Source organism: Streptomyces showdoensis (genome assembly GCF_039535475.1).
Taxonomy (GTDB): Bacteria; Actinomycetota; Actinomycetes; order Streptomycetales; family Streptomycetaceae; genus Streptomyces; species Streptomyces showdoensis.
In genome coordinates this window covers 2595172-2652842 of record NZ_BAAAXG010000026.1, presented here as the reverse complement: position 1 = coordinate 2652842, position 57671 = coordinate 2595172, and the positions used below count along the sequence as shown (strand labels likewise).

The following is a 57671-nucleotide window of genomic DNA, read 5'->3' as shown; positions in this document are numbered from 1 at the left end:
CCCTGCTGGAGGAGGACCGCGGGGCGGCGGCGGCCCGCGCGGTGGCCCGGGACCTGGTGGTGTTCCTGCAGCGGCCGGGCGGCCAGTCGCAGTTCTCGGCGGCCTCCCGCACTCCCCCGACGGGCCATCCGGTGGTGCGGCCGCTGCTCGACGCGGTGGCGGCGGATCCGGCGGCGGACCACAGCGCGCCGGCGCTGGCCCGGCGGGCCGGGGTGAGCGTGAGGCATCTGGCGCGGCTGTTCCGGGACCGGACGGGGGTGACCCCGGCGGCGTACGTGGAGCGGGTGCGGGTGGAGGCGGCCCGGCTGCTCCTGGAGGGCGGGGCGAGCGTGACGGGGGCGGCGGCGCGGAGCGGGCTCGGCAGCGACGAGAGCCTGCGGCGGGCGTTCGCCCGGCATTTCGGGGTCACGCCCTCCGCGTACGTGGCCCGGTTCCGGACGACGACGACGGCGTCCGGTCCGGGGTCCGCCCCGGAGGCGTAGGACCCCGGCCGGAGCCGGAGCGTCCCCGGCGCGGGTTCGCGCGGTGCCCGGCGCTCGGCGCGGTCCTACGCGTAGGCCTCGACGACCCGGACCTCTTCCTCGGTCACGACGCCGTCGACGATCGTGTACGAGCGGAACTGGAAGGGGCCGGCGCCGTCGGTGTCGGCGGTGGAGACGAGGACGTAGTGGGCCTGCGGCTCGTTGGCGTAGGAGATGTCCGTACGGGACGGGTAGGCCTCGGTCGCCGTGTGCGAGTGGTAGACGATCACGGGCTCCTCGTCCCGGTCGTCCATCTCGCGGTAGAGCTTCAGCAGGTCGGCGGAGTCGAACTCGTAGAAGGTGGGCGAGCGCGCCGCGTTCAGCATCGGGATGAAGCGCTCGGGGCGCCCGCTGCCGGCCGGGCCGGCGACCACGCCGCAGGCCTCGTCGGGGTGGTCCGCGCGGGAGTGTTCCACGATCTGGTCGTACAGGACCCGGGTGATGGTCAGCATGCCTAGAGGATAAGCAGACGGGCCGTTCCGTACCGAGAAGTGGTACGGAACGGCCCGGATGCTGAGACGGGGCAGGTCAGGGGCAGGTCAGGACTCGACCGACTCCCGGTCGGACCGCTTGGCGAAGGCGGAGCCCTCGGGGTTGCGGGCCTTGAGCACCAGGTAGGAGACGGCGAGGAGCAGGCCCCAGACCGGCGCGCCGTACAGCGCGACCCGGTTGTTCTGGTCCATGCCCATGGTCACGACGACCATCACGAGGAAGGCCAGCGAGAAGGCGCTGAACCAGATGCCGCCCGGCGCCTTGAACGAGGACTGCGGCAGCTCGCCGCGGTCGGCCTTGATCCGGTAGCGGATCTGGCAGATCAGGATGACGATCCAGGCCCACATGCCGGAGATGGTGGCGAAGGAGACGACGTAGTTGAACGCCTCGCCGGGCCACTGGTAGTTGATCCAGACGCCGACCATCATCAGCGCGGCCGAGACGGTGGTGCCGACCAGCGGGGTGCCGGACTTGGTCAGCCGGGTGAACACCTTCGGGCCCTGGCCGTTGAGCGCGAGGTCGCGCAGCATGCGGCCGGTGGAGTACATGCCCGAGTTGCAGGAGGACAGGGCGGCCGTCAGGACGACGAAGTTGACGATCGCGGCGCCGACGCCGAGGCCCATCTTCTCGAAGGCCGCGACGAACGGGCTGACGCCCGGCTTGAACTCGGTCCACGGGACGACCGACAGGATCATGATCAGCGCGCCGACGTAGAAGACGGCGATGCGCCACGGCACGGTGTTGATGGCCTTCGGGAGGACCGTCTTGGGGTCCTTGGACTCGCCCGCCGTCACGCCGACCAGCTCGACCGCGAGGAAGGCGAACATGACCATCTGCAGGGTCATCAGCGTGGAGCCGATGCCGTTCTCGCCGGCGAAGAAGCCGCCGAGGTCCCACAGGTGGGTGACGGAGGCGGTGTCACCGGCGTCGGAGAAGCCGAGCGTGAGGATGCCGGCGCAGATGAGGATCATGCCGACGATCGCGGTGACCTTGACCATCGAGAACCAGAACTCCAGCTCGCCGAAGAGCTTCACGGAGATCAGGTTGGCGCCGTAGAGGATCACGGTGAAGACCAGGGCGGAGAGCCACTGCGGGATGTCCCACCAGTACGTCATGTAGGTCGCGGCGGCGGTGACCTCGGTGATGCCGGTGACGACCCAGAAGAGCCAGTACGTCCAGCCGGTCGCGAAGCCCGCGAACGGGCCGATGAACTCGCGGGCGTACTCCGAGAAGGAGCCCGACACCGGGCGGTACATGAGGAGTTCGCCGAGCGCCCGCATGATGAAGAAGATGACGAGGCCCGCGATGGCGTACGCGAGGATCAGGCTGGGTCCCGCGATGGAGATGCCCTTGCCCGCCCCGAGGAACAGTCCGGTGCCGATGGCGCCGCCGATCGCGATCATCTGGATCTGGCGGGCGCCGAGTGCCCGGTGGTAACCCTCGCCCGAGGCGGAGTCCGCGGCCTCATTGCCGTCGTGCTGCTTGTCGACCTGCACTGAGGTCATGGTGGTGCGCCTTTCTCCATGCCGATCCGCGCGACTGCGAGTGCGTCTGCTGCGGATCAGGTCCTGATCCCCCCGGATATGGATGGAGTGCTACCGGCGGTCAGCCGGCCAAAGCGCCCCCGGGAACAGGGGTGGCGTCCCCGGGTGGTCGTGAAGATTTATCACGGGCTTATCCGTGATCGACGGGGGCACCTGTGGCGCGCACCACACAAAAAGGTGGACAAAAGGGACTCAATGGAGCAAAGAGGGGCAGTTGGATAACGTATTCGTTATCCGGATTTGAGCGTCCGCTGAGCGAACAGCCCCTTTCGAGGGGCTCCCGCTACGCCATCAGCGTCTCGACGAGGGACTCCTGGAGCGCGCCCAGCCACAGGTACGCCATCACCATCGGCTTGCGCGGATCGGAGTCGGGCAGCCGGTACAGCTGCTCGCTCTCGTCGTCGTCCGTCACGTCGAGGCGGGTGCCGATGGTCAGCCGCAGGTCGTTGAGCGCGCCGAGCCAGGCCCGGGAGCCCTTCGGGTCCAGCTTGAGGACCGCGCCGCTCTCGCCGGCCGCGTCGGCGGCGAGCGAGTCGAGGCTGCGGACCACGGCGAGCGCGTCCTCGCGCTTGCGGGTGCGCAGGTCGTTCTCGGTGTAGCGGCGGAAGTCGGCCGCGGCCTGCCGCAGCTCGTCGCTGTCGTCCCCGTACGCGTCGGGGAAGAGGCGGCGCAGCGCCGGGTCGGAGGGCGGCTCGCTCGGGCCCTCGGCGAAGAGCGCGGCCAGCGGGTCCTCGCCCTCCACCGGCTCCTCGCCCGGCCCGATCAGCTCCATGAGCTGCACGGCCAGCGAGCGCAGGATGGAGATCTCGACCTCGTCGAGCGCGATGGCGGCGCCACCGCCGGGGATCGCCTCGAAGCGGCCGGCCATCAGCCGCGGTCCTGGGAGAGGGTCGCCCACAGTCCGTAGCCGTGCATCGCCTGCACGTCCCGTTCCATCTCCTCGCGGGTGCCGCTGGAAACCACCGCGCGGCCCTTGTGGTGCACGTCGAGCATCAGCTTGTGCGCCTTGTCCTTGGAGTAGCCGAAGTACGCCTGGAAGACGTAGGTGACATAGCTCATCAGGTTGACCGGGTCGTTGTGCACGAGGGTCACCCAGGGCACGTCCGGTTCGACGACGGCGGAGACCTCCTCGGCCGATTCGGTCCGTTCGATCTCGATAGGCGCAACGCTCACTTACCCCATGCTGCCACCCTGACCGGCCCGCCGCACAAACGGGTCGCCCACGGCGCGCCAGTATTCGTCAGAGTGACGAATACTGCGGTAGCATCCTCATATGAACGCTGCGGACCTTGGGTTGCCGGTGGACGTGCCGTCGACCGCGCTCTTCACCGATCAGTACGAGCTGACGATGCTCCAGGCGGCCCTCCGGGCCGGCACGGCGGACCGCCGGTCCGTCTTCGAGGTCTTCACCCGCCGGCTGCCCGAGGGGCGGCGCTACGGCGTGGTCGCGGGCATCGGACGGGTGCTCGACGCCGTCGAGAACTTCCGCTTCGACGCGGACGTGATCGGCTTCCTGCGCGAGCGGGCCATCGTCGACGAGCCGACCCTCCAGTGGCTCGCCGGCTACCGCTTCTCCGGCGACATCTGGGGCTACCCGGAGGGCGAGGTGTACTTCCCGGGCTCGCCGGTGCTGCGGGTCGAGGGCTCCTTCGCCGAGTGCGTGCTGCTGGAGACCGTGATCCTGTCGATCCTCAACCACGACTCCGCCATCGCGGCCGCCGCCTCCCGGATGTCGGCCGCCGCGGGCGGCCGGCGGCTCATCGAGATGGGCGCCCGGCGCACCCACGAGCTCGCCGCCGTCGCCTCCTCGCGCGCCGCCTACGTGGGCGGCTTCGACTCCACCTCGGACCTGGCGGCCGGCTTCCGCTACGGCATCCCGACCGTCGGCACCTCGGCCCACGCCTTCACCCTGCTGCACGACAGCGAGCGGGACGCCTTCCGGGCCCAGGTCGACTCGCTGGGCAGCGGCACCACCCTCCTGGTCGACACCTACGACGTGGCCGAGGCCGTCCGCACCGCCGTCGAGGTGGCCGGCACCGGGCTCGGGGCGGTCCGGATCGACTCCGGCGACCTGCTGCTCGTCGCCCACCGGGTGCGGGCCCAGCTCGACGAGCTGGGCGCGCGGGACACCAGGATCGTGGTCACCTCGGACCTCGACGAGTACGCCATCGCCTCGCTGGCGGCGGCGCCGGTCGACGCGTACGGGGTGGGCACCCAGCTGGTCACCGGCAGCGGGCACCCGACCTGCTCGATGGTCTACAAGCTGGTCGCCCGGGCCTCCTCGGCCGACCCCAAGGCGCCGCTGACCCCGGTCGCCAAGAAGTCCGTGGGCGGCAAGGCCTCCATCGGCGGCCGCAAGTGGGCGGCCCGCCGGACCGACGCCGACGGGGTCGCCGAGGCCGAGGTCGTCGGCACCGGCCCGGTCCCGGCCGGGCTGGTCGACCGCCAGCTCCTGGTGGAGCTGGTGAAGGGCGGCGACGTGGTGGCCCGCGAGCCCCTGGAGGCGGCGCGCTCCCGGCACATCGCGGCCCGGGCCGGGCTGCCGATGTCCGCGATCCAGCTGTCCCGGGGCGAGCCGGTGCTGCCGACGGAGTACGTGTGACAGACGGAGCACGCGTAGCCGCCGGGTACGCGTGACCGCCGGGGCCCGACGCGCGCTCCCCGGGGGCGCGCGAAACGCCAGGGAGACGCCCCCTCCCCTCGGGAGGGGGAAGTCTCTAGGCTCACAACCCACCCCATCCGACGCGCTAAGGACACCCGCCATGCACCGCGCATTGATCGTCGTGGACGTTCAGAACGACTTCTGCGAGGGCGGCAGCCTCGCCGTGGCGGGGGGCGCGGACGTCGCCGCCGCCGTCACCGACCTGGTCGGCCAGGCGGCCGGCGCCGCCTACCGGCACGTGGTCGCCACCCGCGACCACCACATCGACCCGGGCGCCCACTTCTCCGAGCGGCCGGACTACGTCGAGTCCTGGCCCAGACACTGCGTCGCCGGCACGGAGGGCGTGGGCTTCCACCCGAACTTCGCGCCGGCGGTGGCCTCGGGGGCGGTCGACGCCGTCTTCGACAAGGGCGCCTACGACGCCGCGTACAGCGGCTTCGAGGGCCGGGACGAGAACGGCGCGACCCTCGCCGAGTGGCTGCGGGAGCGGGGGGTCACCGAGGTCGACGTGGTCGGCATCGCCACCGACCACTGCGTGCGGGCGACCGCCCTGGACGCGGCCCGCGAGGGCTTCCGCACCCAGGTGCTGCTCGACCTGACCGCCGGGGTGGCCAAGGAGACCACCGAGCGGGCGCTGGAACAGCTGCGGGCGGCGGGCGTGGAGCTCACCGGGAAGCCCGTCGTCGCCGGCTAGGCGCCCGGGGCGCCCGGGCGCCGGGCGCCCCGGGCGCCGGGCGCCCCGGGCGCCGGGAACCCCTGCGTCGCGGCCTACGCGGCCTTCGGGAGCGAGCGTATGGGGTGCCAGAGCTCCTGCGCGGTGATCCGCCACAGCATCCCGTCCGGGTGGTGCAGCACCGCCGTGATCTCGTCCGGGGTCGGCGGCTCGGTGTTGCCCCGGAGGTAGACCGCCCGCAGGCCCAGGTTCCGCAGCCGGGTCAGGGCGCGGGCACGGTTCGCGGCGTGCACCAGGAAGCGGACGGTGGCCCCGTCGCCGGCCGGGCTGGGCAGTCCTATGGCGACGACGACACTGCCTCCCGGCAGTCTGCAGAACCCTCCATTGGGCATGCGGAACCACTCCCCCGTGGAACGACTGTCAATAAGGTCGGACGGCCGAAGCCGTAAGACGCACCTAAACACGATCGGCCGCCGCCCGCTAGGGGGCGACGGCCGATCATGCTTTGACCTGCGACGACTCAGAAAAACTCGTCGTTACTTGGTCGAGGGACCCACCTGGACCGTGATCGTGGAGCCGTCCTTGGCCTCCTTGACGACCTGGATCTTGGTGTTGGTGTCAGTTACCTGGACACCGGCCCGCTCGGTCTCCTTGAACCAGTAGACGCCCTTGCGGTCGTCGAAGGTCGGGTTGCCGGCCTGGGACGGGACCCAGGTGCCGACGCCGGCCTTGTGGAGCTGGAAGCCGTCCGTGCGGGAGATGCTGAACGGGGAGTCGTACGCCTGGATGCGGCCGCGCATCAGGGTGCCGTCGCCCCACTTCATCGGGCTCGGGTGGGCGTCGATCGGGAGGATGCGGCCCACACCCGGGTGCTGGGAGGTGTTGTTGTCCTTCTGGGACAGGTCCCACTTCCAGATCAGCAGACCGTTCTGGTACGGGTAGTGCTCGACCCAGCTGGCCTTGTCGCCGGTGAAGCCGAAGTTGTACGGGCCGACCTTGAGGGTCTGGTCGTACGAGACGTACTGGCGGTTCTCCGCGATGTAGTACTGCTCGTACTCCTTCGCGAAGCCCTTGCCGATGCGCGAGAAGCCCTTGGCGACCCAGCCGTTGTCACCGTTCTCGGCGTTGTCCGAGAAGACGGCGGCACCGTCGGCGGTCAGCGTGATGGCGTCGGCGGTGAAGCCCTTGCCGCCCGCGCCGCCGTCCGTCTGGTAGCGGAAGCGGAGGTCGAACTTCTTGCCCGCGTACGCGTCCAGGCCGTAGACCAGCTTCTGGTGCTTCTCCGAGGCGCCGGTCAGGGCCGGGGCGCCGGAGGCGTCCTTCTGGAGCGGCTTGCCGTCGGCGGTGCCGTCGAGGGCGTGCCAGTTGGCACCGCCGTCGGTGGAGACCTCGGCGTACAGGTAGTCGTAGTCCTGCTCGATGTCGTACCAGCCCTGGAGCTCCAGGGAGGCCGACGTCTTGCCGGTCAGGTCGACGGAGCGGGTCAGGGTGTTCTTGAGGTCGTCACCCATGTTGCTCCACCACTGCGAGGCACCCTCGGCGGGGGCCACGACGTCGGTGGTGACCGACTTCTTCGGCAGCTCGACGACGAGCGCCTGCGGGTTCTTGGTGTTGTACTCCGAGACGCCCAGCTTGTGGGTGGTCTTGGTGCCACGCTGCCAGTCGTTGACCTTGGCGTAGTTCAGCCAGCCGAGCTGCAGCTTGTCCCAGGCGTTCATGTCGCCGGGGAGGTCGCCGATGGAGTCCTTGCCGGTGCCGAGCCAGGAGCCGGAGGACATGAGGGTCCAGAAGCCCGTGGAGTTCTCGCCGCCGTTGGTGTCGTAGTGGTCCGGCAGACCGAGGTCGTGGCCGTACTCGTGGGCGAAGACGCCGAGGCCGCCGTTCTCCGGCTGCATCGTGTAGTCGCCGACCCAGATGCCCGAGTTGCCGATCGGGGTGCCGCCGGACTTGTTGTTGGCCGGACCGGTCTTGCCCGCGTCGGTGCCGTAGGCGTACCAGCGGTGGGCCCACAGGGCGTTGGTGCCCTCGGCGCCGCCGCCGGCCGACTCGTCCTCGCCCGCGTGGACGATCTGGAAGTGGTCGATGTAGCCGTCGGGCTCGTTGAAGTTGCCGTCGCCGTCGAAGTCGTAGCGGTCCCACTGGTCGTACTGCGCCAGCGTCGCCTTGATCTCGGCGTCGGTCTTGCCCTTGGCCTTCTGGTCCGCGTTCCAGGCCACGAGGCCGTCGCGCACGGTGTCCCACACGTTGGCGCAGTTGGTCTGGCCGCAGTAGTTCGAGCCGTAGCGGGCCTCGTTGTACGGGACCTTGACCCAGTCGGAGACGGCGCCGTCGACCGAGTAGCGGCCGGACGAGGTCTTCTCGTAGTAGGTCTTCAGGGACTGCTTCTGCTGCCCCTTCTTGTCCTTGCCGGTACCGAAGTACAGGTCCTGGAAGTGCTGCTGGTTGTAGTCCGCCTGCCAGGCCGTGGAGTTGTCGTGCGCACGGTCCGGCTTGGCTATGCGGTTGTGCAGCGGGCCGGGCGTGCCGCCGTACTTCGGCTTCAGGTCCGGGGTGTCGTCGTCCTTGCGGTCGACCAGGGTCGTGTTGTCGACCTGGTCGCCGAACTCGACGAGGATGGTGAAGATCTTGTCGGTCTTCTCGCGGCCGAGCTCGACGTACTTCTTGCTGTCGAGCTTGACGACCTTCGAGCCGCCCCGGTTCTCGATCTTGCTCTCGCCGTTCAGCACCTGCTCCAGGGCAGCCTTGCGCTGCTGCTCCTGCTGCTTGCTGTACGGGCCGTCGAGGTCGTGGTCGACCGTGGTCTTGTCCACGGAGCGCGCCCCGGGCGCCGCCGCGGCCGGCACGCTGCCGTGGTTGTCGGCCCACGCGGTGGTGAAGGTCGAGGCGGTGGCGGCGGTGGCCGCGAGCGCCACGACGACTGCGGACGCTCGGATCGCCCGTCGTCTGTTGGTCACTTGGATTTGTCCTCCCCGGCGCCCCTCGCCGCGGACCGGTGTGGGGTATCCGCCGGCGGGTTTGCGCGTCACAAGTGACGACATTCGACCGGAGTTGCCGGAGAAAAGACAGATCTTGACTTGTGCAGGCCAACTGCACTATGCAGGAGCGGACTTCCGATAATCGAACGCATGCCGAACACCGGGCGTCGCCCGGACGGCGAATCGTGCGCCCCTGCGCCCCCTGTGCATCTGCACCGTGGGTTAGGTCACGCTTACTTCCGGTTCCCCTCGGGCATCCACCGTCGTAGAGTCGCCCATTGCCACGCGATCGCCCGAGGGACGGTACCCGTCATGCAGCGTCCGAACGCCGCACAGTCCGCCTACGGTTCGGCCACCGTCGTGCTCGCGACCGTCGCCCTGCTGCTGCTCTCCGGCACGACCACGACGCTCGGCATCGCGGCGATCTGCGCCGCGGGACTGATCCTCGGGGTGCTGGTGGCGGTGACGATGCCGGTACGGAAGCGGCCCGTCAACCCCTCCGGCGGCTCCGCCGCGCCCGCCCCCGGGGCCGGCGCGGACGAGGAGATCCGAGTACCGGCCGCGCGCGTGGGCGCGGGGGCCGACACCCGGATCCGTTCGTAACCCCTCGTCACGTCCCGCCCTTTTCGCCCCTTACGGGGCGACCTGCACCACCACGGTCTTGGCGGCCTTGTCGTGCAGACCCTGCTTGTAGGGCTTGTCGACCAGGATCAGGATGAGCAGGAGCAGCGGCCACAGGCAGGCGCAGCAGATCAGCGCGGGCAGCCACAGCACGATCGCGCGGATCAGGGACGTGTTCATCGAGGGCGTGGAGCCGTCGTTGAGCATCGCGACCCGCAGCTTCAGCCACTTCTTGCCGAGGGTCTGCCCGCGCTTGGCGGTCATCAAGGTGTCGTAGCCGACGTACGCGACGATGGTGATCAGCTGGAAGACGAGCTGCCCGCCGCCGTTGAGGCTGTTGACCGTGTCGCCGAAGTCGTTGTCCGAGTCGGTGGCCCGCTGGTACACGTCGAACGGGATGCCGATGATCGCGAGCGGCACCGCGATGATCAGCCAGTCGATGATCCGCGCGGCGACGCGCCGGCCGGTCTCGGCGAGCGGCGGCATCCCGGCGAGCGGATCGGCCCCGCCGTAGCCGCCGCCGTACCCGCCGCCGTAGGGCGGGGGCGGGGGCGGCGCGTTGTCGTACGGGTTCCCCGGCGGGGGCGCGCCGGGCGGCGGCGCACCGGGCGGAGGGCCGCCTTCGGGAGGGGGCGGCGGGGTCGGGTCCGGCGGGCGCTTGGCGAACGGATCGTCCTCCGGCGGCTGGCCCGGGGAGGGCGGCGGCTGATCGTTGCTCATGGGGGCAGTGCACCCCGGGCGCCGGACCCCCGCAATCGATCGCGGCCCGTTCGGGGGACGGGGGGCCGGGCCGGCCGTCCGGCCGCCCGCGGATGCTTGTCCGTTCAATGCTTGACCGTTGCACAGGACCGCTCCCCGTACCCGACCTAGCCTGAAGAGGGGCCTTCCGTCGCGGGAAAGGCGGCGAGCTCATGAACGTACGGGCCAGGGGTGCCGCGGCCGGAGCCGCGGCTCTCGTACTCGGTCTGACGGCCGGCGGCACGACGGCGTACGCGGACGACATGGATCCCAAGGAGATCTACGAGCGGTCCGCGCCCGGGACCGTGCACGTCCTGGGGAAGCTCGGGTCCGGCACCGGATTCGTCTACGACGCCGACCGCGGGCTCATCGCGACCGCCGCCCACGTGGTGCAGGGCGAGGCGGCGCTGAAGGCGGTCGTGGGGGACCGGCCGGCGGCGCCGGTGCGCGTCGTCGGCATCGACCCCTGCCAGGACCTGGCCGTGCTCGCCTTCACCTCGCCGCAGTCGGACCTGAAGGCGCTGGAGTTCGGAGACAGCAAGGACCTCCAGGCGGCCGACACGGTCGTCGCGCTCGGCTACCCGGCCTCGCTCGGCAGCCAGGGGGACACGCAGAAGCCCGCCTTCACGAGCGGCTCGGTGCAGAACCCGGACGTCCAGAACGCGGAGCCCTCCACCTCGCTCCCCGTCTACCCCTCCACGATCCAGCACTCGGCCACGGTCAACCCCGGCAACTCCGGCGGGCCGCTGCTCAACGCCGACGACAAGGTGGTCGGGATCAACGTGCTGAGCGTGACCGGCGACACCCAGGGGCAGTTCTACTCGATCACCTCCGACCACGCCCGCCCGATCCTCGACTCGCTGGCCGCGGGCCAGGTCAAGAACGATCCCGGCTGGTACCTGAAGGCCATCGACGACCCGACGGTCGTCGACGACTTCGCGGCGGAGTACCAGTCCGACGTCCAGGCGCGGCAGAAGAAACTGGTCGACGCCCAGGTCACCGGGGTGCTCGTCGTCGGCGTCTCCAGCAACTCGCCGGCGGCCAAGGCCGACCTGGCACCCATGGACGCGATGACCACCATGAAGGACAGCCCCGTGGCGTCCGTCGGCGAGGTCTGCGACGTCCTGCAGTCCTCCGGCCCCGGAGAGACCATCCCGCTCGACGGTGTCTACACCTTCGACGACCCCAACGAGAGCATCAAGTTCGGCGACCCGTGGACCACGAACCTCGTGCTCGGCAAGAACACCGCCACGAGCGGGACGAGCGGGACCGGTTGACCCAGGCCGCGTCTTCCGGATCGTGCCGGGCCCGCGACGCCTGGCGCCGCGGCCCGATCCGGCCTGATCCGGAAGACGCGGCCTAGCGGGCGACGAAGGTGCGGGCCGCCTTGTCGTGCCAGCACTGCCGCCAGGGCCGGTCGAACAGGCACCACAGCACGTTCAGCACCCCGAGGACGAGCAGCCCGAGCACGCTGTAGACCAGCCAGCGGCGCAGCGCGGCGCCGAAGGCGGGCGGCTCGTGCCCCTCGATGTCCCGCACCTCGATCCCGCACAGCTTCTTGCCGAGCGTCCGCCCCCACCGGGACGTGGGCAGCGCCTCGTAGAGCGCGCCGAGCACCAGGAGCGCGGCGAGGACGATGCCGAACTGCACGGAGGTCGTCGAGTCGACCAGCCACACCTGGACGGTGACGCCGGACTGCTTGGCCGCCTCGATCTTGCCGTCGATGTGCTCGACCGCGCCGGTGACGAAGGGGTACGACACGGCCCCGACCATCGCCCCGAGCACGACGGTGTCGACGAGCCGCGCGACCAGCCGCCGCCCCAGCCCCGCCGGCCGCGCGGAGGCCTGCGCCTGCGCGAGGGCCGCGAAGGGGTCCTCCACGGGGGGCTTCCAGGGGAGCACGGGTTCGGGCCGGGCCGCCGGGGCGGCCTGCTGGGCCGACTGCGGGACCTGCGGGGCCGGGTGCGGGGCCTGCGGGGCCGGGTGCGCCGCGCGGGCCTCGGGCTGCGCGGGCTGTACGGCCTGCGGCGGCAGCGGCTGGGCCGCCTGCTGGGCCCAGGAGGGCGATACGGGCATCCCGCCGAGCCGCGCGGGAGAGGCGGAGGCGGTCCCGGCGGCGGCACCGCCCGCGCCCGCCGGTGCGCCCGCGGAGGGGGAGGGCCGGCCCGGCACACCCGACCGCTCGTCGGCCGAACCGCCGGCCGCGGGCCACACGGGCGCGGTGCCCTGGGCCGTACCGGCGGGAGCGGCGGCCGCTGCCGAGGCGCCGACGGCCCCCTGGACCGGCAGGGCCGCCGGTCCCGCGGCGGCCGGTCCCGCGGCCGCTCCGGGCGCGGGGAGGGCGGGCGCGGGCGCGTCCCGCCGGTCCTGCGCGGCGGGGGCGGCCGTCTCCGCGCCCGTACCGCCGGCCGGGCCCTGGCCCGGCAGCGCGGCGGACCACTCCCGCGCGGGCTCGGCCCGGCGCGGGTCGGCGGCCGGTCCGGTGCCCGCCTGGGGCCAGGCCGGGGCGGCGCCGGCGCGCGGGTCGGCCGGGGGCTGCGGGGCGGGGGCGCCGGGGGCGGAAGGGTCGTCCCGGCCCCAGGAGACCTTCTGGTCGCGCTCGCCGCCGAAGCCCGTCTGGACGGAGGTGGTCGCGTGCCAGGCCGAGGCGGGTTCCTGCGGGGCCGCGGACGGCCCGGGGTCGTCGTCGAGGAAGACCGGTCCGGTCTCCTCGACCGCGGGGACGGAGGGGAGCACCGGGGCGGGCGCCGGGCTCGGGGCCGGCTGGGGCGGCACGACCGAGACGGGCGGGGCCGGGAGGGCCTCACCCTCGTCGGGCGCGGGACGGCTCGTGCCGGGCACCCAGGCGCCGCCGTTCCAGTACCGGATGTACCCGGGGATCGACGGATCCGGGTAGTAGCCCGCCTGCGGTACCTCTCCGCCGCCTCCAGGAGGAGTAGCCACTGCCCCGACTCCGTTCAGTCACAACGTCTTTGATCCGCTCCGGTGCGCGCGGTCGCGCCCCCGGCCGCGCCGCATCCAAGGAGGACAGTAACGAAGAACGCCCCCGCGGGGAGAAAGAGCCCGGCAGAAAGGCCGCCTTCGAGGGACGGAACCCCGATTTCGTCACTCACCGTGATTCTCGGGCCCTTGCCCACCCGGCCCCGAAAAAAATCTTCGGAAACTTCTCCGAAGTCGCGTAATGGATCGGCCGGGCCCCGCTCTCTCCCCGTGAAGGCCCACCCGCGGGCCCCGCAGAGAGAGGCAGCGCGCCATGCAGAACACCGAGAAGAACAACGTCGTCGAGCGCGAGCTGGAGCTGAAGCTGGTCCTGTCCCCCGAGCGCTCCGTCCCGGTCCCGGCCCTCCTCGCCTACCGCGTCGACGACCCGTACGCCGTGCACATCACCTTCCACATCGGCTCCGAGCACCCGGTCAACTGGACCTTCGCCCGCGAGCTCCTCGTCGAGGGCGTGTTCCGGGCCTGCGGCCACGGTGACGTCCGGATCTGGCCGACCAAGGTCGACGGCCGCAACGTGATCCTGATGGCGCTCTCCTCCCCCGACGGCGACGCCCTCCTGGAGGCGCCCTCCGCACAGGTGTCCGCCTGGCTGGAGCGGACCCTGCGCGCGGTGCCGCCGGGCACCGAGACCGAGCAGCTCGGCATCGACGACGGCCTCGCCGAGCTCCTCGCCACCACCGTGATCGCCGACGAGCTCTGGCTGCGCGACCCGTGGCCGTCGGACGAGTCCGCGGACGGCGAGCTGTGAGCCCCGTACGGGACGCCCTCCCGCACCCGGCGGACGCCCCCGTACGGGACCGGCGCCCGCGCCCGCCGTCAGAAGAGCTTGCCGGGGTTCAGCAGGCCGAGCGGGTCGAAGGTCCGCTTGATCCCGCGCTGCAACTCCACCCCCACCGGCCCCAACTCCCTCGCCAGCCACTCCTTCTTCAGCACGCCCACCCCGTGCTCGCCGGTGATCGTGCCGCCCAGGTCGAGCCCGAGCGCCATGATCTCGTCGAAGGACTCCCGCGCCCGCCGCGACTCGTCCTCGTCGGCGTGGTCGAAGCAGACGACGGGATGGGTGTTGCCGTCGCCCGCGTGCGCGCAGACCCCGATGGTCAGCCCGTACTTCTCCGCGATCGCGGCCGTGCCGGCCAGCATCGCGGCCAGCTTCGTGCGCGGCACGCACACGTCGTCGATCATGGTCGCGCTCTTGATCGTCTCCAGCGCGGTGAGCGACAGCCTGCGGGCCTGGAGCAGCAGTTCGGACTCGGCGGCGTCCTCGGCCGGCACGACCTCGGTGGCCCCGGCCGCCCTGCAGAGCTCCCCCACGGCGGCCAGGTCGGCCCCGGGGTCCGGGGTGTCGAAGGCGCACAGCAGCAGCGCCTCCGTCGTGTCCGGCAGCCCCATGTGCGCCAGCCTGTTGACGGCCCGGACGGTGGTGCCGTCCATGAGCTCCAGCAGCGACGGGGTGTGGCCGCGCTCCATGATCGCGCAGACGGCCTCGCAGGCGGCGGCCGCGGAGGGGAACTCGGCGGCGAGCGCGAGCTGTACGGGCGGCTGCGGCCGGAGCGCCAGGACCGCCCCGACAACGATGCCGAGACTGCCCTCGGAGCCGACGAAGAGCCGGGTCAGGTCATACCCGGCGACGCCCTTGGCGGTGCGCCGGCCGGTCCGCAGCAGCCGCCCGTCGGCGAGCACGACGTCCAGGCCGAGCACGTACTCGGCGGTGACCCCGTACTTCACGCAGCACAGACCGCCGGACGCGGTGCCGATGTTGCCGCCGATGGTGCACGTCTCCCAGCTGGAGGGGTCCGGCGGGTAGTACAAGCCGTGTTCGGCGACGGCCCGCGAGAGCACCGCGTTGATCACGCCCGGTTCGACGACGGCGATCCGGTCGACCGGGTTGATCTCCAGGATGCGGTCCATCTTGACCAGGGAGAGCACGATGCAGCCCTCGGAGGCGTTGGCGCCGCCGGACAGCCCCGTGCGGGCGCCCTGCGGCACGACCGGCACGCGCAGCCTGGTCGCCGTCCGCATGACGTGCTGGACCTGCTCGACGGTGCGGGGGAGCACGACGGCCGCGGGGGTGCCGGCCGTGCAGAAGCTCGCCATGTCGTGGGCGTACGAGGCGGTGACGTCCGGGTCGGTGAGCAGCGCCTCGGCGGGGAGTCCGGCGCGCAGCTCCCGGTGCAGCCGCGCCTGAAGATCGTCCTGCTGAAGATCGTCCATGGGTCCAGCGTGGCACCCGGGGCCATCGGTGTGAACCCGCCGGGACGGGTGCTCGTGTGCTCTTCGTACAGCCGCCCGCGGGCGCACAGTGAGCGCCATGAAGAGCGAGAACGTGTCGAGGACGGTGCTGGCCTGCGGGGTGGGCGCGGTGCTCGCCGCGACGGCGCTGCTGTACGTGCCGGAGCTGGTCGGCCGGACGCCGGAGCGCGCGCCCGGTCCCGCCGAGCGGGCGGCGAGCGCGGCGCACGCCGGAGCGAGCGCGGCGCTGCCGGACCTGGTCGCGCTGATCGGCGACCGGGAGCGGTGGCTCAAGGTCCATCCCGATGACGACGCGTCATGGGCCGTGCTCGGCGCGGCCTATACGGAGCGGGGGCTGCGGCGCGCGGACCCGGCGGACCTGCCCCGCGCGGAGGACGCCCTGAAGCGCTCGCTCGCCGTGCTGCCGGCCGGGCGCGGGAACCTGGACGCACAGCTGGGCATGGCGGCGCTGGCGAACGCGCGCGGCGACTTCGGCACCGCGAAGCGCTGGGGCGAGCAGGTCCGCAAGGCGAGCCCGAAGCGCTGGTCGGCGTACCCGGTGCTGATCGACGCGTATGAGGGCCTCGGCGACTACAAGGCGGCGCAGAAGGCCACGGAGACCCTCGCCGACCTGCACACGGGCCCGGCGGTGAGCGCCCGTTCGGCGCGGTTGTACCGCAACCGCGGCTGGCGCGAGGACGCGGGCGCGGCGGCCCTGGACGCGGTGGCGCTCGCGGAGTCGGGCGCGGACAAGGCGGCGGCCCTGGCCCGCCTGGGCGACCTGGCCTGGGAGCGCGGCGAGCCGGCGGAGGCCCTGGCCTCGTACGACACGGCGCTCGCCCTGGTGCGGGACGACGCCCCGTCGCTGGCGGGCCGGGCGCGGAGCCTCGCGGCGCTGGGACGCACCGAGCAGGCCCTGCACGCCTGGCAGGCGGCGCTGGCCCGGCAGCCGCTGCCCGAGCTCCTCCTGGAGGCGGGCGAGCTGTACGAGTCGCTGGGCCGGGACGGGGACGCGCGGACCCTGTACGAACGCCTGCGGACGCAGCGCCTGCCCCGCGCCGAGGTGGCGCTCGGCCTGCTCGCGGCGGACCACGGCGACCCGGCGGAGGCCGTGCGCCTGCTGCGCGCGGAGTGGGCCCGGGGCCACCGCTCGGTGCGGGTGGCGGACGCGCTCGGCTGGGCGCTGTACCGGTCGGGCGAGCCCAAGGAGGCGCTGGAGTACGCGAAGCGGGCCAATGACGAGGGGCTGCGCAGCGCGCTGTTCGCGTACCACCGGGGCGAGATCGAGCGCGCCCTGGAGGAGGGCGGCCCGGCCCGCCGCCACCTCGCGGAGGCGCTGCGGATCAACCCGTACTTCTCCCCGCTGCTGGCCCCGCGCGCGAAGGAGGCCGTCAGGGCGCTGGGCGACCTGCCGGACGAACTCCCCAAGGACGTACGCCAGGAGGAGCCCAGGAAGCGGGCGGAGCCGGGGACGGGAACGGGAACGGGCGCCGGGACACAGGCGGAGACGGGGCCGGGTTCGGCCCCGGGTTCGGGGTCGGGCCCGGGGACGCGGGCGGGCGGGGCCCCGAAGGCGTAGGGCCCCGGGGTCCCGGAGCCCTGGGGTCCCGGGCGGCTCCCCCGTGGCCGCCCGGGACGTGGGGAAGGGCCCGGCCCCGGGATCGGTCACCCGGGCCGGGCCCCTCGTGTGAGGTCGGCAGCCGCTAGAGGTTGCCGCGCTTCTCCTGCTCGCGCTCGATCGCCTCGAACAGGGCCTTGAAGTTGCCCTTGCCGAAGCCCATCGAGCCGTGGCGCTCGATCATCTCGAAGAAGACGGTCGGGCGGTCCTGGACCGGCTTGGTGAAGATCTGCAGCAGGTAGCCGTCCTCGTCGCGGTCGGCGAGGATCTTCAGCTCGCGCAGCTCGTCGATCGGCACGCGGGTGTCGCCGACCCACTCGCCGAGGGTGTCGTAGTACGCGTCCGGGACGGACAGGAACTCGACGCCGGCCGCCCGCATCGCGCGCACGGTGGCGACGATGTCGTTGGTGGCGAGGGCGATGTGCTGGACGCCGGGGCCGCCGTAGAACTCCAGGTACTCGTCGATCTGCGACTTCTTCTTCGCGATCGCCGGCTCGTTGATCGGGAACTTGACCTTCTTGGTGCCGTCGGCGACGACCTTCGACATCAGGGCCGAGTACTCGGTCGCGATGTCGTCGCCCACGAACTCCTTCATGTTCGTGAAGCCCATGACCTTGTTGTAGAACGCCACCCACTCGTTCATCTTGCCGAGCTCGACGTTGCCGACGCAGTGGTCGACGGCCTGGAAGGTGCGCTTGGCCGGCGGCTCGACGATCGGCTTGGCGGCGACGTAGCCCGGCAGGTACGGGCCGTCGTAGCCGGAGCGGTCGACGAGGGTGTGGCGGGTCTTGCCGTAGGTGGCGATGGCGGCGAGGACGACGGTGCCGTTCTCGTCCTTGAGCTCGTACGGCTCGACGAGTCCGGTCGCGCCCTGCTCGACGGCGTGGGCGTAGGCGGCGCGGGCGTCCGGCACCTCGATCGCCAGGTCGATGACGCCGTCACCGTGGGCGGTGACGTGCTCGTCGATGAAGCGGCCCCAGTCACTGGTGGCCTTGATGACGGAGGTGAACACGAAACGGGCGGAGCCGTTGGTGAGGACGTAGTTGGCGGTCTCGCGGCTGCCGTTCTCCGGTCCGGAGTAGGCGACCAGCTTCATGCCGAAGGCCGTGGAGTAGTAGTGCGCGGCCTGCTTGGCGTTGCCGACGGCGAAGACGACCGCGTCCATTCCCTTCACCGGGAAGGGGTCGGCCTCACGCGCGGTGGTCGGGGTGTGATCGATGGTCTCAGTCATGACAGCAGAGTCGCGCCGTCCGGCAAGCTGCGCAATAGTTTCTTGTTCCACTGGTCAATCTGCCCAGTGATGGGCCACCATCGGCGAGCGACTTGTACATGATGACCATCAGGAGGCCGCCATGGCGATCGATCATCTGGACGGACGGCTCATCGTGCTCCTCGCCGAGGAGCCCCGGATCGGGGTCCTGGAGGCCTCCCGCCGCCTCGGCGTGGCCCGCGGCACGGTGCAGGCACGGCTGGACCGGCTCCAGTCGAACGGGGTGATCCGCGGCTTCGGCCCCCAGGTCGACCCCGCGGCGCTCGGCTACCCGGTCACAGCCTTCGCGACGCTGGAGATCAAGCAGGGCCAGGGCGCGGACGTCCGGGGCCACCTGGCGACCGTCCCGGAGGTCCTGGAGCTGCACACCACCACCGGCCACGGGGACATGCTGTGCCGGCTGGTGGCCCGGTCCAACGCGGACCTCCAGCGGGTGATCGACCGGGTCGTCGGCTTCGAGGGCATCGTGCGCGCCTCGACGGCGATCGTCATGGAGAACCCGGTCCCGCTGCGGATCATCCCGCTGGTGGAGCAGGCCGCGGAGGACGACGTACCGCGCTGAGGCGACCGGCCGACGCCTCGGCCCACCCGTGGACGGACGGCGAGGAGTTGCAAAGGACTCTCTGCAAAAAACCCTTGCAGAGAGTCCTTTGCAACTCTACGGTGGAGTCATGCCCGAGAAGCCCGAGCCGGAGCACTCCTCCGCAGCCACCCCCGACGAGCAGCCCGCGGCGCCGGCCAGCAGGGTGCTCGACCCGCGCTCCCTGCGCGGACTCGCCCACCCCCTGCGCATCCAGCTGCTGCGCGCCCTGCGCCACCACGGCCCCGCCACCGCCTCCCAGCTCGCCGAGCGGCTCGGCGAGTCCAGCGGCGCCACCAGCTACCACCTGCGCCAGCTCGCCGCCCACGGCTTCGTCGAGGACGACCCGGAGCGCGGCAAGGGCCGGGAGCGCTGGTGGAAGGCGGCGGCGCAGGGCACGACCTTCGACGAGGCCCTGTACGAGAACCCGGACCCCGAGGTCCAGGGCGCCGTCGAGGTCTACCTCCACGAGATAGCGACCATCCACACCCAGGAGCTCAACACCTACCTGGGCACCCGGCACCAGTGGGCCGACGCCTGGCTCGGCGCCTCCGACATGAGCGACTTCACGCTCCACCTGAGCCCCGAGCGGCTGCGCGAGCTCGACGCGCGGCTGCACGCCCTCATCAACGAGTACCGGGACAGCGAGGACCGCGAGGCCCCCGACAGCCAGCGCATCCGGATGCACCTCCACGCCTTCCCCCAGCACGGCGAGAACTGACCCCGTCCCCACGAAAGGCAGACACCCCATGCACGCCGACGCCCACCTCGTCCTGCACGGCCTGACCGCCGCCGAACTCCACGGGGCCGCGGCCGCCGCCCGTCCCGCCTGGGCCGCCCCGCGCACCCCCGCCACCCCGGTCCGCGTCCGGCTCGGCTGGACGCTCGTCGAGTTCGGCCTGAAGCTCGCCGTCCCGCAGCGGCACACGGGCTGCGCCACCGCCTGACCCGCGCCTCATCCGCTGTCCGCACAGCCACAACCGGGGGGAAACACCGTGCGAGCGCGCACACCACTGGCCACCGTCCTGGCCGCCAACGCCATCTCCATCAGCGGCAATTCGCTCACCCTCATCGGCGTCCCGTGGTTCGCCCTGGAGACCACGGGAAGCCCCGGGAAGGCCGGCCTGGTCGCCTTCTTCGCCGCCGTGCCGGTCGTCGTCTCCGCGATCTTCGGCGGCCCGGTCATCGACCGGATCGGCCGCCGCCGGGTCTCCGTCGCCTCCGACCTCGTCTGCGCCCTGGCGCTCGCCGCCATCCCGCTGCTCAACCGGGCCGGCCTGCTGCAGTTCTGGATGCTGTGCGCGCTGATGGCCGTCACCGGCCTCTTCCACGCCCCCGGCGAGACCGCCCGCCACGTCCTCATCCCCGACCTCGCCCGCCACGCCGGCACCCCGCTGGCCCGGGCCGCCAGCCTGTACGACGCCGTCTCCCGGGGCGCCCGCATGACCGGCGCCGCCCTGGCCGGCGTCCTCGTCGCCCTCATCGGCGCGGACACGGTCCTCTACCTGGACGCCGTCACCTTCGGGGCCTCCGCGCTGCTCGTCCTCGCCGGCCTCCGCGGCGTCCCCTCCGCCGAGCCGCTCCGCGACGCCCCGCCGCTCTCCGCCGCCGCCTACCGCTCCGACCTGCGCGCGGGGTACTCGTTCCTGGTGCACACCCCGCTGCTGCTCGGCATCAACCTGATGGTGATGGTCACCAACGGCCTGGGCCAGAGCTGGAACGCGGTCCTGCTCCCCGTGCACGCCCGGGAGGAGCTCGGCGGCTCGGCCGCCATCGGCCTGCTCGTCGCCGTCTTCGGCGGCTGCGCCCTGCTCGGCGCGCTGCTGTACGGGGCGGTGGGCCACCGCTTCCCGCGCCGCCCGGTCCTCGCCGTCGGCTTCCTGCTCGCCGGAGCCCCCTCGTACGTGATCGCGGCCCTCACGGACACCACGCCGCCCCTGCTCGTGACGATGGCGCTCGGCGGGCTCGGCGCCGGGGTGCTCAACCCGATCCTCTCCACGGTCTTCTACGAGACCGTCCCCGAGGAGCTCCGCAGCCGCGTCGGCGGAGCGAGCACGGCCGGCGTGCTGCTCACCACCCCGCTCGGCGGCCTGGCGGCCGGCTACCTGGTCGAGCGGGCCGGGATCACCACGGCCCTGCTCTCCTTCGCCGGCGTCTACTTCCTGGCCACGCTCGCCCCGCTGGTCCTGCCCTCCTGGAAGGCCATGGACCGCCCCGCGGGGCAGCCGGAGGTCAGCAGCTCGGAACCTTCGAGTCCTGCCCCTGCTCCAGGGCCCGCAGGGACGACACCGCGTCGCTGAGCGCGGTGACCGGCACCAGGCGCAGCCCCTTCGGCAGCGCGGCCTGCGCCTGGGAGCACTCGTCCTTCGGCACGAGGAAGACGGTGGCCCCGTCCCGCGCGGCGGCCTGCGTCTTCAGGGAGACCCCGCCGACCGCGCCGACCTTGCCGTCGGGCGTGATCGTGCCCGTACCGGCGACGGTCCGGCCGCCGGTGAGGTCGCCGCCGTCGCCGTCCCCGTCGATCTTGTCGACGATGCCGAGGGAGAACAGCAGCCCCGCGCTGGGCCCGCCGACGTCGGCGAGGTGCAGCTGCACCGTGACCTTCTTCGGGTCCAGCTTCAGATAGCCGAGGGCGGCGAGGGAGGCCGCGTCCTGCGACTCCTTCATCTGCCCGAGGTTGCGCTCCTCGATCTCCTTGTCGGACTTGCCCGACGGGTAGACCGACTCGCGCGGCAGCACCGCCCGGTCCGTACGGAACCAGGCGTCGGCCACCTCGCCGAGGTCGATGTCCTCCGAGGGACCGGTCGCCAGGATCGTCGTCATCCGCAGCTGCCCCTCGGTCTCCCGGACCGGGACGCCGCTGACGGTGATCACCTCGCGGCCCTTGTCCTTGCCGAGCACATCGGCGGTCGTCCCGGGCTGCGCGATCGAGAACGGCAGCGGCGCGAGCCCGGCGACGGCGAAGAGCGCGACGACGGGGACGGCACAGAGCGCGAGCGCACGAGGACGCGAGAGGCTGGAGAACACGCCCCCAATCTACTGGGCCCGCCCGCGGGCGGACGCTCCGCGGGCCGGGGGCCGTGCCCGCGACGCCCGACCCGCGGCTCGACGACGCCACGGGCCGATCGGGCCTGATGCGGGCTGATGCGGCCTGCTCCAGCTCGCGCGCCGGCCTGATGCTGCCTGATGCGGCCTGCTCCAGCTCGCGCGCCGGCCTGCTCCGGCGCGCTCCGGCCTGATCCAGACCGCTCCGGTCTGATGCCGCCTGATCACGGCCTGCTCCGGCCTGACGCGGGCCCGACGCGGGCTCGACGCGGGCGACAGGGCCTAGCGCAGCGCGTCGGCGACCTCCCGGGCCGCGTCGACCACGCGCGGGCCCACCCGCTCCGGAACGGCGTCCGACAGCATGACGACCCCGACGCTGCCCTCGATCCCGGTGACCCCGACCAGCGGCGCCGCGGCCCCGCTCGCGCCGGCCTCCAGCTCGCCGTGGGTGAGGGTGAAGCCCGGTTCTATGAGCTCGCCCAGCCGGGCGGCGAGGATGGCGCGCCCGGCCGCCCCACGGTCCAGCGGGTGCCGGAAACCGGCCCGGTAGGCCACGTGGTAGTCGGTCCAGGTCGGCTCGACGACGGCGACCGCGAGCGCTTCCGCCCCGTCGACCAGCGTCAGGTGGGCCGTCGCTCCTATGTCCTCGGCGAGCGAGCGCAGCGCGGGCAGCGCGGCCTCCCGCACCAGCGGATGGACCTGGCGGCCGAGCCGGAGCACGCCGAGCCCGACCCGGGCGCGGCCACCCAGGTCGCGGCGGACGAGGGCGTGCTGTTCGAGCGTGGCGAGCAGACGGTAGACGACGGTCCGGTTGACACCGAGTCGGTTGGACAACTCGGTGACGGTCAGGCCGTGGTCGGTGTCGGCAAGCAGTTTGAGGACTCTGAGTCCCCGGTCGAGCGTCTGGGAGGTCTCCGCGGTCACGACGCCCTCTCCTTCGGAGTGAGTGACAGCGGACTCGTACGAGGGCTGCGGCACCGGTCCCATCGGCGACGCACGTCAGAGGCCGCCGGCAGGACGGGCACACCGGCTGCGCTCCGCGGCGGCGCTGCCACGGGGCGTTTGCTTGAGCCGGGACAGTAGCGACCTGCTCCGCTCAGCGGAAGACCTCGTCCAGAATCCGGGCGCGTGCGACCGGATACGGGCGGTTCGGGACCTAAGTCGGCCGAACTGGGGACTTTGGAGGACAAGGACACCCACGGGCCGCCCGTAGCGTGGAAGTGCACGGGGCCCGACCGTGGGGGCCGGTCCTCGTTGCGGCGTCCCGATCCCCCGGGACAGCCGAGAGGCCCGTACACAGCCTGTGTACGGGCCTCTCGGCCGTGGTCGGGGCCCACCCCTGCGCGGGGCCGCACCCGCGGCGTCACCGCGTCCGGCCGGCCCGCGCGCCGGGTCCCGGCGGCGTCACCGCATCCGGGTGGCCCACTCCTGCACCTTCTTGATCCGCTCGCGGATCTGCCCGGCGGTGGCCTCGGCGCTCGGCGGCCCGCCGCACACCCGCCGCAGCTCGGTGTGGATCACGCCGTGCGGCTTGCCGCTCTGGTGGACGTACGCGCCGACCATCGTGTTGAGCTGCTTCCTCAGCTCCAGCAGCTCCTTGTGGGAAACCACGGGCCGCCGCTCGGCCGGAAGCTCCAGCAGGTCCGCCTCGGTGTCCGGCCGCTTGCGGCTGTGGGCGATCTGCCGGGCCTGCCGCTTCTGCAGCAGCAGCTGCACCTGGTCGGGCTCCAGGAGCCCGGGAATCCCGAGGTAGTCCTGCTCCTCCTCGCTGCCCGGGTGGGCCTGCATGCCGAACTCGGCGGCGTTGTAGAGCACCCGGTCGAAGACGGCGTCGGACTCCAGCGCCTCGAAGGGCAGCATGTCCTGCTCGCCGGTGTCCTCGTCCTGCTGCTTCTCGGCCTCGGCCAGCTCCTTCTCGGACTCGGCGTACGGGTCCTCCTCGCCCTCCTTCTTGGGCCGGTCGAGGACGTGGTCGCGCTCGACCTCCATCTCGGTGGCGAAGCCGAGGAGGCTCGGGATGGTCGGAAGGAACACGGACGCGGTCTCGCCGCGCCTGCGGGATCGCACGAAACGCCCGACGGCCTGCGCGAAGAACAGCGGCGTCGAGATGGTCGTCGCGTACACGCCGACGGCCAGCCGCGGCACGTCGACGCCCTCGGACACCATCCGGACGGCGACCATCCACCGGTCGGTGCTGTCGCTGTACTCGTCGATGCGGCCGGAGGCGCCGGCGTCGTCCGAGAGCACGACGGTCGCCTTGGTCCCGGTGATCTCCCGGATCAGCTTGGCGTAGGACCGCGCCGAGTCCTGATCGGAGGCGATGACCAGCCCGCCGGCGTCCGGGATCGACTTCCGGACCTCGGTGAGCCGCTGGTCGGCCGCGCGCAGCACGTTGGGCATCCAGTCGCCGCGCGGGTCGAGGGCGGTGCGCCAGGCCTGGGAGACGGCGTCCTTGGTCATCGGCTCGCCGAGCCGGGCGGCGACCTCGTCACCGGCCTTGGTGCGCCAGCGCATGTTGCCGCTGTAGCTGAGGAAGATGACCGGCCGGACGACCCCGTCGCCGAGGGCGTTCCCGTAGCCGTAAGTGTAGTCGGCCGAGGACCTGCGGATCCCGTCGTTCCCCTCCTCGTACGTGACGAAGGGGATCGGGTTCGTGTCGGACCGGAAGGGCGTACCGGTCAGGGCGAGCCGCCGGGTGGCGGGCTCGAAGGCCTCCAGGCAGGCCTCGCCCCAGGACTTGGAGTCTCCGGCGTGGTGGATCTCGTCGAGGATGACGAGGGTCTTGCGCTGCTCGCAGCGGTTGCGGTGGAGCATGGGCCGCACACCGACGCCGGCGTAGGTGATGGCGACCCCGTCGTACTCCTTGCTGAGCGGCCCGGCGCTGTAGTCCGGGTCCAGCTTGATCCCTATCCGCGCCGCGGCGGCGGCCCACTGCTTCTTCAGGTGCTCGGTGGGCGCGACGACGGTGATCTGCTGCACCACGTGGTGGTGCAGCAGCCAGGACGCGAGGGTCAGTGCGAAGGTGGTCTTGCCGGCGCCCGGCGTGGCGACCGCGAGGAAGTCACGGGGCTGCTCCTGGATGTACTTCTCCATCGCGCCCTGCTGCCAGGCTCGCAGCTTGTTGGCGGTACCCCAGGGGGCACGGCCGGGGAAGGCGGGAGAAAGGTGATGGGAGGAGGAGGCGGTAGTAGTCACGGTCTCCGGTTCGACGCTCGTCCAGATATGACAACCGGGCCACCTTACCGGTGAGACCTCCTCGACCCACCCCGATCGGGGCCGTGGCGCCCCCCCTTGAGACGGTCCTCACAACCCCCGCAAGCGGTCCGCGATCACCGCGACGTCGTCGACTTCTCCCCCGGCCACATCGATGACCAGGGCATACGCGCGATCAAGATCGACATCGCCGAGATCGATCCCGTTGACCGCGAGGAAGACGGCGGCGGACAGCCAGGCGGCCCGCTTGTTCCCGTCGACGAACGGATGGTTCGCGGCGATCCCGTGCAGCAGCACGGCGGCCTGCTCGTACACCTCGCCGTAGGCGCTCTCGCCCTCCTCCTCGACGTACCGCCGCAGGGCGAGCCCGACGAGCTCCTCGACACCGACCCCGCGGGCGTCGGCGAGATCGAGCACGTCGTCGCCGACCAGAAGGTTCACCTGCTCCATGACCGCACCCTAGGCAGCCCGCCCACCGCGGTCGACGGGGTTTTCCCCGCCGCCGCCGCCGCTCTGCGGGTCCAGGCCGGGGCCGGGGACGGGCCGGGGACGGGGCCGGGGACGGGCCGGGGCCGGGGCCGGGGACGGGGCCGGGCCGGGGCCGGGGACGGGGCCGGGCCGGGGACGGGGCCGGGCCGGGGACGGGGCCGGGCCGGGGACGGGCCGGGGACGGGGCCGGAGCCGGGCCGGAGCCGGAGCCGGGCCCCGGGTCGAGGCCGACGCCCGCCCGGGTCTAGGCCGACGCCCGCCCGGGTCTAGGCCGACGCCCGCCCGGGTCTAGGCCGGCGCCCGCCCGGGTCTAGGCCGACGCCCGATCGGCGGCCCCGTCCCGCACGCCGAGCCGGGTGGCGACCCAGGCCCCGACCGCGGCGACCGCGGCCATGGGGAGGAAGACGGCGGCGAAGGCGACCGGATGCGACCCGCCGCCGCCCCCGCCCGTGGCGGCGTGCCCCACCGCGCCCCCGCCGAGCGCGGCGAAGGCGGCACCGCCCGCGGCCAGCAGCAGTACGTTCGAGAGCCCGTCGGAGATCTGCAGGGCGGCGGAGTTCGCGCCCGCCTCCTCCGGCGCCGAGAGCTTGAGCAGCAGCACGCTGGTCAGGGCGATCACGATGCCCATCCCGAAGCACCCGAAGGCCCAGGCCACCGCGACGGCCCACGCCGGGACGGCCTGGATCAGCACGCTGGGCGCTGCGGCGATGGAGAGCGCGACCAGCACCATGCCGCCCACCATGAGCCGCTCGCGGTACGGCTCCGTCCACGGCCGCGACTGGACGTACGAACCGAGCGCCCAGGTCAGCCCGCCGACGGCGAGCGAGAGCCCCGCGAGCGTCGGGCTCAGCCCCCGCTCGGTGACCAGCATCAGCGGCACGAAGGACTCGGCGGCGATGAACGCGCCCGCGGCGATCCCGCGCAGCAGCACCACCGAGGGCAGCCCGCGGGCCGCCCGGTACGTACCGCGGGGCAGCAGCCCGCGCACGGCGGGCACGAGCAGCGCGGCACCGACGACGGCGGGGACCAGGGAGAGCCAGCGCAGCTCCTGCCCGGCGTACTGGAGCAGGGCCGCGCCGAGCGAGACCGCGAGGGCGAGCCGGATCCGCCGCCGGTCGTACGGCGGGAGGGGCGCGTGCGGGTCGGCCGGCCCGGAGGCCGTCCGGCGTATCGCGGGCAGCGCGAGGGCGAGCGGGAAGACGACGAGCGCCGGAATCCCGACGAACACCCACCGCCACCCGAGGTGCTCGGTGATCGTCCCGGCGGCCAGCGGCCCCACGACGGACGGCACGACCCACCCGGCGGCGAAGGCGGCCATGATCGCGGGCCGGAGGTGCTCCGCGTAGGCCCGGCTGATCACCACGTACAGGGCGACGATCACGAGCCCGCCGCCCAGCCCCTGGACGGCCCGCCCGAGGATGAACAGCCACATGCTCCCGGCGGTGCCGGAGAGCAGCAGGCCGGCGGCGAAGGCGCTCATGCCGGCGGTGAGCGGCGCGAGCGGCCCGCTGCGGTCGGACCACTGCCCGGAGAGGACCATGGCGAAGAGGCTGGTGGTGAAGTAGGCGGAGAAGGCGAAGGCGTAGAGCGGCACCCCGTCCAGCTCGCGCGCGGCGACGGGCATGGCGGTGCCGACGGCGGTGGCCTCGAAGGCGATGAGCAGGACCACGGACACGATGCCGACGCTGAGCGCCCGGTGCTCGCGATCGAGCACGCCACCGCCGCCGGTGGGAGTGTCTGCGGCGGCGGGAGGCGCGGCTGTGTCGCGGGGTTCGAGGACGCTCATGCCCCCAGAGTAAGGGCCGTCACGCGGGGTGACCCCTGTCGCGAGTCGGGTGATGCCCTGGTCCCTTGGTCGTACGACCAAGGCACCCCCGGCCCACCCCCGCGGCGCCTCCCGCCCCTACCCCGTGAACGCTTTGTGACCCCCGTATGGCAGTCGTGTTGCACCGCCCCGGAATCCCTTGAGCCCGGCCGCGCCGCCCGCCTAACGTCTGACTCATCACCACCACGACCGTGTGCCCGAGTGGTTGAGGGGCTCGCCTGCAAAGCGAGTTACGTGGGTTCGATTCCCGCCACGGTCTCCACGCCAGGGGCGCCCCGGACAGGGGCGCCCCTTCTCGCTGCCCCCACCCTGAGTAGGCTCTCCCTCGCTCAGGGGAATTCAGGGGGGATTCGCAAGTGGAACGGCCGTACCGCCTCATCACACGCCTGGACCCGCCCCAAGCCCCGTCCCCGTCCCCGGTCCCCTGCCGCCGCTTCGTCGCCCGCGGCACGACCACCGACCGTACGGTGCTCCTCACCGCCCCCCTCGCCGGCACCGACCCTGCGCTTTTCCGCGGGGAGGCGGAGGCGGCGCAGCGGCTGGCGCTCCCGTGGACCTTCCCGGTGACGGAGGTCGGCGGGGCGGCGGACGGCTCGGACACCTGGTTCACGACCCCGTACGTCCCGGCGCTCCCGCTCCCCGTGGCGCTGGCGGTGCACGGCGGCCCGTTGCCGGAGGAAACGGTACGGGTGATCGGCGCGGCGCTGGCGGAGACGCTGGCCGCGCTGCACGCGCAGGGGCAGGCGCACGCGGGCGTGGCACCGGCGGCGGTGCTGCTGACCGCCGACGGCCCCCGGCTCACCTGCTTCGGCGCGGCCCGCGTCACGGACCGGGTGGACCGTTCGGCGCAGGCCCCGGAGCAGGCGACGGGCGGGCTGCCGCGGCCGCCGGGTGACGTGTACGGGCTGGGCGCGGTCCTGGCGTACGCGGCCACCGGCCACACGGTCCCCGAGCGCTCCGAACTGCCGCCCGCGCTGGGCGGGACGATCACCGCCTGCCTGACCCGCGACCCGGCGCACCGCCCGTCCGCCGCCGCCCTGCTGCCCGCCCTGTCCCCGCCGACCCCGCACGGGACGGTGCTCGGCTCGGCCGACCCGCTCCTGACCCCCGGCTGGCTGCCGGCCCGCGTGGTGGCGGCACTGGCCCACCAGTCGGCGGCCCTCCTGTCCGCGGACCTGCCGGAGGCCACGGCGAACGGCCGAGGTGGCCACGGGAGCCGGGGGAGCCGGGGGAGCCAAGGGACCCAAGGGACCCAAGGGCCCCAAGGGAGCACCCCGGTCAACGGCCAGGTCAACCGCCCGGCCAACGCCCCGGCCAACGCCCCGGTCAACGGCCACGGGAACGGAACCGAGAACTGACATGCTCTCCCCCCTCACCCACGACGACCCGCAGTCCATCGCCTCGTACCGCCTGCTCGCCCGCCTGGGATCCGGCGGCATGGGCACGGTGTACCTGGCGCGCTCGCCGGGCGGCCGTACGGTCGCGCTGAAGACGGTGCACGCGCGCCTGGCGGCGGACCCGGCGTTCCGCGCCCGCTTCCGGCTGGAGGCGGACGCGGCCCGCATCATCGGCGACCGTCACGGAGCGGCCGTCGTGGCCGCGGACCCGCTCGCCGAGACGCCCTGGCTGGCGACGGAGTACGTGCTGGGCCCGCCCCTGGACGACGCGGTCGCCCTCGCGGGGCCGCTGCCCGAGCCGACCGTCCGCGCCCTGGGCGCCGCCCTCGCGGGGGCGCTGCGCCAGCTGCACTCCTCGGACGTGGTGCACCGCGACCTGAAGCCCTCGAACATCCTGGTCACCGCACACGGCCCGAAGGTGATCGACTTCGGCATCGCGCGCGCGGCGGGCGACGACCGCCTCACGTCGACGGGGGCGGCGGCCGGCACCCCGGCGTACATGTCGCCCGAGCAGGCCTCGGGCGAGGAACACACGCCGGCGGGCGACGTGTTCGCGCTCGCGGGCGTCCTGGTGTTCGCGGCGACGGGCCGCCCCCCGTTCGGCTCGGGCGCCCCGGCCGACCTGCTGTACCGCGTCCGCTACGCCGAGCCGGACCTCTCCACGGCCCCGCCGTCGCTGCGGCCCCTCCTGGCGGCCTGCCTGGCGAAGGACCCGTCGGACCGCCCGGACCCGGCCACGCTGGTCGCCGAACTCCACGACGGCCACGGCGACTTCGCGGACCACCTCCCGCCCCCGCTGCTCGCCGCCATCGCCCGGCGCGCCACGGACGTCTGGCACCCGCACCCGCCCCGCCTCCCGGCCCCGGCCCAGGACCCGTACACGACAGCCCTCCCGACCCCGCCCCGCCTCTCCCGCCGCCGGCTCCTCACCCTGGGCGGCGGGGCGGCGGTGGCCGCGGCCGGTGCCGGTGCCGGCTTCTGGGCGTGGCGGGCGAAGGAGCCCCGGTCCACGGCGGGGGCGCCGGCCCCGGCCCGCCCGACCAGGGCACCGTCCTCCCTGTGGAGCACGGAGCTGTCGACCCCGGAGAAGGACGAACGCACCTTCCCGATGGTGGTGGGCGACCAGGTCGTCCTGGTGGCCGGCATGGGAGTGGTGTTCAACGACATCGCGACCGGCAGGACCTCCGGCGTCTGCACGGCCGACACCACCCCGTGGACGGCGGTGGCCGACGAGGCGGGCGTGGTCCACGTCGTCCAGCGCAAACCGGACACCGAACACCACGACCTGGTGGTACGCACGGTGGACACCGCGAAGTACGCGCTGCGCCCGTCGGGCATCACGGTCAAGGGCCTCAACGCCAACATGGACGCGACCCAGCTGCTGTGCGCGGCCGGCGGCATCCTGTACCTCGCGGGTGCGACCGGCGTCCCCGACGCGCTGCGCTCGCACCACCTGGTGGCCGTCGACACGCGTACGGGCCGGGAGTTGTGGCGTACGGCCCTGGGCGACCCGAAGACCAGGACCGGCAGTGACAGCACGGACCGCAGGTACGTGATGGCCTCGTCGATCGGCGGGGACCGGCTCATCACCTTCGAGAGCTACAACGAGTTCGACGACACGACCCGGATCGTCGCCCGCGACCCCCGCACCGGGACGGTCCGCTGGCACAAGGACATCGACGTACCGCGGGACACGGCCGCCCTCAACCGGCCCTGCCTGGACGGGACCCACCTGTACACGGGCGGTACGAACTTCTCGGCGCTGCGGCTGAGCGACGGCGGCACGGCCTGGCAGGAGCGGATCTCGGCGAACGACCCGTTCTCGGCGCCCGTACTCGGCGACGGCGCGGTCTACGCGGTGGCGGAGGGCGGCGCGTACGCCGTCGACACCACCACGGGCACGAAGCTGTGGCAGGAGAAGGCCGCCACCGACAACCCGGCCCTGCCCGACTCGGACCAGTCGCTGGCGGTGGGCAGCAGGTACCTCTACTACCGCTCGGAGACGGGCCTGGCGGCGGTGGACCTGAGGACCCGGCGGCGGGCGTGGGTGTACGGGACGGACGCGGACCATGTGGTGGCGCAGCGGAGGGAGGGCCGGATGTTCGCGGTGGGCGACCGCTTCATGATCGCCCTCCCGCTGAAGTGACCAGGAGACGACTCCCCTCCCCCATTCCAAACCCACCCCCGAAACCCACCCGACCCCACATCCTCACTCCACTCCACACCCCCCGTTCCCCCGCTTCCCCCCTGACAGGACGTGACGACACCATGAACCCCCTGGGCTTCGGCGACCCGCTGCGCCTCGGGCCGTACCGGCTGCTCGGCGTGCTGGGCGAGGGCGGCATGGGCAAGGTCTACCTGGCGGCGGGAGCCGACGGCAGCCCCGCGGCCGTGAAGGTGCTGCGCCCGGAACTCGCCCACGACCAGCACCTCGCCCAGCGCTTCGTACGCGAGGCGCACACGGCGCAGGCGGTGCGGAGCCGTGGCGTGGCGCGGGTGCTGGACGCGCAGATGGAGGGCGGGCGCCCGTGGATCGCGACCGAGTTCCTGGCAGGGCCGACGCTCGACCAGGCCGTGGCGCGGTACGGGCCCTTGGACGAACCCACCGTACGGGCGCTGGCGGCGGCGCTCGGGGAGACGCTGCGGGACATCCACGCGGCGGGTCTGATCCACCGCGACGTCAAGCCGCCGAACATCGTGCTGACCTCCGACGGCCCGCGGGTCATCGACTTCGGCATCGCCCGCCCCGAGCACGGCCTCACCCTGACCACGACCGGCCAGATCCCCGTCACCCCCGGCTACGGCGCGCCCGAGCAGGTCCTGGGCCGACGGGTGACCGGGGCGGCGGACGTGTTCTCGCTGGGCGCGGTGCTGGTGTACGCGGCGACGGGACGGCGGGCGTACGAGGGGGCGCATGTGGCGGCCGTGCAGTACGCGGTGGTGCACGAGCAGCCGAACCTGGTGGGCCTGCCTCCCGCGCTGCACCAGCTGATCGCCCCGTGTCTGGCCCGCGAACCCGAGCTGCGCCCGACACCGGAGCAGATCGCCCAGGCCTTCGTACCGGACCGGCGCGCGACGCGTGACGTCTGGCGGCGGGGCCCGCTGCACCAGGAGGTGAAGCGCAGGGAGACCGAGATCGCCCGGCAGACCAAGGCGGCCGCCTCGACCGTCGTCGCGGGTGCGGCGGCCCCGAGCCGTCGCCGTTTCCTCGCGGCCTGGGGCGGGGGCGGCGCTCTCCTGCTGGCGGGCGGAGGAGGCACCGCGTGGTGGCTCGGCGGCCGCGAGGAGCACACCCTCCCGCCGGCGGGCGACGCTCCGGAGGCCCCGCTCCTCGACCAGGCCGGCGCGGGCATCCGACCCACGCCCCTGTGGGGCCCGGTGGACGTGGCCGCCACCGGCCCGCTCCCGCCGCCGGTGGTCCTGCGCGACGTGGTGGTCTTCCCGGACCGGGAGGGCGGCCTGACGGCGCTGAAGGTGGTCGACGGGTCGACGAAGTGGAAGCTGCCGGGCCTGTCGAAGGTGGCCCGCCAGATCCCGTTGAACCTCACCGAGTTCGCCGCGGCGGACGCGTCGGGCCGCCTGGTGGTCCACGACGCGTCGACGAGCGCGGAGGGCTGGTCGCTGCCGGAGGCGGAGGCGGCCTTCCTCCTGGCGGCGGTGCCCGACACCCTCTACCTGCTGACCACCAAGGGCGGGCTGCGGGCCGTCGACGTCGCCACCCGGACGATCCGCTGGACGGTGCCCTCGACCGAACGCGTCACGGACACGAGGGGCCCGCTCGCGGCTGCGGCCGACGACCACCTCGTCCTGTCCGGCTCGGACGGCACGGTGACGGCGTACGCCAAGGCGACCGGCAGCCGCGCCTGGGAACTCCGCGGCCAGAGCACGGAGACCCTCCAGCCGGCCATCGACGACGGCACGGTCTACCTCGGCGGCCGCACCCTGACGGCGGTCGCCCTCACCACCGGCAAGCAGCAGTGGTCGATCGCCCCCAGCCCCCAGCGCTCCTGGGGCCCGCCGGCGGTGGACGCCGACGGCGTCACGGCGACCCAGGGCAGGGCCGTCCGCCGCTACGCCAAGGACGGCAGCAGCCCCGACTTCTGGTACGCCGACCTGAACGGCGACTTCCCCGACCCGCAGCCCCCGGTCGTCCAGGGCGACTGCCTCTGGACCGTCGAAAGCGCCAACGGCGACTCCGGCGTCTCGGGCATCTCCATCCCCGAGGGCAAACGCGTCTGGACCTACGAGCGCGACAACACGGGCCCCTGGGCGATGACGGCCAAGGCCAACCGCGTCTTCCTGATCAGCAAGGGCAAGGTGGCAGCCCTACCGACCTTCTGAACGGAAGGGCGCCTCGGCTTCACACCGCCACGATCCGCCCCTCCGGTCCGGCGCACCATGCTCACGCGGTCAGAGTGCCCGGCACCTCCATCGTGTTCTGGCACCCCAGGAGCTCGCGCACATACGTCAGCAGCCTCGAGGCAACACGTCCCGTCAGGCCGGGGTCGCCACCGCCCAGCCCCTGTTCCGTCACGGAGATCTCCAGGGGGAGCCGCCGCTCCTGTCCGTTCGCCGTGCCGGCCAGTCGGCACGGCGACACGACCGCCAGGCCGCTCTGTTGCCTGAGCCGCTGGACGTACACACCGTCCCCGTCCTCGTGCCAGCTCTTGGCGGAATTCCCGACAGCGACGGAATCCATGGTCAGCGTGGACCACATGACGCGTCCCGTCATCCAACCCCGGGAGTCGGCTCCCGTGACGCCCAATGTGCACAGTTCGGAGCTGTCGCGCCGGAGGTCGTCACCCGCGGCCGTCCAGTCACGGGCCTGCTCGCTCAGACGAAGTCTGAGCCGGTCGGGCGATCCGCTCTCCACCTGAAGGCCGCCGTCGGCCAAGATCGACTCCACGGACGCCACGTTCTCGTCGCCGAACGCGTCACGGCAGACCTCGAGCTCCGCCCTCACCTCCCCGCCCGCATCGGCACCTCCCCCTGAACAGGCGGCGACGAGCACGAAGGCGGCCGTCACGAGAACACCCTGCCGACCCAGCACCGAGCTCACGGACCTGCTCATGCGACCTTCGGCCTTCCTCCGGCCGCGGTGACACCGGCGTTGTAGGAGTACTCGGCTTCCCTGAACATGTCGCGCCTCTCTTCCATGCTCATTCCGACGGATTCCGCATAGTTGAGCAACGGCACCACGGCGCTCCTCTTGCCGGCCTGCCGCGTTCCCTCGATGTCGTTCAGTGCCTCGTCGTCGTTGTCGTACTCGTTGTCCTTGAGGTACTGCAACGTGTCAGTGGCGTAGGCCGTGTCGATCGACGAGCCCACGGCTTCCATGACCAGGGGAACCGCGGTGACAGCGACAAGGCCTGCGGCCGGCCCGAGCACCACGGCAGATCCGACGCCCACAACGGCCGCCACACCCGAGCTGACCCCCGTCTTGCGCCACTCGGCCTGCTGCTCCAGTTCGAGATTGCGCTGGTCCTCGTCGTCCTTGAAGTCCTGAGCGATCTGGTTGATGCGCGATTCGTCGAGGATCCCGTGCATCTTGGTGGCATTGTGCGCGAACTCGAGCCCTTCGGCTCGGTCTCCGCTCATCGCCTTGAGCCCACTCGCTTCGAAGACCTGCTGCGCTGCGGACATGCTCCTGTAGGCGCCCTCGTCCCCGGCCACGGCCGTCATGAATCGCAGACTCTCGACCTGGCCGAAATCCGTGTGATCCTTTCCGTCACTGCTCAGCCGGAACAACTTGTCGCGATCCGTGTTCTCACCGCTGCCGCCGAATCCGTAGGTGGAGTAGTTGAGGTCGTCGATATAGGCCGCGCCCATGTTGCCGAGGCTGTCGATCATCGATTCGTGACGCTTCCTCAGCTCCGAGTCCGTCCCGTAGTCGTTGATCACTTCTCGCATGATCTCGGCCGACTCCTCGTCCCTGCGCAGCACCGGGTTGGGGTCGTCCCACGCGTGCCCCGTGGTCGCAGCCTCGAGGGCGTGGCCGAGTGCGTCCGGCATGTTCGCAGCCGTCTTCTCGGCCTCGTCAGGGTCATGCCCGTCGAAATCGGGGAAGAAGTCGTATTCCGCGCCCTGGAAGAAGTCGAGGTAGCTGGTGAACTGTTCCCCGTCCGCCTTCGGGTCCAGGTCGACTTTCCCCCCGGGCGTGCCGTCCGCGTTGTAGGAGGTGGGAGCGTCCGTGAAGAACCTCTTGGCCGCGTCCGGGCTATGCCCCAACGCCTCGAGCATCGACACCATGGGGTCGTAGCCGGCTCCGTTCACCCCGGAGGGATTGAACGGGTTCTTCAGCCACCCTCCGATGTTCCGGTTGCCGGCGAAGGTGTAGGGGTCCTTGGCATGCAGCTGCGTGACGTGTTCCGCGATCGGAACCAGGAACTTCGGATCGTAGTTCCCGTAGCGCATGATGCCACCGAGCAACTGGTAGCCGAATGCCGGGTTGTTGTCGTACTTGGCGAGCGGAATGCGATCGGTGCCGAGCATCCTCATCTCGGCCGACCACTTCTGTGTCCACCCGTCGCCACCCTGTGTGGCCGTGGCCAGGTTGAGGCCCATGTTCTTCTGCAGCGCCTGGACGTCCTCGAGGCGCTGTTTGTCCACCTTCGAGTAGTCGTAGGTGTCGGTGGAGAGCTGACCGAAGAACTCGAGGGCGCCTTTGGGGCCGAGCCCGTCGTAGAAGCCTCTCGAAAAGTCCTTGGACCCGCTGTTGTCGCCCAGGAGCTCGTTCAGCTCCACGAGCTCGGCATGCGAGATTTCCCGACCCTTCTTGGCCAGGTCGACCGCACGCTGCGCTTCCTCGGCGTCAAGGCTGTCGTACTTCGGCGCACTGAAGTTGTGTTTGTCGCCTGTGATGTTCGCTTTGAGTGCGTTCGCGCAAGCGATGTCGGCGTCGTCGCAGGTCTCGAGAATGGCATCGATGCGACGCTGCCAGGCATCGATCGCGGCGCGTTCCTTACGGACGAGGTCCTGAAAGCCGGGGTCATGCCGAAGCCCCGGATCCTTGGTCGACAACAGAGGTTCCCTGGCCTCGACCTTGCCCTCCGCACTGACCCGGAATCCATGGGCCGGCGCATCAGTGTCGACGATCTTCAGCAGATCCCCCTTGGCCTTGCTGAAGGCGTCGTAGCCACTCTGAAGAATGCGGTGGATCCCGCCCGCGGCCTTCGCCGCGTCCTCGAACTCCTTCGCCGTCTTGTCCACGAACGGCTTCGTGACCTCGGCGTTCACACCTCGCCAGTACTCGTCCCTGGCCTTGGCGGCCATCGTCGTACGGGCGTCCTCGGCAAGCTTCTCCAGCTTGCCCTTCATCTCGGACCAGCCGTCCGCCGCGGCCTTCATCTTGTCCAGTGGCGCGTGGAAGACGTTGTCATAGGTCAGCAAGGCCGGCTCTCCGCCTACTTCAGATACTCGTTGATCCTGGACGCGGCGAGGGCCGCCTTGATGTCCGCCTCTTCCCTGGCGTGCGAGGCCGCGCTGTAGTCGAGGTGGTTGGAGATGTTCGCGCAGGCGTCGAGCAGGGTGCCGAGCTGCGATGACCAGGTCTCGTGCACCTCCGCCATGGCGGAGCCGGTCCGGAAGCCGTTCGTCTTCAGCCCGGTGGCTGCTTCCGTGGTCTGCGTGCGGGCATGGTTGCCGTCCTTCACCAGTCGGCCGTGCAGGGCGTACGCGGCGCTGCCGATGGCACCGAGCCGGTCCTGGTCGACGCTCAGGTCGGCCTTACCGCCCCCCGGGCCGGCGGCCGCCTGATCGAGCCGCATGCTCACGGGAGGGCCTGCGGTGCTCCGGGCCGAGGCCCATTCGTGATCGAACGACATCGTCTCCCCGTTCTCCCGTCACGGCGCCGGGCAGGCTCCAGCAGCGGCCTTCGTCGTCTGCGACGCGACCCGCGAAGCGCCCGGATCCGTCGATGCGAGGCTCAGACAGTAGGGGAAGTCGGCCCGGCCGGTGACCGCCTGGTGCTGATCTCCGCCACGTGCCGAGCCCAGGTCCGGAGAGATGGAGGGTCCTTCTCCCTCGGCTCCGGATCGTTCCTCTTCCCCGCTCCGGCGGGTCGGCTCGCCGAAATTCCTCGCGCGGCATCCGGGGGAGCACGGCGCACCAGGCGCGACGAAGGCGGAAATTCGCCCTTCCCCGGAGAGTGGCGTCGAGGGCCACCCGATCGCGCCCCGACCCCATCGGATGAGGGACGCCTGCCCGGTGTTGACCACAGCACCCCCGGGTCACCAGCTCGCGGAGCACCTGCGGTTGCAGGCACTTCTACGCTACCGACCACCGGGCGCTCACGCGCGAACGCGATCCCTGATCCGTCAGCTTCCGTGGGGCGGCTGGTGCTGCTGCTGGTGCTGCTGAGGCTGGTACGGGCCGCCCTGGGGAGGTCCGTAGGGAGCGTACGGCGGGACGGCGGGCGCGGACGGCGGGACGGGCGGCAGGGCTCCGCGTCGGCGGGAACGGAGTACGAGCGCCGTCACGGCTCCGCCGACGAGCACCGCCGCACCGATACCGAGCCCGATCCACAGCATGGTGTTGCCCCCCTCTTCCGAGGAGGCGGCCGGCACCTGAGTGGCGGGCTTCTGCACACCGTCGGACGGGGCAGGGGCGGCCGACGCGCTCGCGGACGCCGAGGCCGACGGCGACGCGGACGCCTCGGCGGCGGCGAGGTCGGGCAGCGGGTAGACGTCGGCAGGGCCGGGATCGCCGGGGCTGGCGAGGGCGATACGGGGGCGGACGGCGCCGTATCCGATGGAGTCGGTCCGCGCCTTCCCGCTCTTGGGCTTGCCCGCGGTGTTGAGCATGACCCGGAGGACCTGGTTGTTGGTCCAGTCGGGGTGCTTGGACCAGATCAGGGCGGCGGACGCGGACATGAGGGCGGTGGCCGAGCTGGTACCGCTGCCTTCGCAGAGCTGCGTGCCGCCGGTGCAGGCATTGGTGATGTTCTCCGCGGGTGCGGCGAGGTCCACCTGAGGACCGGTCTGCGACTTCTCCCACCAGGAAGCCTTGCTGTTCAGGCCCCCGACACCGACGACGCCCGGAGTGGCCGCGGGGTACTCGACAGCGTTCCCCTCGTCGGCGGTGTTGCCCACACCGGCGAAGATGAGCTTGTTCTTCGACAACGCGTACCGGACGGCTTCGGCAAGCTCCGGCCCGGGCTTCCTGGCATTGGCCACGGAGATGTTGATGATCTTCGCGTCGGAATCGGCGGCATACCGAATCGCCTTCGCCATGCTCTCGGAGAAGCTCTCCTTGACACCGTTCTTCGCCCAGCGCTCCTCGTTGTAAGGAATGCGGATGGGCAGAATCTTCGCCTTGGGAGCCAGTCCGAACGACCCTTGCTGCGGCCCCCTGGCGCCGGTCCCCGCGATGAGGGCCGCCATGCCCGTGCCGTGGTTGTCGATGTCGTTGTTCTCGTCGCCGTCCAGGAGCGAGAAGTCCTTGCCGGGCAGGACTTGGCCCCGCAGGTCAGGAATGGACTTGTCGACTCCGGAGTCGATGACCGCGACGACGATCCCTTCCCCCTTGCTGACCTTCCACATCTCGTCGGCCTTCATGGCATCCAGGTGCCACTGCTGGTCACGTACGGACTCGGCGTGGGCCGGCACGGCGCCGATACCCAGCAGTGTCAGGGCCATGGTCAGTGCCATGAGGGAACCGGAACCGATGGCCCGTCCACTGCTGGTTCGCATGCGCTTCTCCGAGTCGTTGTCTACGAGATCAGTCGACGACGGGCGGGACGACGCGGCGGCTGCGCTGCTGCCAGGTCTCCTCGTCCTCGGTCAGGTAGTCGGGGCGCTCTCCGCGGCGCTCCTCGTCCCGGCTGTCGCCCGTACGGGCGCCGGCACCGTGCATGCCACCGGCGATCGGGCGCCCCTGGCCCGCACCCGGACCGCCCGAGCCGGACTGCCCGCCGCGGACGAGGCCAGTGCCGCCAGGGGTGAAGGGACGTCCCGCGGTCTGCCCGGGACGCTGCGCGGCCCGGCCGCCGACGACACCTCCGGTCTCACTCGCCAGACGGCGGCCTGCGGCCGTACCGCCTTGTCCGCCGGCCGTGCCCCCGGGCCCCATGGCTCCACCGCCCATCGGGCCGCGTCCGGTGACACCGCCCTCGGCGCCGATCACGGTGCTCCGGGGGATGCCGCCCGTCGGACGGCCCCCGCTCGGCGGAACGGCGCGGCCGCCGGTGATGCCGCTGTCGCGCGGCATGCGGCCGGCCGCGGTCCCTCCGGGACCGGTCAGCACGGGTCCGGTGACACCGCGGCCCCCGGGAATCGTCTTGCCGCCGCCACCGCCGAAGGAAGGCGGCACCGTGCCACGCTGCGAGCCGCCACCACCGGGGTAGGTCGGCGGCACCGTGGGGACGACGCTGGGGTAGGTGGTCGGGCCGTCCGGCTTCGGCGGGACGGTTCCCGTCGGGCCGGTGGGCGTGGTCGGCCTGTCGGGCAGGACCGTCGTGCCGTCGATGCCCAGGTCCACGTTCCGGTCCGGGATCACGGTGCCGCGGTCGATGGAGCCACCGGGCCTGGCGGTTCCACCATCGGTGCTGCCCACCACGGACCCGTCGCTCTGCCCCGTAGACCTGGAGCGCGTGCCGGTGCTGTCGGCGGTTCCGGTCGATCGAGTCGTCCGGCGGCTCGTCTCGCCCGGGAGCTGCTTGTAGCCCTGGGGCGTGACCCAGTCCTTCCCCAGGAACCCGGCCGGCGGCGGGAACTCCGGCACCGGCTCGTTGTTGATCTGCGTCCCCGAGTGGGTGTACGTCTGCCCCAGGCTCCGCAGCTTCATCATCGCCTCGACCCGGGTCGACTCGCGCAACGCCGCCGCGGCCGTCATGTCCGCCGAGGCGTCCTTCTTCGCGGTCGGGCCCGCGTCCGGGTCGTGGTTCGCCGCGTAGAGGGTCTTCTGGGCGTTGGCGTAGTTCGTCTTGGCCGCGGCGCTGCTCTTGGCCAGGCCGTCGACCCCGCTGCTCGCCTCCGTGATCGCCTGCGAGACGTCACCCAGGCACGTGCCCGCCTTCGTGGCGTACTGGCCGAGCTTCATCGTGGCGAGGCCCGTGGCTCCGGCCCACTCGCGGAAGGCGTCGGCGCCGTCGCCCTCCCAGCGCAGCAGGCCGGCGCGCAGGCGGAGTTCGCTGCCGATGGCGAAGATCTCGCTGCCGGCCGACTTGAGCTTCTGGGAGAGCAGGTCGGCCTTCCCGTTCTTGAGCGGGGTCAGCATCGCGAGCAGCTGCTCGTTGCTCAGGCCCTCGAGGGCCGTCTCCTGCGCCTTGGGCGTCTTCGGATTACCACTCATTCGCTTCTCCCCCGTTTCCTTCCCTCACGTCTGCTAGAAGCCGCCGGTGTCGTCCGTGGAACCGCCGGTCGGCTTCTGGTCGGGCAGCGGCTGGTCGGACCTGCCGCCCATGCCCTTCGTACCCGTGCCTTCGTCACGCGGGTCCGGAGCCTGCATGTGGGCGATCTCGGCGTTCAGCCGCTTCATCTTCGCCTTGATGTCGTCGTCGATGCTCTGGTAGCCCGCCTGCGTGGCATGGATCGCGAGCTTCATGCTCTCCATCTGGAGTTCGAGCACCTTCGAGAACTTCAGGAGCTGCTCGCGCACGACCGCGTACGACCCGAAGAGGAAGTCCGCCTCGTGGAAGCCGGGGCCGCCGAGGCCCTCCTTCTCCAGCCAGTCCTCGCCGATCTTCTTCGGACCCCCGGTCGACCCGCCGAAGTCCTCGAGGAGCTTGTCCACGCGCTTCTTGAGGTTGTCCATCTCGCCGAGCTCGACAACCAGGTTGGTGGCAGCGGCCGCAACCCCGGCCACGCCTGGCAGCATCGGCAGGATGAAGGGGATACCGCCGCCCCCGCCGCCGCTGTCCGTCGCCTCCGCCATAGCCGCCTCCCCGTTCGACAAGTCAGGAGTTCATGGTAGTCAAGACGACGGACAGAGCGCACCTCCGGGTTGCACAAGCAACGCAGCTCACATGGTTACGAATTGGGTACGACGACCGCCGCCTGCGGCCTGATCGGCAAGCGGTTGACGGGGCGTCCGGTGGCTGCGCGGACTGCTGAGGCCACTGCTGCCGGGGAGGTGACGACCGGGACCGCGCTGGCGGGCTTGGCGCCGAAGGGGGCGACGACGTCGCGTTCTTCGACGAGTTTCACGATGCGAATGTCCGGGGCGTCGAGCGAGGTCGGGAGGGCGTAGCCCGTCAGGTCGGGGTGGCGGACCAGGCCGCGGGAGGTGCGGAGGTTCTCGGTGAGGGCCGCGCCGACGCCCTGGGTGATGCCCGCCTCGATGCGGGTGGCGAGCTGGGCGGGGTTGAGGATGCGGCCGACGTCCTGGGCGACGGCCATCTCCACGACCCGGATCGCGCCCAGCTCCACGTCGACGTCCACGACCGCGCGGATCGCGCAGAACGCGAGGCCGACGAAGGCGTCGCCCTGGCCGGACTCGTCCAGGGGCTCGGTCGGGTGGGGGCGGCACTGGGCGGTGGCCCAGAGTTCCTTGCCGTCCATCGCCTCGGTGACCGTGGTGGACAGGACGCCGTCGTACGAGGTGATCTTGCCGTCGGTGATCTGGAGCAGCTCCGTCGACATGCCGAACTTGTGGGCGAGCGGCTGCAGGAGCTGGGTGCGGACCATCTTCGCCGCCCGCTCCACCGCGCCGCCCGACACCCACGTGTGACGGCCGTGCGTCGCCGGGCCCGCCGGGGGCTGGTCGGTGTCCACGGGGGCCACGTGGACCTCGTCGACGCCCAGGGTCTCCTGGACGATCTGGCGGGCCAGGGTCGTGAAGCCGGAGCCGGTGTCCACGGCCGCGCAGATCACGGTGGCCACCCCGTCGTGGACCCGGACCGTGGCCGTCGAGACCTCGTCCGTGCCCTCCGCGCCCAGCATGTGCACCATGCCCAGCGCGTACCCGACGCCCCGCCGCACCGCGCCCGGCTCGCCCGCGCCGTCCGGGCCGCCGGGCAGCAGCCAGTCCTCCTCCGGGGAGTCCATGGGGAGGGGCGGGAGGGGGAAGTCGCGTACGGCGGACAGGAGTTCGGCCACCGGGGCCGGGCAGGTCACCGTCTGGCCGGTGGGCAGGATGTCGCCCGTGGCGAGGACGTTGCGCATCCGGATCTCCGCGCCGTCCACGCCCACCCGCGCCGCCAGCTTGTCCATCTGCGCCTCGTACGCCGCGCACACCTGCATCGCGCCCTCGCCCCGCACGTGGCCGGACGGCGGGTTGTTGGTGCGCACCGCCCAGCCCTCGACGAAGGCGTGCGGCACGACGTACGGGCCGCACGCGAAGGACACCGCCGCCGCCAGCGACTCCGACGACGAGTCCGCGTAGGCCCCCGCGTCCAGCAGGATCTGCGCCTCCACCTTCACCAGCCGGCCCTCCGCGTCCGCGTGGTGGCGGTAGCGCAGCAGGGTCGGGTGGCGGTGGGCGTGGCCGAGGAAGGACTCCTCGCGGGTGGCCGTGAGCTTGACCGGGCAGCCGGTGCGCAGCGCCAGCAGGCCCAGCGGGATCTGGAAGCCGGGGTCCTCGCGGTCGCCCGTCGCACCCGGGACGCCCGTCACGACCAGTTTGACCTGCTCCGGCGGCAGCCCGAAGCAGGCCGCGGCCAGGTCGCGGTCGGTGTGCGGGTCGGTCGAGGCGGTGTACAGCTCCACGCCGCCGTCCGGGCGCGGCACCGCCAGCGCGGCCTCGGCCCCGATGGGCGCGGTGTCCTGGCGGCCGATCCGGTACAGGCCCTCGACGACGATCTCGCCGGTCGCCTCCTGGTCGCCGAAGCTCAGCGGGATGTGCCGGATCAGGTTGCCGTCCGGGTGCAGCGGCGGCGCCGCGAAGGCCTTCTCCGGGTCCGTGACCGGGTCCAGCAGCTCGTACTCGACCGCGATCGCCGCGGCCGCCAGCCGCGCCGTGTCCGGGTGGTCGGCGGCCACGGCCGCGATCGCCTCGCCGTGGTGGCGGACGAGCTCGGAGGCGAACACCGGGCGGTCGGCCACCCTGCGGCCGTACGTGACGGTGCCCGGCACGTCGGCGTGGGTCACCACGGCCCGTACCCCGGGCATCTCCGCCGCGGCCGTCGTGTCGATCGACACGATCCGGGCGTGCGGGTGCGGCGAACGCAGGATCGCCGCCCACAGCAGGCCCTCGGCCCACAGGTCGGAGGCGTACGGGAAGGTGCCCTCGGTCTTCGCCCGCGCGTCGGCCTGCGGGAGCGAGACGCCGATGCCGATGCCGGGCCCGAGGCCGGCCGGCTCCGTGGTCGTTTCGCTGCTCACGCTCACGCCGTGCCTCCGTCGAACGGGTGGGGAATCTGGTGCGGGATGCGGGCCTCCCCGCCCGCCTCCGCCTCGGCCTCGGCCGCCGCCTCGCGACCGCTGACGACCTCCCGTACGGCGTCGAGCACGCCGCGGTAGCCCGAGCAGCGGCACAGGTTGCCGCAGAGCGCCTGCCGGGTCTCCAGCTCGTTCGGGGCGTGGTTGCCTTCGAGCAGGTCGTGCACGGTCATGGCCATGCCCGGGATGCAGAAGCCGCACTGGACCCCGCACTTCGCGAGCGCCCGCTGCACGTCGGACGGCTCGCCGTCCACGGCCAGGCCCTCGACCGTCCGCACCTCGCTCCCCGCGGCCGTCGCCGCGGGCACCAGGCAGGACGCGACCAGCCGGCCGTCCACCTGCACGTTGCACGCCCCGCACTCGCCCTGCGAGCAGCCGTCCTTCGCCCCGGCGAGACCGAGGCGCTCGCGCAGCACGTAGAGCAGCGACTCGCCGATCCACGAGTCCGTGACCGGGCGGTCGGCGCCGTTCACCCGGAGCGTGTACGAGGTGTGGGGGGTGCTCGTCGCTGTCCGTGGACATCTCGGCGGGGGGAGCCTGGACCGGTCCGCCTGCCAGTGCGTCGGCGGGCAGGCCGGACGGCAGGTCGGCAGGAACGTCGGACGGCAGGTCGGCAGGAACGTCGGCCTGCACCTCGGACGGTACGTCGACGGGTGCGTCGGCCTGCACGTCGACCGGCACGTCGACGACTGCCTCTCCGGGTGCCTCGGCCGGCGCCTCGACGGCGACCGGCTCCACCGGCTCCACCGGCCGCTCCGCCTCCGCCTCGGGCACCGCCCACGGCGCGGCCGCGCCTCCGGGCAGCGTCGCGGGCGCACCGCTCGCGTACTGCGCGAGCCGTGCCGCCGTGTACTCGCCCGAGTCGTCCAGGACGTCCGAACCGTCCTCGATGGTCGGGATCGTCCACGAAGCCGTCTGCTCCTGCGGGAAGTCCTGCTGAAGGTCCTGCTGAAGGTCCTGCTGAAGGTCCTGCCGGAAGTCCCGCTGGAGGTCCTGCCGGAAACCCCCCGCCGCCTCCGGTACGAACTCCCCGCCGGCGAAGTCCCCGCCGGCGAAGCCCTCGCCCGCGAAGCCCTCGCCCGCGAAGCCCTCGGCGGCGAACTCCTCCGTCGCGGCCCCCTGCACCACCCACGCCCCGGTCGCCCCCGGGTCCGTCGCCGCCGCGGGTGTCAGCGGGGCGATGACCGGCGGCACGTAGCCGTGGCCGGGGGCCTCCAGGGGGACGCCCTCCAGCATGAAGTCGGGCGGCAGCTGGACGAAGGCGGTGGCGTCGCCGTCGTAGCCCTCGCTCTGCGGGATCGGCTGCCAGCCGCCCCTGCGGTCCTCGTGTGCGTCGCTCACGACAGCGCCCTCCCCAGTGCCCGTCGGGCCAGAGCGGCGACCGTGCGCCGCAGGTGCAGTACGGCCGGGGGCAACTGTTCGTCGCCCTGCGGGTCCGGGATGCACGCGGCGGCCACGTAGTCGCCGAACGCCGCCAGCGCCTCCGGGGCCAGCCCGCGGTCGCCGTCCCAGTCCACCAGCGAGGCGATCCACTGCTCCGCCTCCAGCGGCCGCAGCGGCATCGGCGCGACGGCGCCGACCGCGCAGCGCACCCCGCGGCGGGCCGGGTCGAGGACGACGGCGACGGAGGCGGAGGCGCGGGCCGGACCGGTGCGGCCGGTGGCCTTCAGGAAGACCTGCGGGGCGTGCAGCAGCGGGACCCGCACGAAGGCGACCAGCTCGCCGGGGGCCAGCAGGTCCCGGCCGGCCAGCAGGTGGCTGACGGGCAGCTCGCGGCTGCCGAGCGGGCCGACGACGACGAGCTCGGCCTCCAGCGCGGCCAGCACCGGCAGCGAGTCGCCGGTGGGCGCCGCGGTCACGATGTTGCCGCCCAGCGTGCCGGCGTTGCGGATCTGGGGCGGGCCCGCGACGCGCGAGGCGGCGGCCAGGGCGGGGATGAGGGCCGCGAAGTCAGGGCGGCCCATCCGGGCGTGGGTGAGGCCGGCGCCGAGCAGGGCGTGGCCGTCCTGGTACTGCCAGCCGCGGATCTCGTTGATCCGGCCGAGGCCGACCAGGCCCGCGGGACGCAGCTGGCCGCGGTTGACGGCGGCCATCAGGTCGGTGCCGCCGGCCACGGGGACGGCGGCCGGCATGGCCGTGAGCGCCGCCACGGCCTCGTCCAGCGAGACGGGCAGCGTCACGGACCGCGCCGCCCGTGATGCCGTCTGTGGTGCGTGCGTGGTCAACCCGCTGCCCCTTCCCGGTGTCCCGGTGATCCCCGACCGTCCCCGGCTGTCGCGCCTGTGTGGGCGTACCGTACGTGCTCACAGCCTGGACGTGGCAACTCTGGCACATCTTCCGAGCCGTACGTCGCGAGGGTCCGCGAAGGGCGCTTCCGTGCGGGACGTGCGGGGACCTCCCAGGAGCGACGGTAACTTCCCTTTTGCCGCTCTTGGGTGACGTCGGGGCGATAGGTGCCTCACACGTTCGGGGGTGCCCCCTCGATGGGACGGCCCAGGATGCCGGGGCGGCGCTGCCAGGGGTGCGGTCCGGCCGGCGGGCGGTAGTCCACGCCGAGGGCGTCGAGGCGCCGGTAGTGGGCGGTCATCCGGCGCTCGAAGTCGGCGTGATCGCGCGCGTCGGGGGCGGGCAGCCGGGACCAGGCGACCTCGGCGAAGGCGGCGAGGCGCGGGTAGGTCTGGTAGTCGACGCGGGCCCGGTTCTCCATCACCTCGGTCCACACGTTGGCCTGGGTTCCCAGGATGTGGGCGGCGGCCTCCGGGGCGAGGCCCGGCGGGACGGGCTCGAAGCGGTAGACGTCCGCGAGGGTCCGTACGTATCCGATGGGCATCGGCTCGTCCTCGCCCGGCGCCTGACGGTGGTCCAGGTACACCTGCTGCTCGGGGCACATGACCACGTCGTGGCCGGCCTCCGCGGCGGTGATCCCGCCCGCGTAGCCGCGCCAGGACGAGACGGCCGCGCCGGGGGCGAGGCCGCCCTCCAGGATCTCGTCCCAGCCGATGAGGCGGCGGCCGCGGTCGGCGAGCCAGCGGTCGAAGTGGCGGACGAACCAGGACTGGAGGCCGTCCTCGTCGCCGACGCCGAGCTCCTCGATCCGGGCCCGGGCGGCCGGGGAGGCCTTCCACTGGTCCTTGGGGCACTCGTCGCCGCCGATGTGCACGAAGGGCGAGACGTCCGCGGGGAACAGCTCCAGGACCTCTTCGAGCACGCCCTCGTAGAAGCGGAGGACGGTGTCGGTGGGGGCGAGCACGTTCGGGCTGACCCCCCAGGTGTCCCAGACGGAGAGGGCGGTGGTGTCGACGACGTCGGTGTTGCCCAGTTCCGGGTACGCGGCGATGGCGGCCTGCGAGTGGCCGGGGACGTCGATCTCGGGGACGACCGAGATGTGCCGGGCGGCGGCGTAGGCGACGATCTCGCGGATGTCGTCCTGGGTGTAGAAGCCGCCGTGCGGGGTCTCGTTCCACAGCGGTGACGCCCGGTGCCCCCACTTGCTCCGCGCCCGCCAGGAGCCCGCCTCGGTGAGCCGCGGGTGCCGCCGGATCTCGATGCGCCAGCCCTGGTCGTCGGTGAGGTGGAGGTGGAGGACGTTCAGCTTGTGGGCGGCCATCAGGTCCAGCTGCCGCAGCACGTCGTCCTTGGGCATGAAGTGGCGGGCGACGTCGAGCATGAGGCCGCGCCAGGGGAAGCGGGGGCCGTCGGCGATGTCGGTGCCGGGCAGCTCCCAGCGCCGGGTGCCGTGGAGGGGCGCCCGGCGGTGGGCGTCGGGGCCGAGGAGCTGGCGGAGGGTCTGGAGCCCCCAGAAGACGCCCGCGGCCGATCCGCCGCGCAGGGTGACGCCCGCGCCGTCGACCGTGAGCCGGTAGCCCTCGGGGCCCAGGTCGCCCACCGCGTCGGGGTCGATCCGCAGGCGTACGGCCCCGCCGTCGCCGCCCGCGCCGGGCGCGAGGTCGAGCCCGGTCGCGGCGCCGACGGTGGCGCGGAGCCACCGGGCGGCGCCCTCGGTGCCGGGTCCGGCGTCGAGGACGGTCGCCGCGTCCAGCGCGAAGCCGATGCCCGCGCCCGCGCCCGCGCCCGCTCCGGGAAGTTCGCGCTCCGCCGTCGCCACCGCCACCACGGGCGCGGGGACGAGGTCGTGTCGGAAGGCCGTACGGGCCATGTTCTCCTCCGTCGTCACGGTTCAGTCCTTCACCGCCCCGCCCAGTCCCGAGACCAGGCGGCGCTGTACGAGTACGAAGAAGACGAGCACCGGGATCGTCATCACGGTCGACCCGGCCATGATTCCTCCCCAGTCGTTCTCGTCGGGCTTGAAGAAGACGAGCAGCGCCATCGGGAGGGTCGACTGCGAGGTGTCGCTGATCAGGAAGGACTTCGCGAAGAGGAAGTCGTTCCAGGTCGAGATGAAGGAGAAGACGCTGGTCGCGACGAGTCCGGGGAAGACCAGCGGGAAGAGGATCTGCCACAGGAAGCGGGTCCGGCCGGCGCCGTCGATCATCGCCTGCTCCTCCAGCGCCTCGGGCACCGCCTTGACGAAGCCGCGCAGCATCCAGATCGCGAACGGCAGCGAGAAGGCGATGTGCGGCAGGATCAGCGAGCCCAGGGTGTTGAGCTGTCCGAAGTCCCGCATGAGGAAGAACAGCGGGATGGTCAGCGCCTCGATCGGGACCATCTGCGCGACCAGGAACATGATCAGCAGGGTGGTGCGGAAACGGAACCGGAAGCGGGTGACGGCGGTCGCCGCGAGGAAGGCGATGACGGCCGAGGCCAGCACGACCGCGCTCGCGACGACCAGCGAGTTGAGGAAGTAGCGCCCGAACTCCTGCTGTTCGAAGACGCGCCGGAAGGAGTCGAGGGACGGGGAGAGCGTCCAGGGGCGGGGGTTCGTGGACTGGACCTCGCCGGCCGGCTTGAAGGCCGAGAGGACCATCCAGTACAGCGGGAAGGCGACGGCGGCGGCCACGAGCAGGGCGGCGGCCTCGGCGGCGAGCCTGCCGGGGCGGCGGATGCGGATACGGAATCCGGTGGAGCTCACAGTTCCTCTCCCTGTCGTCGGATCAGCCGCAGGTAGACCAGGGTCACCGTCAGCAGGATCAGCAGCATCACGACGCCGATGGCGGAGCCCAGGCTGTACTGGGAGGAGGCGAAGGCCTTCTGGTAGGCGTACACGTTGAGGACGAGGTTCTGCCCGGCGATGCCGCCGCCGCCCGTCATCACGTAGATCTGGGTGAAGACCTTGAAGTCCCAGATGATCGACTGGATCGTGACGACGACCAGGATCGGGCGCAGCATCGGTGCCGTGACGGAGCGCCAGATGCGCCACTGCGAGGCGCCGTCGAGGGCGGCGGCCTCCAGGACCTCGGACGGGATGGCCTTGATGCCCGCGTAGACGGTGACCATCACGAAGGGGAACGAGCACCAGACGACCTCGAACAGAACCAGGGCGAAGGCGCTGTAGCGCCCGTAGGTCCAGGAGAAGTCGCCGAGGCCGAGGACCCGGTTGACCGGCCCGTAGTCGGGGTCGAAGAGGAAGACCCAGACGGTGGAGCCGGTGACGGCGGGGGTGGCCCAGGCGCCGAGCGCGGCCAGCATCAGGGCGAGCCGGGGCAGGGCGCGGATCCGGGTGAGCAGCACGGCGAGGGCGCAGCCGACGGCGAGGGTGGCGAGCACGCAGGCGGCGGCGAACAGCACGGTGGCGAGCAGGACCTGCCAGAACTGGGGGTCGGCGAAGAGCTCCCGGTAGTTGCCGAGGCCCTGGAAGGTGGTGGGTTCGCCGCCGCTGACCTGGGCCTGGGTGTACTCCAGGAAGGAGATCAGGCCGAGTTGGTAGATGGGGTAGACGAGCAGCCCGCCGAGGACGACGAGCGCGGGGAGCAGGTAGAGCCAGGGGGTCCAGGCGGAGCCGGTCCGGCGGCGGGGGGTCCGCCGGGACGGGCGCGCGGCGCGGGGGCCGGGAAGCCGCGCGCCGGCGCGGTCGGGCGCGGGCGCGGCTTCCTTCGTGCGGGGTGCGGTGGTCATGGTGCGCGTCCCGGCCTCAGCCCGCCGCCGCGAAGGCCGCGTCCATCTTCTTCGCGGCGTCGTCGGAGGCGGCCTTGACGTCCTTACGGCCGCTGACGACCTCCTGGAACATCGTGGGGAGCACGAGCGAGGCGTCGATCTGGCCCCAGCCGGCCGAGGCGGGGACGAACTTGGCGCCGGCGCCGAGGGCGTCGATGAAGGGCTTCACGAAGGGTTCCCTGCTCGCCGCCTGCTGACGGACGTCGGTGTACGTGGGGAGGAAGCCCATCGCGTCGAAGAGCCGGCCCTGGGTCTCCTTGCCGGTGAGCGACTTCATGAGCTCGACGGCGAGGGTGCGGTGGGAGGTGCTCTTGAGGACGCCGATGTTGTTGCCGCCGGCGAAGGCGGGGGCGAGGGAGCCGGGGGTGGTGCCGGGGAGCGGTACGACGGCGTACTTGCCCTTGACGGCGCCGGCCTCGACGGCGGCGTGGCTGAAGTCGCCGCCGATGGCCATGGCGGCCTTGCCGGAGGCGAAGGCGGTGACGGTGGCGTTGCCGCCCATCTGGGCGCACTTGGCGGCGGGGCAGTTGTCGTCGCCGAAGAGCGAGGCGTAGGAGGCGATGCCCTTGCGGGCGGCCTCGCTGTTGACGGCGGACTTGTACGGGTCGCCGGAGCCGCCCGTCCCGGTGGCGAGTTCGCCGCCGTTGGCCCAGATGAAGGGCATGGCGCCGTAGGTGTAGGCGCCGCCGACGGCGATGCCGTAGAGCTCGGGCCGGGCCTTGCGGATCTTCTTGGCGGTGGCGATGAGCTCGTCCTGGCTCTTGGGGGCGCTCAGGCCGAGTCCGGAGAAGACGTCGGTGCGGTAGTAGAGCGCGCGGACGCCGACGAAGAGCGGGGCGCCGTAGACCTTGCCGCCGACGGTGACGGAGGACTTGGCGGTGGGGTCGGTGTCCTTGGCCTCGTCCCAGGCGCCGAACTCGGCGGTGATGTCGGCGAGTCCGCCGTCCTTCACGTATCCGGCGGTGTCGGTGTTGCCGTACTCGATGAGGTCGGGCGCGGACTTCGGGTCGTTGAAGGCGGCCTTGACGCGCTGGGCGCGGGTCTCGACGGGGATGTACTCGACCTCGACCTTCGCGCCCTGGTGGCGCTTCTCGAAGGCGGCGACGGCCTGTTCGACGACCTGTTCCTTGGGCTTGTTGGCGACCTCCTGGAAGAGCCAGACGCGGAGCGTGCCGCTCTTGTCGTCGGTGCCGGAGGCGCCGCCCGAGGTCTGGGGGGCGCACGCGGCCAGGGTCAGGAGAGCGATGGGTACGGCGATCCGGGCAGGAAGCTTCATGGCGGTCCCCTCCACACAGCCGTTGCAGCATACGCAACGGACGTTTCGCACTGCACAACAGCCGTGAGGTTAAAGGCGGAGCAAACACCGCGACAAGAGGTCTCGACCACTCCTCAACCACTCTGTGACCGGCGGAAGCACCCTGCGCAACGCGAAACGGCCCCCGGCGCGCGCACCGAAGTGCGCGCGCCGGGGGCCGTCCCCGAACCGTCCGCGGACCGGACTACTTGTCCTTGCCGCCCTTGTCCTTGTCCCCGCCGGAGCCCATGGAGTCGTAGATCTCCTTGCACATCGGGCAGACCGGGTACTTCTTGGGGTCGCGCCCCGGCACCCAGACCTTTCCGCACAGTGCCACCACGGGAGTGCCGTCGAGGGCGCTCGCCATGATCTTGTCCTTCTGGACGTAATGGGCGTAGCGCTCGTGGTCGCCGTCACCGTGGGACACCTGCGGCGTCGGCTCGACGAGGGTTCCCGTACCTGCCCCGCGCTCGGGCTCGAGAGTGCTCATGGGACCCAAGGGTACTGAAAGAAGGACCCCGGGCCGAGCGCCCTCCGGGCGACCCCGCACGGAGGCCCCGGGCGACCCCGCGCGAAGGCTCCGGGCCCCCTCAGTTCAGCGACGGATCGTCCGGATACGTCGCCACCATCGCGAGCTCTCCGCGCTGCCGCCGCAGCACCTGGCGCCAGAGCGTCTCGGGCCGTGGGGAGGAGACGTCGCCGGGCTCGGACTCCACCACGTACCAGGCGCCGTCGCCGAGCTCGGACTCCAGCTGGCCGGGGCCCCAGCCCGCGTAGCCGGCGAAGATCCGCAGGGCGCCGATGGCCGGGCCGAGCAGCTCGGGCGGGGTCTCCAGGTCGACCAGGCCGATCGCCCCGTACACCCGCCGCCAGCCGAGCGGGCCCTCGTCGCCGGGGATCACCGCGATGCCGAGGGCCGCGTCGAGGGAGACCGGGCCGCCCTGGAAGACGACTCCCGGTTCGCCGGCCAGATCGGCCCAGGGCGCGAGGATGTCGCCGACCGTCACCGGGGTCGGCCGGTTGAGGACCACGCCGAGGGAACCCTCGTCGTCGTGGTCGAGCAGCAGGACCACCGCGCGGTCGAAGTTCGGATCCGCCAGCGCGGGGGTGGCGACGAGCAGCCGTCCTGTGAGCGAGGACACCTCGGTCATGCGACACATGATCCCGCATCTTCGGCGTTCCGGGGGGTTGTCCGGGGCGATCCGGGGCAGGCGTGCCGCACCGCAGGTCAGCCGGTCGCGCCGGAGGCCCGACCGGACCGGCGCGGAGCCAAGCGGACGGTGACGCTCCGCAAGATCACGGGGACGGAGGGTGTTGTGCCGAATTCATTACATTCGCGGGGCCCCCTCAGCCACACACCTGAGGTCCCATGGCCCCTTACCCTTTTCTCTGGCCACCCGACCGACGACCCGGAACGCGAGATTCATGACCGGCACTGACAGCCACGATGTCCTGCTTGTCCACGGCGGCACCCCGCTGGAGGGCGAGATCCGCGTCCGCGGCGCGAAGAACCTCGTGCCCAAGGCGATGGTCGCCGCCCTGCTCGGCAGCGAGCCGAGCCGACTGCGCAACGTGCCCGACATCCGCGACGTCCGCGTGGTCCGCGGCCTGCTCCAGCTGCACGGTGTCACGGTCCGCCCCGGCGAGGAGCCGGGTGAGCTGATCATGGACCCGACGCACGTCGAGTCCGCCAACGTGGCCGACATCGACGCGCACGCCGGCTCCTCGCGGATCCCGATCCTCTTCTGCGGCCCGCTGCTGCACCGCCTCGGCCACGCCTTCATCCCGGGCCTGGGCGGCTGCGACATCGGCGGCCGGCCGATCGACTTCCACTTCGACGTGCTCCGCAAGTTCGGCGCGACCATCGAGAAGCGGGCGGACGGCCAGTACCTGGAGGCCCCGCAGCGGCTGCGCGGCACCAAGATCGCCCTGCCCTACCCCTCGGTCGGCGCGACCGAGCAGGTGCTGCTGACCGCGGTCCTCGCGGAGGGCGTCACCGAGCTGTCCAACGCGGCCGTGGAGCCGGAGATCGAGGACCTCATCTGCGTGCTGCAGAAGATGGGCGCGATCATCGCCATGGACACCGACCGGACCATCCGGATCACCGGTGTCGACAAGCTCGGCGGCTACAACCACCACGCCCTCTCCGACCGCCTGGAGGCGGCCTCCTGGGCGTCGGCGGCGCTGGCCACCGAGGGCGACATCTACGTGCGCGGCGCCCAGCAGCGCTCGATGATGACCTTCCTCAACACGTACCGGAAGGTCGGCGGCGCCTTCGAGATCGACGACGAGGGCATCCGCTTCTGGCACCCGGGCGGCTCGCTCAACGCGATCGCCCTGGAGACCGACGTCCACCCCGGTTTCCAGACCGACTGGCAGCAGCCGCTGGTCGTCGCCCTGACCCAGGCCTCGGGCCTGTCCATCGTCCACGAGACGGTGTACGAGTCGCGGCTCGGCTTCACCTCGGCGCTGAACCAGATGGGCGCTCACATCCAGCTGTACCGCGAGTGCCTGGGCGGCTCGGACTGCCGCTTCGGCCAGCGCAACTTCCTGCACTCGGCGGTCGTCAGCGGCCCGACCAAGCTGCAGGGCGCCGACCTGGTCATCCCGGACCTGCGCGGCGGCTTCTCGTACCTGATCGCGGCCCTCGCCGCCCAGGGCACCTCGCGGGTGCACGGCATCGAGCTGATCAACCGCGGCTACGAGAACTTCATGGAGAAGCTGGTCGAGCTCGGCGCCAAGGTCGAGCTCCCGGGCAGCGCGCTCGTCTAGGCACGCGCGAGGGGCCGCGGCGTCCGGGCGCGCTCGACGGCCCCGGCGTCCGCGGCGCTCCGCGGGCGCCGCGTAAGCGCCTGCAACGCCTTCTGAAGGGCAAACGAGAGGGCGGCCACCCCCTGACAGGGTGGCCGCCCTTTTCGCTGCCTCAGGCCGCCTCAGCGGCCCTGGGAGCAAGCTGCCCGGAGGCCGCCTGCTTACTTGCCCTTGGCGGCTTCCTTGAGCTTCGAGCCCGCGGAGACCTTCACGCTGTAGCCGGCCGGGATGTTGATCGGGTCGCCGGTCTGCGGGTTACGAGCGGTGCGAGCGGCACGGTGGGTGCGCTCGAAGGTCAGGAAGCCGGGGATGGTGACCTTCTCGTCACCCTTGGCGACGACCTCGCCGACGGTCTCGGCGAGCGCGGCCAGAACGGCGTCGGCGTCCTTGCGGGTCACCTCGGCACGGTCGGCCAGGGCGGCCACCAGCTCACTGCGGTTCATGTTGTTACTCCCGTGTCTTTCTTGCCTGTGAGGCGTGAGATCGAAGCCGATGCTGCCAGGGCCCTCGGACAGTCCCCGGACCCGGGTCTGCTGACAGACCCTCGCGCCCAAACACGCATCCTGCCCCCACCAGCGGCGGGAACGCCAATCCGGCACCCCTCCGGCACCCTCATGGGTCACACGAAAAGCGCCGGAGTTCCTTGGTGGTGACGTAGCGTCGACTCCGCGCGAACCGTGCGGAGCCGAACTACCACCCTAAAGGCGGGTTTGGGGTGCGGCGACCGCGACACGCAGCCGCCGCGCCCTAGGGGCTCAGGCCCCCGCGCCCGCCGCCTTCGCCGCGGTGCGCACCGCGCCGGCCACCGCGCCGGCGACCTTGTCGTTGAAGACCGACGGGATGATGTAGTTCGGGTTCAGCTCGTCCTCGGTGACGACGTCCGCGAGGGCGCTGGCGGCGGCCAGCATCATCTCGGTGTTGACCGTCCGGGACTGGGCGTCCAGGAGGCCGCGGAACACGCCGGGGAAGACCAGCACGTTGTTGATCTGGTTGGGGAAGTCCGAGCGGCCGGTGGCCACGACGGCGGCCGTCTGACGGGCGATCGCCGGGTCCACCTCGGGGTCCGGGTTCGCGAGCGCGAACACGATCGCGCCCTCCGCCATGGCGGCCACGTCCTCCGCGCCGAGCACGTTGGGGGCCGAGACGCCGATGAAGACGTCGGCGCCGACGACGGCCTCCTTGAGGGTGCCGGTGACGCCCTCCGGGTTGGTGTTGTCGGCGATCCAGCGCAGCGGCGAGTCCGGCTCCGCGTCCACCAGGTCCGCGCGGTCCGCGTGCACCACGCCGTGGATGTCGGCGACGACCGCGTGCTTCACGCCGGCCGCGATGAGCAGCTTCAGGATGGCCGTACCGGCCGCGCCCGCACCGGACATGACGACCCGTACGTCGCCGATGCCCTTGCCCACGACGCGCAGCGCGTTGGTGAGGGAGGCGAGCACGACGATGGCGGTGCCGTGCTGGTCGTCGTGGAAGACCGGGATGTCCAGGGCCTCGCGCAGCCGGGCCTCGATCTCGAAGCAGCGGGGCGCCGAGATGTCCTCCAGGTTGATGCCCGCGAAGCCGGGTGCGATGGCCTTGACGATCTCCACGATGGCGTCGGTGTCCTGGGTGTCCAGGCAGAGCGGCCACGCGTCGATGCCGGCGAAGCGCTTGAAGAGGGCCGCCTTGCCCTCCATGACCGGCAGGGCGGCCTTGGGGCCGATGTTGCCGAGGCCGAGGACGGCGGAGCCGTCCGTCACGACTGCGACGGAGTTGCGCTTGATGGTGAGGCGGCGGGCGTCCTCGGGGTTCTCGGCGATCGCCATGCACACGCGGGCGACGCCCGGGGTGTAGATCATCGAGAGGTCGTCACGGTTGCGGATGGGGTGCTTGGACGCCATCTCGATCTTGCCGCCGAGGTGCATCAGGAACGTACGGTCGGAGACCTTGCCGAGCACGACGCCCTCGATGCCGCGCAGCTGCTGGACGATCTCGTCGGCGTGCGCGGTGGAGGTGGCGGCGATGGTGACGTCGATCCGCAGCTTCTCGTGGCCGGAAGCGGTCACGTCGAGGCCGGTGACCGAGCCGCCGTGGGTCTCGACCGCCGTGGTGAGCTGGGAGACCGCTGTGCCGCTCGCGGGCACCTCGAGCCGGACCGTCATCGAGTACGAGACGCTGGGCGCCGTTGCCATGTCCGTGTTCCTCTGCTTTCCCTGAGCTTCGCTGCTACGCCGCCCCGGCTGGTTGCCCGGCGGCGCCCTCCGATCGTCGCACCTACCTGCGGGTAGCAGGTAATACGGTCGTTTCGTTTTCGGAAAGTAGTTTCCACCATACGAGAGACGTAGGGGAAACAGAAGAGGTCCCCGCCACCCGAAGGTGACGAGGACCTCTACAAGTAAGCGGCACCGACCCGCCATGCTCGCCTCGCGGCAAGTGGTCCCTCAAAGGGACGAAGGTTGGGCCCGGGGGCTTGGATCGAGCCGGTGCCACGACAAGGCTAACAAACCACCCCGGCACGCGATTCCCGCGGCGCGAGTTGACCGGAACCGATCGCTCGATCAGTCCCGCAGCAGGTCCGGAACCCCGGCCTCGTCCGGCAGGTCACGGTCGCCCGAGACCACCGTGAGCGCCTGCGTGGAACGGGTGAGCGCCACATAGAGCACCCGCAGCCCGGCCGGCGACTCGTCCGCGATCTCGGCGGGCGAGACCACCACCGTGGCGTCGTACTCCAGGCCCTTCGCCTCCAGGGAGCCGAGCGCCACCACCCGGTCGCCGAGCCCGGCGAGCCAGCGGGCGGCCTCCGCGCGGCGGTCCATCGCGACGACCACGCCGACCGTCCCGTCCACCTGTGCGAGGAGCCGCTCGGCCTCGGACCGCACGGTTTCGGCCAGACCGGCCGCCTCCGTGACCGGTACGAAGCGGGGCTCGATGCCCGTGGAGCGCACCGCGCGCGGGGACTCCTTGCCGGGCATGGCGAGCGCCAGCACCTTGGCGGCGAGCTCGGCGATCTCGGCCGGGTTGCGGTAGTTCACGGTGAGCTCGAAGCGGCGCCGCGGCCGGGTGCCGAGGGCCTCGTCGCGGGCCGCGCCCGCCTCGTCCGGGTCGGACCAGGAGGACTGCGCGGGGTCGCCGACGACCGTCCAGGTGGCGTGCCGGCCGCGGCGGCCGACCATCCGCCACTGCATGGGCGTGAGGTCCTGGGCCTCGTCGACGATGACGTGCGCGTACTCGGTCCGCTCGGCCGCGAGCCGCTCGGCCCGCTCCCGCTGGGTCTCCTCCCGTACCGGCATCAGCTCCTCCAGACCGCTGAGCTGGTCCAGCGGGTCGTACTCGCGCTTCTTGCGCGGCCGGGCCGGGGTGCCGAGGAGCGTGGACAGCTCGTCGAGCAGGGCCACGTCGTGCACCGAGAGCCCGGGGCGGCGCAGCGAGCGGGCGAGCCGGCGCACCTCGCCGGGGTTGAGCACCCGGCGGGCCCAGCGGCCGAGCCGCTTCTCGTCGCCCATGGCGTCGAGGACGCCGCGCGGGGTGAGCTCGGGCCACCAGGCGTCGAGGAAGGCGAGGAAGGAGTCCTCCGTCGACACGTCCTCGTCGAAGGAGGAGCGCAGCTCGGCGGCGAGCTCGGGGTCGCTGTGCCGCCCGGCGGCGCCGGACCTGGCGTACAGCGCGTCGAGCAGCAGCCGACGGGCGCGGGGGCGCAGCAGGTTGACGGGGGCGGTTCCGCCGAGCACGTTGTGGCGGATCCGCCGGAGGTCCTCGGCACCGAGCTCCAGGCGCCGCCCGAAGGCGACGACGCGCAGCAGCGTGGGCGTGCCGGCGGGGGCTTCGGCGGGGGTGTCCTCGGCCTCGTCCAGGGTGGGCTGCGCCTTGGGCGCGGGGGTCTCCAGGGCGCCGCGGGCGGCCTTGCGCAGCACGGCGAGCATCCGGGAGGAGCCCTTGATCCGGGCGACGGCGGGCTCGTCGTAGGCGTCGGCCTCGACGCCGTCGACCAGGCTGCCGAGCGCGCGGATGGCGACCTGCCCCTCCTCGCCCAGCGAGGGCAGGACGCCCTCGGTGTACGAGACGAGCAGCGGGGTCGGCGAGACGATCAGGATGCCGCCCGAGTAGCGGCGCCGGTCCTGGTAGAGCAGGTAGGCGGCGCGGTGCAGGGCGACGGCGGTCTTGCCGGTGCCGGGGCCGCCCTCGACGTACGTGACGGAGGCGGCGGGGGCGCGGATGACCAGGTCCTGCTCGGCCTGGATGGAGGCGACGATGTCCCGCATGGTGTGGCTGCGGGCCTGTCCGAGCGCGGCCATGAGGGCGCCGTCGCCGATGACGGGGAGCTCCCGGCCG

47 protein-coding genes, 1 tRNA gene and 1 pseudogene (2 of these 49 only partly in view) are annotated in these 57671 nt (G+C 72.3%); 16 read left to right on the top strand and 33 right to left on the bottom strand.

Features of this window, described 5'->3' with window-relative positions:
* Positions 1-482: the end of a GlxA family transcriptional regulator gene (locus ABD981_RS25050; protein ID WP_240495489.1), read on the top strand. The gene continues 517 nt to the left of window position 1, outside the view; only the last 482 of its 999 coding nucleotides appear in the window; its start codon lies beyond the left edge, outside the window; it ends in the stop codon at positions 480-482.
* Between the two features lie 65 nt (positions 483-547).
* Here ABD981_RS25050 and ABD981_RS25045 read toward each other — a convergent pair whose 3' ends face one another.
* From ABD981_RS25045 to clpS, 4 genes are all read right to left on the bottom strand, one after another.
* Complete coding sequence (locus tag ABD981_RS25045; RefSeq protein ID WP_046912202.1) at positions 548-973, bottom strand: M67 family metallopeptidase; 426 nt, start codon at positions 971-973, stop codon at positions 548-550.
* Positions 974-1060: 87 nt separating this feature from the next.
* Positions 1061-2518: an amino acid permease gene (locus ABD981_RS25040; protein WP_046912203.1), complete on the bottom strand. Its 1458-nt coding sequence runs from the start codon at positions 2516-2518 to the stop codon at positions 1061-1063.
* A gap of 322 nt (positions 2519-2840) precedes the next feature.
* Positions 2841-3425, bottom strand: a complete 585-nt coding sequence (locus tag ABD981_RS25035; RefSeq protein WP_046912204.1) for a DUF2017 domain-containing protein — start codon at positions 3423-3425, stop codon at positions 2841-2843.
* Positions 3425-3730, bottom strand: a complete 306-nt coding sequence (clpS, locus tag ABD981_RS25030; protein ID WP_046912205.1) for an ATP-dependent Clp protease adapter ClpS — start codon at positions 3728-3730, stop codon at positions 3425-3427. The genes ABD981_RS25035 and clpS overlap by 1 nt, the downstream gene beginning before the upstream one ends.
* 100 nt (positions 3731-3830) lie before the next feature.
* On the opposite strand from clpS, the gene ABD981_RS25025 reads away from it, so the two are divergent.
* Both ABD981_RS25025 and ABD981_RS25020 read left to right on the top strand, forming a co-directional pair.
* On the top strand, positions 3831-5159 hold the full coding sequence (locus ABD981_RS25025) for a nicotinate phosphoribosyltransferase (protein ID WP_046912206.1): 1329 nt from the start codon (positions 3831-3833) through the stop codon (positions 5157-5159).
* Positions 5160-5319: 160 nt separating this feature from the next.
* Positions 5320-5913, top strand: coding sequence for an isochorismatase family protein (locus ABD981_RS25020; protein WP_046912207.1), 594 nt, complete (start codon positions 5320-5322; stop codon positions 5911-5913).
* Between the two features lie 74 nt (positions 5914-5987).
* On the opposite strand, the gene ABD981_RS25015 is transcribed toward ABD981_RS25020, so the two are convergent.
* Together ABD981_RS25015 and ABD981_RS25010 are read right to left on the bottom strand one after the other, a co-directional pair.
* On the bottom strand, positions 5988-6284 hold the full coding sequence (locus ABD981_RS25015; RefSeq protein ID WP_046912208.1) for a hypothetical protein: 297 nt from the start codon (positions 6282-6284) through the stop codon (positions 5988-5990).
* 144 nt (positions 6285-6428) lie between these two features.
* On the bottom strand, positions 6429-8846 hold the full coding sequence (locus tag ABD981_RS25010) for an immune inhibitor A domain-containing protein (protein ID WP_046912209.1): 2418 nt from the start codon (positions 8844-8846) through the stop codon (positions 6429-6431).
* A 333-nt stretch (positions 8847-9179) separates the two neighbouring features.
* On the opposite strand from ABD981_RS25010, the gene ABD981_RS25005 reads away from it, so the two are divergent.
* Positions 9180-9470: a hypothetical protein gene (locus tag ABD981_RS25005; RefSeq protein WP_046912210.1), complete on the top strand. Its 291-nt coding sequence runs from the start codon at positions 9180-9182 to the stop codon at positions 9468-9470.
* Positions 9471-9500: 30 nt separating this feature from the next.
* Here the strand turns inward: ABD981_RS25005 and ABD981_RS25000 are convergent, their stop codons facing one another.
* Positions 9501-10208 carry an RDD family protein gene (locus tag ABD981_RS25000; RefSeq protein ID WP_046912211.1) on the bottom strand — a complete coding sequence of 236 codons (708 nt, stop codon included), beginning with the start codon at positions 10206-10208 and terminating at the stop codon, positions 9501-9503.
* 191 nt (positions 10209-10399) lie between these two features.
* Here ABD981_RS25000 and ABD981_RS24995 point away from each other — a divergent pair, with 191 nt between their 5' ends.
* Entirely contained in the window at positions 10400-11503 is a 1104-nt protein-coding gene (locus ABD981_RS24995) for a S1C family serine protease (protein WP_046912212.1), read from the top strand.
* An 82-nt stretch (positions 11504-11585) separates the two neighbouring features.
* On the opposite strand, the gene ABD981_RS24990 is transcribed toward ABD981_RS24995, so the two are convergent.
* Positions 11586-13169: an RDD family protein gene (locus tag ABD981_RS24990; RefSeq protein ID WP_345530384.1), complete on the bottom strand. Its 1584-nt coding sequence runs from the start codon at positions 13167-13169 to the stop codon at positions 11586-11588.
* Between the two features lie 310 nt (positions 13170-13479).
* On the opposite strand from ABD981_RS24990, the gene ABD981_RS24985 reads away from it, so the two are divergent.
* A complete protein-coding gene (locus ABD981_RS24985) occupies positions 13480-13974 on the top strand; it encodes an SsgA family sporulation/cell division regulator (protein ID WP_046912360.1) in 495 nt (164 codons plus the stop codon).
* 68 nt (positions 13975-14042) lie between these two features.
* On the opposite strand, the gene ABD981_RS24980 is transcribed toward ABD981_RS24985, so the two are convergent.
* On the bottom strand, positions 14043-15437 hold the full coding sequence (locus ABD981_RS24980) for an FAD-binding oxidoreductase (protein WP_046912359.1): 1395 nt from the start codon (positions 15435-15437) through the stop codon (positions 14043-14045).
* 97 nt (positions 15438-15534) lie between these two features.
* On the opposite strand from ABD981_RS24980, the gene ABD981_RS24975 reads away from it, so the two are divergent.
* Positions 15535-17034, top strand: coding sequence for a tetratricopeptide repeat protein (locus ABD981_RS24975; RefSeq protein WP_240495495.1), 1500 nt, complete (start codon positions 15535-15537; stop codon positions 17032-17034).
* Between the two features lie 124 nt (positions 17035-17158).
* Here the strand turns inward: ABD981_RS24975 and hppD are convergent, their stop codons facing one another.
* Entirely contained in the window at positions 17159-18304 is a 1146-nt protein-coding gene (hppD, locus tag ABD981_RS24970; RefSeq protein ID WP_046912357.1) for a 4-hydroxyphenylpyruvate dioxygenase, read from the bottom strand.
* 121 nt (positions 18305-18425) lie between these two features.
* On the opposite strand from hppD, the gene ABD981_RS24965 reads away from it, so the two are divergent.
* From ABD981_RS24965 to ABD981_RS24950, 4 genes are all read left to right on the top strand, one after another.
* Complete coding sequence (locus tag ABD981_RS24965) at positions 18426-18905, top strand: Lrp/AsnC family transcriptional regulator (protein WP_046912356.1); 480 nt, start codon at positions 18426-18428, stop codon at positions 18903-18905.
* A gap of 109 nt (positions 18906-19014) precedes the next feature.
* Entirely contained in the window at positions 19015-19644 is a 630-nt protein-coding gene (locus ABD981_RS24960) for an ArsR/SmtB family transcription factor (protein ID WP_046912355.1), read from the top strand.
* Between the two features lie 28 nt (positions 19645-19672).
* Positions 19673-19870 (top strand): hypothetical protein, encoded by a 198-nt coding sequence (locus tag ABD981_RS24955; RefSeq protein ID WP_046912354.1) that lies wholly within the window; start codon positions 19673-19675, stop codon positions 19868-19870.
* Between the two features lie 48 nt (positions 19871-19918).
* Complete coding sequence (locus ABD981_RS24950) at positions 19919-21223, top strand: MFS transporter (RefSeq protein WP_046912353.1); 1305 nt, start codon at positions 19919-19921, stop codon at positions 21221-21223.
* Here the strand turns inward: ABD981_RS24950 and ABD981_RS24945 are convergent.
* The 5 genes from ABD981_RS24945 to ABD981_RS24925 form a co-directional block, all read right to left on the bottom strand.
* A complete protein-coding gene (locus ABD981_RS24945) occupies positions 21156-21950 on the bottom strand; it encodes a S16 family serine protease (protein ID WP_046912352.1) in 795 nt (264 codons plus the stop codon). The two genes, ABD981_RS24950 and ABD981_RS24945, sit on opposite strands and share 68 nt — an antisense overlap.
* 300 nt (positions 21951-22250) lie before the next feature.
* Positions 22251-22892, bottom strand: a complete 642-nt coding sequence (locus tag ABD981_RS24940) for an IclR family transcriptional regulator (protein WP_046912351.1) — start codon at positions 22890-22892, stop codon at positions 22251-22253.
* A gap of 480 nt (positions 22893-23372) precedes the next feature.
* Positions 23373-25163: a DEAD/DEAH box helicase gene (locus ABD981_RS24935; RefSeq protein ID WP_123955273.1), complete on the bottom strand. Its 1791-nt coding sequence runs from the start codon at positions 25161-25163 to the stop codon at positions 23373-23375.
* A 108-nt stretch (positions 25164-25271) separates the two neighbouring features.
* Complete coding sequence (locus ABD981_RS24930) at positions 25272-25631, bottom strand: type II toxin-antitoxin system death-on-curing family toxin (RefSeq protein ID WP_046912349.1); 360 nt, start codon at positions 25629-25631, stop codon at positions 25272-25274.
* 349 nt (positions 25632-25980) lie between these two features.
* Complete coding sequence (locus ABD981_RS24925; protein ID WP_046911435.1) at positions 25981-27456, bottom strand: MFS transporter; 1476 nt, start codon at positions 27454-27456, stop codon at positions 25981-25983.
* 226 nt (positions 27457-27682) lie between these two features.
* Between ABD981_RS24925 and ABD981_RS24920 the strand changes: the two genes are divergently transcribed.
* From ABD981_RS24920 to ABD981_RS24905, 4 genes are all read left to right on the top strand, one after another.
* Positions 27683-27757 (top strand) — tRNA-Cys (locus ABD981_RS24920).
* A gap of 94 nt (positions 27758-27851) precedes the next feature.
* Positions 27852-28853, top strand: a complete 1002-nt coding sequence (locus tag ABD981_RS24915; protein ID WP_338058658.1) for a protein kinase family protein — start codon at positions 27852-27854, stop codon at positions 28851-28853.
* Position 28854: 1 nt separating this feature from the next.
* Positions 28855-31038, top strand: coding sequence for a protein kinase domain-containing protein (locus tag ABD981_RS24910; RefSeq protein WP_123955119.1), 2184 nt, complete (start codon positions 28855-28857; stop codon positions 31036-31038).
* A 122-nt stretch (positions 31039-31160) separates the two neighbouring features.
* A complete protein-coding gene (locus ABD981_RS24905; RefSeq protein WP_046911436.1) occupies positions 31161-33233 on the top strand; it encodes a protein kinase domain-containing protein in 2073 nt (690 codons plus the stop codon).
* A gap of 61 nt (positions 33234-33294) precedes the next feature.
* Here the strand turns inward: ABD981_RS24905 and ABD981_RS24900 are convergent, their stop codons facing one another.
* The 15 genes and pseudogenes from ABD981_RS24900 to ABD981_RS24830 form a co-directional block, all read right to left on the bottom strand.
* Entirely contained in the window at positions 33295-33951 is a 657-nt protein-coding gene (locus tag ABD981_RS24900) for a hypothetical protein (RefSeq protein WP_131723934.1), read from the bottom strand.
* Positions 33952-33959: 8 nt separating this feature from the next.
* Positions 33960-36281: a hypothetical protein gene (locus ABD981_RS24895; RefSeq protein ID WP_046911438.1), complete on the bottom strand. Its 2322-nt coding sequence runs from the start codon at positions 36279-36281 to the stop codon at positions 33960-33962.
* 14 nt (positions 36282-36295) lie between these two features.
* Positions 36296-36715, bottom strand: coding sequence for a hypothetical protein (locus ABD981_RS24890; protein WP_046911439.1), 420 nt, complete (start codon positions 36713-36715; stop codon positions 36296-36298).
* A gap of 492 nt (positions 36716-37207) precedes the next feature.
* The gene (gene mycP, locus ABD981_RS24885; RefSeq protein WP_046911440.1) at positions 37208-38581 is read right to left on the bottom strand and encodes a type VII secretion-associated serine protease mycosin; all 1374 of its coding nucleotides are present in this window, start codon (positions 38579-38581) and stop codon (positions 37208-37210) included.
* A gap of 28 nt (positions 38582-38609) precedes the next feature.
* Positions 38610-40181, bottom strand: coding sequence for a hypothetical protein (locus ABD981_RS24880; protein WP_046911441.1), 1572 nt, complete (start codon positions 40179-40181; stop codon positions 38610-38612).
* 33 nt (positions 40182-40214) lie between these two features.
* Positions 40215-40763: a hypothetical protein gene (locus tag ABD981_RS24875; protein ID WP_123955120.1), complete on the bottom strand. Its 549-nt coding sequence runs from the start codon at positions 40761-40763 to the stop codon at positions 40215-40217.
* A 95-nt stretch (positions 40764-40858) separates the two neighbouring features.
* The gene (locus ABD981_RS24870) at positions 40859-43150 is read right to left on the bottom strand and encodes a xanthine dehydrogenase family protein molybdopterin-binding subunit (protein WP_382748337.1); all 2292 of its coding nucleotides are present in this window, start codon (positions 43148-43150) and stop codon (positions 40859-40861) included.
* Between the two features lie 2 nt (positions 43151-43152).
* Positions 43153-44548, bottom strand: a pseudogene (locus tag ABD981_RS38940) ((2Fe-2S)-binding protein).
* A complete protein-coding gene (locus tag ABD981_RS24860; protein ID WP_046911444.1) occupies positions 44545-45432 on the bottom strand; it encodes an FAD binding domain-containing protein in 888 nt (295 codons plus the stop codon). Before ABD981_RS24860 ends, ABD981_RS38940 begins: the two are co-directional and overlap by 4 nt.
* Positions 45433-45665: 233 nt before the next feature.
* Positions 45666-47363, bottom strand: coding sequence for a beta-N-acetylhexosaminidase (locus ABD981_RS24855; protein WP_123955124.1), 1698 nt, complete (start codon positions 47361-47363; stop codon positions 45666-45668).
* Positions 47364-47384: 21 nt separating this feature from the next.
* The gene (locus ABD981_RS24850; protein ID WP_046911445.1) at positions 47385-48236 is read right to left on the bottom strand and encodes a carbohydrate ABC transporter permease; all 852 of its coding nucleotides are present in this window, start codon (positions 48234-48236) and stop codon (positions 47385-47387) included.
* Positions 48233-49219 carry a carbohydrate ABC transporter permease gene (locus ABD981_RS24845; RefSeq protein ID WP_046911446.1) on the bottom strand — a complete coding sequence of 329 codons (987 nt, stop codon included), beginning with the start codon at positions 49217-49219 and terminating at the stop codon, positions 48233-48235. Before ABD981_RS24845 ends, ABD981_RS24850 begins: the two co-directional genes overlap by 4 nt.
* 16 nt (positions 49220-49235) lie before the next feature.
* A complete protein-coding gene (locus ABD981_RS24840; protein WP_046911447.1) occupies positions 49236-50534 on the bottom strand; it encodes an extracellular solute-binding protein in 1299 nt (432 codons plus the stop codon).
* A 223-nt stretch (positions 50535-50757) separates the two neighbouring features.
* Positions 50758-51042 (bottom strand): DUF3039 domain-containing protein, encoded by a 285-nt coding sequence (locus tag ABD981_RS24835; RefSeq protein ID WP_046911448.1) that lies wholly within the window; start codon positions 51040-51042, stop codon positions 50758-50760.
* A gap of 100 nt (positions 51043-51142) precedes the next feature.
* Positions 51143-51703 (bottom strand): YqgE/AlgH family protein, encoded by a 561-nt coding sequence (locus ABD981_RS24830; protein WP_046911449.1) that lies wholly within the window; start codon positions 51701-51703, stop codon positions 51143-51145.
* Between the two features lie 274 nt (positions 51704-51977).
* On the opposite strand from ABD981_RS24830, the gene murA reads away from it, so the two are divergent.
* Entirely contained in the window at positions 51978-53324 is a 1347-nt protein-coding gene (gene murA, locus ABD981_RS24825; protein ID WP_046911450.1) for a UDP-N-acetylglucosamine 1-carboxyvinyltransferase, read from the top strand.
* Between the two features lie 200 nt (positions 53325-53524).
* Here the strand turns inward: murA and ABD981_RS24820 are convergent, their stop codons facing one another.
* The 3 genes from ABD981_RS24820 to ABD981_RS24810 all read right to left on the bottom strand — a co-directional run.
* Positions 53525-53806, bottom strand: a complete 282-nt coding sequence (locus ABD981_RS24820; protein WP_017237029.1) for an HU family DNA-binding protein — start codon at positions 53804-53806, stop codon at positions 53525-53527.
* 312 nt (positions 53807-54118) lie between these two features.
* Positions 54119-55534 (bottom strand): NAD-dependent malic enzyme, encoded by a 1416-nt coding sequence (locus ABD981_RS24815; RefSeq protein WP_046911451.1) that lies wholly within the window; start codon positions 55532-55534, stop codon positions 54119-54121.
* 366 nt (positions 55535-55900) lie between these two features.
* Positions 55901-57671, bottom strand: partial view of a HelD family protein gene (locus ABD981_RS24810; protein ID WP_123955122.1) — the 3' portion only. 578 nt of this gene lie beyond the right edge of the window; the window shows 1771 of its 2349 coding nt (coding positions 579-2349); its start codon lies beyond the right edge, outside the window; it ends in the stop codon at positions 55901-55903.

Bases quoted from the DNA above. Each gene is read 5' to 3' on its own strand.
- ABD981_RS25045 (WP_046912202.1), bottom strand. From the start codon at position 973: ATGCTGACCATCACCCGGGTCCTGTACGACCAGATCGTGGAACACTCC.
- ABD981_RS25040 (WP_046912203.1), bottom strand. From the start codon at position 2,518: ATGACCTCAGTGCAGGTCGACAAGCAGCACGACGGCAATGAGGCCGCG.
- ABD981_RS25035 (WP_046912204.1), bottom strand. From the start codon at position 3,425: ATGGCCGGCCGCTTCGAGGCGATCCCCGGCGGTGGCGCCGCCATCGCG.
- ABD981_RS25025 (WP_046912206.1), top strand. From the start codon at position 3,831: ATGAACGCTGCGGACCTTGGGTTGCCGGTGGACGTGCCGTCGACCGCG.
- ABD981_RS25020 (WP_046912207.1), top strand. From the start codon at position 5,320: ATGCACCGCGCATTGATCGTCGTGGACGTTCAGAACGACTTCTGCGAG.
- ABD981_RS25015 (WP_046912208.1), bottom strand. From the start codon at position 6,284: ATGCCCAATGGAGGGTTCTGCAGACTGCCGGGAGGCAGTGTCGTCGTC.
- ABD981_RS25005 (WP_046912210.1), top strand. From the start codon at position 9,180: ATGCAGCGTCCGAACGCCGCACAGTCCGCCTACGGTTCGGCCACCGTC.
- ABD981_RS25000 (WP_046912211.1), bottom strand. From the start codon at position 10,208: ATGAGCAACGATCAGCCGCCGCCCTCCCCGGGCCAGCCGCCGGAGGAC.
- ABD981_RS24995 (WP_046912212.1), top strand. From the start codon at position 10,400: ATGAACGTACGGGCCAGGGGTGCCGCGGCCGGAGCCGCGGCTCTCGTA.
- ABD981_RS24985 (WP_046912360.1), top strand. From the start codon at position 13,480: ATGCAGAACACCGAGAAGAACAACGTCGTCGAGCGCGAGCTGGAGCTG.
- ABD981_RS24980 (WP_046912359.1), bottom strand. From the start codon at position 15,437: ATGGACGATCTTCAGCAGGACGATCTTCAGGCGCGGCTGCACCGGGAG.
- ABD981_RS24975 (WP_240495495.1), top strand. From the start codon at position 15,535: ATGAAGAGCGAGAACGTGTCGAGGACGGTGCTGGCCTGCGGGGTGGGC.
- hppD (WP_046912357.1), bottom strand. From the start codon at position 18,304: ATGACTGAGACCATCGATCACACCCCGACCACCGCGCGTGAGGCCGAC.
- ABD981_RS24965 (WP_046912356.1), top strand. From the start codon at position 18,426: ATGGCGATCGATCATCTGGACGGACGGCTCATCGTGCTCCTCGCCGAG.
- ABD981_RS24960 (WP_046912355.1), top strand. From the start codon at position 19,015: ATGCCCGAGAAGCCCGAGCCGGAGCACTCCTCCGCAGCCACCCCCGAC.
- ABD981_RS24955 (WP_046912354.1), top strand. From the start codon at position 19,673: ATGCACGCCGACGCCCACCTCGTCCTGCACGGCCTGACCGCCGCCGAA.
- ABD981_RS24930 (WP_046912349.1), bottom strand. From the start codon at position 25,631: ATGGAGCAGGTGAACCTTCTGGTCGGCGACGACGTGCTCGATCTCGCC.
- ABD981_RS24925 (WP_046911435.1), bottom strand. From the start codon at position 27,456: ATGAGCGTCCTCGAACCCCGCGACACAGCCGCGCCTCCCGCCGCCGCA.
- ABD981_RS24910 (WP_123955119.1), top strand. From the start codon at position 28,855: ATGCTCTCCCCCCTCACCCACGACGACCCGCAGTCCATCGCCTCGTAC.
- ABD981_RS24905 (WP_046911436.1), top strand. From the start codon at position 31,161: ATGAACCCCCTGGGCTTCGGCGACCCGCTGCGCCTCGGGCCGTACCGG.
- ABD981_RS24890 (WP_046911439.1), bottom strand. From the start codon at position 36,715: ATGTCGTTCGATCACGAATGGGCCTCGGCCCGGAGCACCGCAGGCCCT.
- mycP (WP_046911440.1), bottom strand. From the start codon at position 38,581: ATGCGAACCAGCAGTGGACGGGCCATCGGTTCCGGTTCCCTCATGGCA.
- ABD981_RS24880 (WP_046911441.1), bottom strand. From the start codon at position 40,181: ATGAGTGGTAATCCGAAGACGCCCAAGGCGCAGGAGACGGCCCTCGAG.
- ABD981_RS24875 (WP_123955120.1), bottom strand. From the start codon at position 40,763: ATGGCGGAGGCGACGGACAGCGGCGGCGGGGGCGGCGGTATCCCCTTC.
- ABD981_RS24855 (WP_123955124.1), bottom strand. From the start codon at position 47,363: ATGGCCCGTACGGCCTTCCGACACGACCTCGTCCCCGCGCCCGTGGTG.
- ABD981_RS24845 (WP_046911446.1), bottom strand. From the start codon at position 49,219: ATGACCACCGCACCCCGCACGAAGGAAGCCGCGCCCGCGCCCGACCGC.
- ABD981_RS24840 (WP_046911447.1), bottom strand. From the start codon at position 50,534: ATGAAGCTTCCTGCCCGGATCGCCGTACCCATCGCTCTCCTGACCCTG.
- ABD981_RS24835 (WP_046911448.1), bottom strand. From the start codon at position 51,042: ATGAGCACTCTCGAGCCCGAGCGCGGGGCAGGTACGGGAACCCTCGTC.
- ABD981_RS24830 (WP_046911449.1), bottom strand. From the start codon at position 51,703: ATGACCGAGGTGTCCTCGCTCACAGGACGGCTGCTCGTCGCCACCCCC.
- murA (WP_046911450.1), top strand. From the start codon at position 51,978: ATGACCGGCACTGACAGCCACGATGTCCTGCTTGTCCACGGCGGCACC.
- ABD981_RS24820 (WP_017237029.1), bottom strand. From the start codon at position 53,806: ATGAACCGCAGTGAGCTGGTGGCCGCCCTGGCCGACCGTGCCGAGGTG.
- ABD981_RS24815 (WP_046911451.1), bottom strand. From the start codon at position 55,534: ATGGCAACGGCGCCCAGCGTCTCGTACTCGATGACGGTCCGGCTCGAG.